The following is a 44,113-nucleotide window of genomic DNA, read 5'->3' on the forward strand; positions in this document are numbered from 1 at the left end:
CCGGATGGGCCACGACCGCTAGGGCACGCCGCCAGTCGCCGGGCATGGGCTGGAGTTGAGTGGTCGTCATGTCCGCAGACTAATCGGCGCCACCGCCCGGTGATGGCAGCGAGGTGACGGCGGGCCGCCTCGGCATATCCGGCAGGGGCGTTGAGACCGGTACCGATCGCGGTGGCACCCAGGTTGATCTCATGGATCAGCTGCACGGCCTCGGCGAGCCGGGCGCGGTCCTCGTCCAGCATGACGGCGTACGCGGAGAACTCCTGGCCGAGCGTCATGGGCACCGCGTCCTGGAGCTGGGTGCGGCCCATCTTGAGCACGTCGCGGAACTCGACGGCCTTGGCCGCGAACGTGTCCTGGAGGACCGCCATCGCGTCGAGCAGCCCGCGCACCGCGAACACCGTCGCGATCTTGACGGCGGTCGGGTACACGTCGTTGGTGGACTGACCGAGGTTGACGTCCTCATTGGGGTGCAGGAAGCCGTACTCGCCCTTGGCGTGGCCCAGCAGTTCCAGAGCCCGGTTCGCCACCACCTCGTTGGCGTTCATGTTGGTCGAGGTGCCGGCGCCGCCCTGGACGACGTCCACGACGAACTGGTCGTGCAGCCCGCCGTCCCGGATCTCCCGGCAGGCCTCGACGATGGCCGCGGCCTTCTTGGGGTCCAGCAGGCCGAGTTCCTCGTTGGCGAGGGCGGCGGCCTCCTTGACCGCGGCGAGGGCATCGATCAGATGCGGGTAGGCCGAGATCGGCATGCCCGTGATGGGGAAGTTCTCCGTGGCCCGCAGGGTGTGCACACCCCAGTACGCCTCGGCGGGAACGTCACGGTCACCGAGCAGATCGTGCTCGGAACGGGTGGCGGCGGTCGTCATGAGGGTGAGGGTCTTCTTTCTGAGGTACAGGGGGGGAAGCGCCCCTGAAAGGGGCGCGGGGAACTGCGCGATCAGCCACAGGGGACCCGCGGCCGCCGGAAGGGAGAACCCGGCACTTCGTCAGGCGCGGTGAGCAGCGGCAACCGGCTCCAGCGAGCGAACGGGCCGCACCCGCCCGACCTCCCGCCCTCCACCGAGCAGCGGCTCACCCGCGAACTCGGCGAGCAGCCCCGGGTCGACACCGGCCCGGGCCAACGCGGCGGCGGTCACGGGGACCCGCGCCCGGTTCGCACCATCCGCGATCTTCACCGCAACGGCCCGCCCATCAGCCAGCGCAGCGACCTGCACGCCCTCGAAGCCGTCCTTGGACAACAGCCCCGGCACGGCCCGCATCAACGCGGCGACGTCCCGTCCGGAGCCGGAGGCCATCTCCGCGTGCTCGCGCATCGCGTCGGCCACCCGGGCCTCGGGGGTCCCCGGCGCGGCGGTGACGATCCGGGCGGTGGCGCGGGCGAGGCCGTGCAGCGAGATGGAGAACAGGGGTGCGCCGCAGCCGTCGACGGTGACCCGGGCGATGCGCTGCCCGGTGAGGTCCTCGACGATCTCGGCGACGGCCTGCTGGAGCGGGTGGCCGGGGTCGAGGTAGTTCTCCAGGGGCCAGCCGTTGAGCATGCAGGTGTAGAGCATGGCGGCGTGCTTGCCGGAGCAGTTCTGCGCGAGCCGCGAGGGCAGTCGGCCCTCGCGCACCCAGGCGTCCCGGACGACCGGGTCGAACGGCATGTCCGTGACGTTGCGCAGATGGTCCTCGGTGAGCCCGGCGAGGTCGAGGATGCGCCGGGCACCCGCGAGGTGGCGTTCCTCTCCGGAGTGGCTGGCCGCCGTCAGGGACAGGAGCTCGCCGTCGAGCGGCAGCCCCGCCCGGGCCATGGCCACGGCCTGGACGGGCTTGATCGCGGAGCGCGGGTAGAAGGCGGCCTCGATGTCCCCGATCTGGAGCGCGACCCTTCCGTCGGCGTCGAGGACGACGACGGAGCCGTAGTGGATGCCTTCGACGATTCCGCCGCGGATGAGGTGGGCGACGGGGGCGTGGACGGGTTCACGGACAAGGGGTGCGTCCGCGAGGGAACTGCTGAACATCACTGCCTGCTTCTCTGGGAGCGGCGCGTTCCTCACGCGCCGGCTCCGGTGGTGGACTTGCGCGCGATTCGGCCGCGGATGGCGAACCATCCGGCGACCAGTGCTCCGACGATCAGCGGCAGGCACAGCACGGTGGTGCGTCCCGCGCCGCCGTCGGCGTACATGAGGACCAGGACGGAGGCGAGGAACGCCAGCGTCACGATCTCGGTCCAGGGGGAGCCGGGCAGCCGGTAGCCCGGACGGGTCAGCTCGCCCCTCTGGGTCTTCTGCCAGAAGAGGAGGTGACAGATCATGATCATGCCCCAGGTGGCGAGGATGCCGATCGCGGCGAAGTTCAGCACGATCTCGAACGCCTCGGCGGGCACGACGAAGTTGAGGCCCACGCCGAGCACGCAGATGCCGCTGGTGAGCAGGATGCCGCCGTAGGGGACCTGGCTGCGGCTCATCACGGAGGTGAACTTCGGCGCGGATCCGGCCATGGCCATGGAGCGCAGGATGCGGCCGGTGGAGTACAGGCCCGAGTTGAGGGAGGACATGGCGGCGGTGAGGACGACGAGGTTCATCACGCCGCCGGCCGCCGGGACGCCGATGTTGGACAGCACCGTCACGAAGGGGCTCTCGCCGGCTGTGTACTTGTTCCAGGGCAGCAGCATCGACAGCAGCACGACCGAGCCGACGTAGAAGACGCCGACGCGCCACATGATCGAGTTGATCGCCTTCGGCATGATCTTCTCGGGGTTCTCGGTCTCACCGGCGGCGACGCCGACCAGTTCGACGGAGGCGTAGGCGAAGACGACGCCCTGGATGATCAGCAGCATGGGCAGCAGACCGTGCGGGAAGATGCCGCCGCTGTCGCCTATGAGGGACGGGCCGGGGGTGTGGCCGTCGACGGGGTGCTGGGTGACCAGCAGGAAGATGCCGATGCACATGAAGACGACGAGCGCGCCGACCTTGACGATCGCGAACCAGAACTCCAGCTCACCGAAGATCTTCACCGAGATCAGGTTCACGGTGAGGACGACGGCCAGCGCGATCAGTGCGATGACCCACTGCGGGATGTCGGAGAACATGCCCCAGTAGTGGGTGTAGGTGGCGACGGCGGTGATGTCGGCGATACCGGTGGTCGCCCAGTTGAGGAAGTACATCCAGCCGGCGGTGTAGGCGCCCTTCTCCCCCATGAACTCACGGGCGTAGGAGACGAACGCGCCCGAGGAGGGCCGGTACAGCACCAGTTCGCCGAGGGCGCGCACGACGAGGAAGGCGAAGAGACCGCAGACCGCGTAGGCGATGAAGAGGGACGGACCGGCGTCGGCGAGGCGGCCGCCGGCGCCGAGGAAGAGGCCGGTGCCGATGGCTCCGCCGATGGCGATCATGTTGACATGCCGGGACTTCAGGGACTTGCTGTAGCCCGCGTCTCCGGCATCGACATGGGTGGAACGTTTCTGCACATCGTCGTGCAGGGACTGCTCGCTCACGCCTCGGTTCCGCCTTCCATGGGGGTTTCCGTGGGGGTGTCCGTGCGCGAGGAGCGCACGATGTCGGTGAGGGTGGTCTCGACGCGGTCGAGGTGGTGGGCCATGGCCTCCACCGCGTCGTGCTCGGAACCGTCGGTCAGCGCCTCGACGATCGCCCGGTGCTCGCGGTTGGACTGCTCGCGGCGGCCGCCCAGCTCGTTGAGGAAGGCGGACTGGCGGGCCAGTGCGTCCCGGATCTCCTCGATGACCCGGCGGAAGACCGGGTTCTGGGCCGCCTCGGCCACGGCGAGGTGGAACAGCGTGTCCATGGCGACCCACGCCGTGGTGTCCGTCTCCCGCTCCATCCGGTCCAGCAGGTGGGCCAGGTGGTCGAGGTTCTCCGGGGTGCGGCGCCGGGCCGCGTACCCGGCGACGGGGATCTCGACGTGGCGGCGCACCTCCAGCAGGTCGCTCGCCGCGTAGTCGCCGAAGGTGGGGTCCTCGACGGTACTGGCCACGACGAAGGTGCCCTTGCCGGTCCTGGACACGGTCAGCCCCATGGTCTGGAGGGCCCGCAGCGCCTCGCGCAGCACCGGCCGGGACACCTCGAGGGCCCGGCACAGCTCCGCCTCGGAGGGGAGCTTGTCGCCGATGGCGTACTCACCCCGTTCGATGGCACCGCGCAGGTGCGCCAGCACCGCTTCCATGGCACTGACGCGTCGCACGGGCTGTCCGGCTGTCCGGCTGTCTGACAGGTTCACGGGAGAGATACTCCGGCCGACGGCCCAACCTGTCAAGGGCCGCCCCGAAAGGGGCGCGGGGAACTGCGCGACAAGCCACGACGGCGCCGCAGATGAACGACGGCGCCTCCCGGCAGAACACTCAGCTGTGCAGCACACCCGCTCCGAGCAGCCCGAACAGCAGCACGCCCACCACGATCCGGTAGATCACGAACGCGTTGAAGGAATGCTTGGCGACGAACTTCAGCAGCCACGCGATGGAGGCGTACGCCACGACGAACGAGACGACCGTGCCGACGGCGAGCGGGGCCGCGCCCACCCCGGTACCCAGGGCGTCCTTGAGCTCGTAGAGGCCGGCACCGGTGAGCGCGGGGATGCCGAGGAAGAAGGAGAGCCGGGTGGCGGCCACCCGGTCCAGGTCGAGGATCAGCGCGGTGGACATGGTGGCGCCGGAGCGCGAGAAGCCGGGGAAGAGCAGGGCGAGGATCTGGGAGCTGCCGACCAGCATCGCGTCCTTGAACGAGGTGTCGTCCTCGCCCCGCTTGTGCCGGCCCATCTGGTCCGCCGCCCACATCACCCCGCTGCCGACGATCAGCGAGCCGGCGACCACCCACAGCGAGGCGAGCGGACCCTCGATGAGCGGCTTGGCGGCGAGTCCGACGGCGACGATCGGGATGGTGGCGCAGATGACCCACCACGCGAACTTGTAGTCGTGGTTGTACCGCTCCTCGCGGTCGCGCAGGCCCCTCCCCCAGGCGGAGACGATCCGCACGATGTCCTTGAAGAAGTACACGAGCACCGCGGCGATCGCGCCGACCTGGATGACGGCCGAGAACCCGACCACGGCGTCGTCGTCGACGGGGATGCCCATCAGTCCTTCGACGATCTTCAGATGGCCGGTAGAAGAGACCGGCAGGAACTCGGTCACCCCCTCGACGGCTCCGAGGACGACGGCCTGACCGACGCTGATGACGCTCATGGGATCCAGTTCTGCTCGGGGCTGGCGCGGAGGGGACCGTCTTACTACACCCGGACGAGAACCGATCTCATGGACGCGTCTCACATACGGGCCAGGGCCGCCCCCGCGAAGGCCGCGGCGAGACCGGCCGCCACACTGGCCGCGACATTGAGGGCGGCCTGGAGACGTGCCCCGGTCTCCGCCAGCCGCAGCGTCTCGTAGGAGAACGTCGAGTACGTCGTCAGGGCTCCGCACAGGCCGGTGCCGAGCAGCAGTTGAAGGTGGGCGGCGGCTCCGGTGAGCAGGCCGAGGACCAGGCAGCCGGTCACGTTCACCGTGAAGGTGCCCCAGGGGAAGACGGAATCGTGCCGGGCCTGGACCGCCCGGTCGGTGAGGTAGCGCAGCGGGGCGCCGACCATCGCACCGCAGACGACCAGCAGCCAGTTCACAACGACCTCTTACCCTTCGGGTCCGCTGTGCCGGGATCGTCCCCGCGTCCGGCGTACCGGATCACCTCGCAGTCCTCCAGGGTCACGAGCCCGTCGGTGACGATGTCGTCGAGTTGCGGGAGGAACGCGCGGACGCGAGGCGCGGTGTCGACGATCACGACCGCGATCGGCAGGTCCTCGCTCAGGGACAGCAGCCGTGAGGTGTGGATGAGGGAGGACGCGCCGAACCCCTCGATGCCGCGGAAGACGCCGGCCCCCGCGAGGCCCGCCGCGTGGGCCCGGTGGACGATCTCCGCGTAGAGGGGCCTGTGGTGCCAGGTGTCGCTCTCGCCGATGAGGACGGTCAGGCGCAGGGCGCTGCCGGTGAGTCTCGTCATGGCTGCCTCCCTTTCAGGACGCGGCGGGTCGTCCCGGCCGCGAGCCACACCGCGGTGAGCGCCGCGAGCGGGGTCGCGGCGAGGTAGACCAGACCGGTGCCGGCCTGGCCGCCGTCGATGAGTCTGCGGATGTCGACGGCGTAGGTCGAGAAGGTGGTGAAGCCGCCCAGGACGCCGGTGCCGAAGAAGGGGCGGACGAGGGGGTGAGCGGGCCGGATCTCGGTGATGACCACCATGAACACGCCGATCACGGCGCAGCCGGCGATGTTGACCCAGAGGGTCGTCCAGGGGAAGCCCTTCGGGGCCGTGGCCCACCAGAGGGAGGCCGCGTAGCGGGCGGTCGCGCCCACAGCTCCTCCGAGCGACACGACCGCGACGACGGGCGCCTGCGCGCGCCAGGAGGGCGGCCGCCGGACCGGGGGGAGGAGGCGCTCTTCGGGGGCTGTCATGGGGGTACGTCTCCTACTCGCCGGGGCCCACGTCGAGCGGGCGCGTGCCGTCGCAAGTAGGGACCGTTGGCGGCGTCACTGCCGCGGTTCGGGTACGGCGGGCCCCACCGCCGCGCCGCGGTGGATGCCCGCGGCCGCGTTCAGGTTAACCCCGGCGGTGGAGCGGGGTCACTTCGGGGCGGGTGCCTCGCAGACCGCCACGCCCCGTTCCCGGACGCTGCCCAGGACGAGGTGCCCGGCCGCTTCGCACACGCTGGTGGCCATGCGGTAGCCGGAGTGCCGGCGGGCCAGGTGGTGGACGACGCGGCCCTGGTCGTCGAAGGCCATGACGCCGACCGTGCCCGTGGGGCGGAAGGGCGCGCGCACGGCCAGACGCGCGGCGGCGGCACGGACGCCGGGCGCGCCGCGGTGGAGCAGGTCGAGGGCCGGGACGCGGGGCCCGGCGAGCGCGACCCAGACCGGTCCGTCGGGCGCGCCGCGCCAGAGGTTGTCGGGCATGCCCGGGAGGTTGTCGGCGAAGGTGTCGCTCCGCCCGGCCTTCGGCCCGGTGAGCCAGTGGCGCAGGAGCCGGCAGGCGCCGGTCTCGGCGACGACGAGGAAGGACTCGTCCGCGCCGGCGGCGACCCCGTTGGCGAACTGGAGGCCGTCCAGCACCACCTCGGGTGTGTCACCGCCGGGGGCGAGCCGCAGCAGCCGTCCCGTTCCGGTGTGTTCCACGATGTCGCCGATCCAGTGCTCCAGTGGGTACCGGCGGCTGGACACGGTGAAGTAGACGCTGCCGTCGGAGAGCGAGACGGCGTTGCTGCAGAAGCGCAGCGGCTCTCCCGCCACCGAGTCGGCGAGGATCCGGACCGTGCCGTCGCCGGTGTCGACGCGCAGCAGTCCCCGTTCGGCGTCGCACACCAGCAGGTCGCCGTCCGGGAGGAGTTCGAGCCCGAGTGGCCTGCCCCCCGTCTCGGCGATCACCTCGACGCGGGCCGCCACCGGGTCGGCGAGGGCGTCGAGCCGCAGGATGCGGCCGTCCGCGACGCCGGTGAGGACCCGGCCGCGCGGGTCGGCAACCACGTCCTCGGGGCCCGGGCCCACCTCGACGTAGTGGCGTGGGACGAGTGCCGTGGGGCGGTTCATCGCGCGCGTGTCCTTCACCGTCGGGGGCGATACCGCTGTAGCGGGTCGCCTACCAGCCCTTCTCAAACATCCGGGCGACCTCCGCGATCCGCATGTCGTCGCGGTGGTAGCGCACGCGGCCCGCGTACCTGCTGGTGCGCAGCATGCCGGTGGCCTCCAGCAGCCGCAGATGGGTGACGGCGACCGGGCGGGGGAGCGAGAACCGCTCGGCGACGGCGTCCGCGGTGACACCGTCCGCCGCGGCCCCGGGTTCCTTCAGCCAGGCCAGGATGTTCAGCCGCGTCTCGTCCGTGGGAGTCCTCAGCATGTCGTGCCCCTGCCTCGCGGCTTCGCCCTCTCACCGCGTCTTCCCACTGTCTCGCAGTCGATGCCGCCGCGTCCGGGGTTCGGCATCGTTGACCGATACCGAACTGCCGTACGGCAACGCGAAGTTCGGGCAGCGGCGAGGCAGGGAAGGGGAGGGGCCCGGAAGCCGGGCCCCTCCCCCGCTCGCTCAGCGGTGCCGGAACCAGGACATCGAGGAGAGCGCCCGGTCGTCGTAGCCGAACAGCGCCTGGTTCTCCCAGGCGTTGCCGGAGGCCGCGTCGGTCGGGTCCCAGCCGTTGCCCTTCACCGCGGTCCAGGTCGCCTCCCAGTAGAAGATGCCCAGGCCGCGTCCGTTCGGGACGGCCTCCACGATGCTCGTCATGTCGTTCATCCACCGGGTCTGGCCGGTCACGCTCGCCGGGTAGCCGGGGACCAGTTCGGCGCTGGTGTCGATGATGTTCTCGTGGGCGTCATCGCTGTCGAGGCGGAACGGGTAGGCGGTCTCGGCGACGAAGACCGGCTTGCCGTAGCGGGCGGCGGCGTAGTCGAGGGTGGTCTGGAAGTCGGCCAGGCTGCCGTGCCAGTAGCCGTAGAACGACAGGCCGATCGCGTCGAACTTCACGCCGTTGGAGCGCGCGTTGTCGAACCACCAGCGGGTGCCCTCCAGGTCACCGCCCTCGGCGAGGTGCAGCGCCACGGTGGTGGACGGGCTGACCGCCTTGACCGCGTCGTAGCCGGAGTTGAGCAGCCCGGCCAGCTGCGTCCAGTTCGAGGTGGATCCCTCGTTCCACAGCATGCCGCCGTTGATCTCGTTGCCCACCTGGACCATGTCGGCGGTGGTGCCCTGCGCCTTCAAGGCGTTCAGCACGTCGTATGTGTGGCGGTACACGTCCGTCTTCAGCTGACCGTAGGAGTGCCCGGCCCAGGCGACGGGCTTGTCCTGGCGTCCCGGGTCGGCCCAGAAGTCCGAGTAGTGGAAGTCGACCAGCAGCTTCATGCCCTGCGCCTTGACGCGCTTGGCCGTCGCGAGGACGCGGGCCTTGTCGTTGAAGCCGTCGGCCGGGTTCACCCAGACCTTGAGGCGGGCGTAGTTCATGCCGGACGACTTGAGGACGGACAGGGGGTCCGCGACGGTGCCCGAACTGTTGCGGTAGACGCCGCCCTTGGCCTCGCTCTTGGCCAGCGACGAGATGTCGGCGCCCTTGATCGACGTACCGGTCGTGCCGGAGGTGAAGGTCAGGTCGTCGACATTGATCCAGTTGCCCGCGTTCGCGTCACTGTTGACGCTGATCGTGCACTGGTTGCCGGTCACCTTGACCGGCACGACGATCCTGATCCACCCGTCGGCCGAGACCGGCAGGTCGGTGCGCTGTTCGGCGCCGCCGCAGTTCTTCAGCGCCAGGTACGCGGCCTTCTGCCCGCCGCCGGAGCGGACCCAGGCGGTGAGCGTGTAGTTCCCGTTGGTGAGTCCGGACAGGTACTGGTAGGTCTCCACCTTGTAGGCCGAGGAGGACCAGTGGGTGAGGCGGTGGCTGCCGCCGTGGCCGCCGGACTCGGTGAACGAGGCGCCGGTGTCGCCGTACTCGGACCAGCCGCTCGGGGTCGCGGCGCCCGCTGCGTCGGTTTCGAAGCCGCCGTTGGTCAGCGTGCTCGCGGCGCGGGCGGAGGTGGCGGGCAGGGCGGTGAGGGCGAGTCCTGCGGCGAGGGGCAGCAGCAGGGCCCTGAGGGTGCGTCTGGGATGGAACATCGTCGTCCGTCGTCCCTTCGACGTGGGGATGGGGGGCCTCACCAGGAGGTGAGTGAGGGCGGGCCCTCCGCCCGCGGCTCGTGGCTCGCGCGGGCGGAGGGAGTCGGTTCAGCCGTCGAGCCGGACGACCCGGACGGCTCCGGCCGGGACCGCGAGGCCGCCGGCGGCGCGTTCACCGGTCAGCAGCTCGGTGCCGGGGGCCTCCAGCGGCACCTTTGCGTCGCTTCCGGTGTGGTTGACGGCGAAGAGGTAGGTGCCCGACTCGCCGGTGCGGCGGACGACTTCGACGTCCCGGGGCAGATCGGCGCGCGGGGCGAGCCCGGCGTCCTCGCCCGCCCGGCCGAGCAGCGTGTCGAGGCCGTCGGCGCCGAGGCGGGTGGAGACGTACCAGGCGGTTCCCTCGCCGAGGCGGTGCCGGGTGACGGCGGGCAGACCGGCGGTCAGGCCGTCGGCGTAGACCGAGACGGTCTCGGCGCCGCGCGGGACGACGAACTCCGTCCACACGTCGGCGGAGAGCTCGCTTGCGCCGAGACCGGTGACGCGCACCCCGTCGCCGGGGAGCAGCGGGGAGAACTCCTCGACGGTGAGGCCGAGGACGTCCCGCAGCGGGCCCGGGTAGGCGCCCTCGTGGACGGCGTCGTGCTCGTCGACGATGCCGGAGAAGTACGAGACGACCAGCGTGCCGCCCTGCTCGACGTACGCCTTCAGGTTGCGCCCGGCCGCCTCCGTCATCAGGTACAGGGCCGGTACGACGACAAGGGGATACCTCGACAAGTCGGCTTCCGGGTGGGCGAAGTCGACGGTGAGGTGGCGGTCGTAGAGGGCCTCGTAGAAGGCGTCGGCGCGCTCGCGGGCGTCGTGGTCGACGCTCGGGCGCCAGTCGAGGGTCTGGGCCCACCATGAGTGCCAGTCCCAGAGCACGGCCACGTCGGCCTCGGTGCGGGTGCCGCGGATCTCGCTCAACGTCTCGATGGCCGCACCGAGTTCGACGACCTCTCGCCACACGCGGGTGTCGGTGCCGCCGTGCGGGACCATCGCCGAGTGGAACTTCTCGGCGCCGCGCCGGGACTGGCGCCACTGGAAGAACAGGGCTCCCTCGGAGCCGCGCGCCACGTGCGCCAGGGAGTTGCGGGCCATCTGGCCGGGGGCCTTGGCGGGGTTGCGGAGCTGCCAGTTGACGCCCGAGGTGGAGTGCTCCAGCAGCAGCCAGGGGGCGCCGCCCGCGACGGACCGGGTGAGGTCGGCGGCCATCGCCAGGTTGACGTGGGTGCGGCGGCCGTCGGTGATCAGGTAGTGGTCGTTGGTGACGAGGTCGACCTCACGGCCCCAGGCCCAGTAGTCGACGGAGTCGCACTGGCTCAGCGCCGTCATGAAGTTGGTGGTGACCGGGACGCCGGGTGAGAGGCGGTGCAGGATGTCCCGCTCCATGCGGAAGTTCTCGCGCATGGTGGCGTCGGCGAACCGCTTGTAGTCCAGCGCCTGGCCGGGGTTGACGGCCGCGGGGGTGAGCCGGGGCGGGTTGATGTCCTCGAAGGCGGCGTAGCGCTGGCCCCAGAAGGCCGTGCCCCAGGCCTCGTTGACCGCGTCGACCATGCCGTACGTGGTCGCCAGCCAGCGGCGGAAGTGGGCGGCGCAGGAGTCGCAGTAGCAGGCGGAGACGGGAACGCCGTACTCGTTGTGGACGTGCCACATCGCCAGGACCGGGTGGTCGCCGTAGCGCTCGGCGAGCTTCGTGGTGATGGCCGCGGCGGCGGAGCGGTAGTCGGCGTTGCTGTGGCAGATGGCCGCGCGGGAGCCGAACTCGTAGCGCACGCCCTCGGCGGTGACGGGCAGTGCCTCGGGGTGGGCCCGGTAGAACCAGACGGGCGGGACGACGGTGGGGGTGCCGAGGTCGACGCGGATGCCGTGCTCGTGCAACAGGTCCAGGAGCCGGTCCAGCCAGCCGAAGTCGTACCGGCCGGGTGCGGGCTCCAGCAGCGCCCAGGAGAAGATCCCGACGCTCACCATCGTGACGCCGGCCTCCCGCATCAGCCGGACGTCCTCCTGCCAGACGCTTTCCGGCCACTGCTCGGGGTTGTAGTCCCCACCGAAGGCGAGCCTGGTGAGGCCCCTGGGGGTTGTCTCCGGCATGGAAGGTCTCCCGGTCGATCGAAAATTTGGGAACGTGCACACACAGCGGCGCAGCGCGGAGGCCAACATAACCGCACAGCAACAATCATTGACAAGTGTCCGGGATGTTTCTCTACTGTGAACGCTCACAGAAGCATGGCAGGTCCTCGCAGCAGGCGGGGACCCCAGGTCAGGGGAGAGATCCATGCCGTACACGAAGCGCCGCCGCCTCGTGAGAACCGCCGTCGCCGTCGCCCTCGGCGCCACCACCCTCGCCGCCTGCGGCTCGGAATCCGCGGACAGCGACACCGAGTCGGGCCCGGCCTCGCTGACGTACTGGACGTGGACGCCCGGCATGGACAAGGTCGTGGACCTGTGGAACAAGGGGCCGGGCAAGAAGGACCGGATCACCGTCACGGTGAAGAAGCAGGCGTCCGGTGACACCCTGGTCACCAAGATCCTCACCGCGCACAAGGCGGGCAAGGCGCCCGACCTGGTGCAGGCGGAGTACCAGGCGCTGCCCACGCTGGTCAGCAACGACGCGCTCGCCGACATCTCGAAGAACGTCGGTGAGGCGGAGGGCAAGTTCGCCGACGGCGTCTGGCAGCAGACGACCCTCGGCACGGACGCGGTCTACGCCGTCCCGCAGGACATCGGGCCGATGATGTTCTACTACCGCGAGGACCTGTTCAAGGAGTACGGCCTGACCGTGCCGACGACCTGGGACGAGTTCGCCGAAACCGCCCGCGAGCTGAAGAAGGCGGCGCCGGAGAAGGACCTCACGACCTTCTCCGCCAACGACTCCGGCCTCTTCGCGGGCCTCGCCCAGCAGGCCGGCGCCAAGTGGTGGACCACCTCCGGCGACCGGTGGAAGGTCTCCATCAACGACGCGGCGACGCAGAAGGTCGCGAAGTTCTGGGGCGGCCTGGTGAAGGAGGGCGCCATCGACAACCAGCCGATGTACACGCCCGCCTGGAACAAGGCGCTCAACACCGGCAAGCAGATCGCCTGGGTCAGCGCCGTGTGGGCACCGGGCACCCTGACCACGGCCGCGCCCGACACCAAGGGCAAGTGGGCCATGGCCCCACTCCCCCAGTGGTCCGCGAGCGACAACAGCACCGGCAGCTGGGGCGGCTCCTCCACCGCCGTCACCACCGACTCCGAACACCGGGCCGCCGCAGCGAAGTTCGCCGCCTGGCTGAACACCGACAGCGAGGCCCTGAACGCGCTGGCGAAGGAGAGCGGCATCTACCCGGCGGCCACCAACGCCCAGACCAGCGGCGCCTTCCTCAAGCCGCCGGCGTATTTCGCCAACCAGGCCGACTTCTACACCAAGGCCGCCGACATCGCGGAGACCACCGCGCCCTCCGCCTGGGGCCCGAACGTGAACGTCGCCTACACCACGTTCAAGGACGCCTTCGGAGCCGCGGCGAAGGGCAGGTCGGACTTCGGCGCCGCGCTGGACGAGATGCAGGCCGACACCGTCGCCGACATGAAGAAGCAGGGCTTCGAGGTCGCGGAGTGAAAAGCACGGCACACCGGCGGTCGTACGGGGTCAAGGGGGCCCCGTACGCCTTCCTCGTCCCCGCGACCGTCTTGTTCGCGCTGTTCTTCGCGCTGCCCATCGGCTACGCGGTCTGGCTCAGCTTCCGCAAGGTGCAGGTGTCGGGCCTCGGCCTCGGCTCCGGCGCCCGCAAGGAAGTCTGGGCGGGCCTGGAGAACTACACCGACGCCCTCTCCGACAGCGAACTGCTGCACGGCACCCTGCGCGTGCTCGGCTACGGGTGCATCGTCGTGCCCGTCATGCTCGGCCTGGCCCTGCTGTTCGCGCTGATGCTCGACGCGGAGAAGGTGCGGCTCGCGCCCGTCACCCGGCTCGCGGTCTTCCTGCCGTACGCCATCCCCGGTGTGGTGGCGGCCCTGCTGTGGGGCTTCCTCTACCTGCCGGACGTCAGCCCCTTCTACTACGTGCTCGACAAGCTCGGAATGCCGCAGCCGGACCTGCTGGACGGCGGGCCGCTGTTCCTGGCCCTGTCGAACATCGCGGTCTGGGGCGGCACCGGCTTCAACATGATCGTCATCTACACCTCGCTCCAGGCGATCCCGGCGGAGGTGTACGAGGCGGCGAAGCTGGACGGCGCCACCCCGCTCCAGATCGCACTGCGGATCAAGATCCCGATGGTGGCGCCCTCGCTGGTGCTGACCTTCTTCTTCTCGATCATCGCGACGCTCCAGGTGTTCAACGAACCGACCACCCTCAAGCCGCTCACCAACTCGGTGTCCACGACGTGGAGCCCGCTGATGAAGGTGCACCGGGACGCCTTCGGCGAAGGTGACATCAACGGGGCGGCGGCGCAGGCCGTGATCATCGCCTTCGCCACGCTCCTCCTCTCCTTCGGCTTCCTGCGGGCCGCGAACCGTCGCCAGAAGCAGGAGGCCGCCCGATGAGCTCCCTCGTCGTCCCCCAGACCGAGCCGGTGGCGGGCAGCACGCCCGGCGCCGCCCAGGACCGCCGCCCGCCGCTGCGCCGCCGGATCGCCCTGATCCCCACCGTCACCCTGCTGCTGGGCGCGCTCTACTGTCTGCTCCCGGTCGCCTGGGTGGTCATCGCCGCCACCAAGTCCGGGCGGGAGCTGTTCTCCACGTTCACGTTCCTGCCGGGCTCGGGCTTCGCCGGCAACATCCGGGACCTCAACGCCTACCGCGACGGCGTCTACTGGCAGTGGATGGGGAACTCCGCGCTGTACGCCGGCCTCGGGGCCCTGCTGTCGACGTGCGTGTCGGCGATCAGCGGCTACGCGCTCGCGATCTACCGGTTCCGCGGCCGCGAGACGCTCTTCAACATGCTGCTCGCGGGGGTGCTGATGCCGCCCGTGATCCTGGCCGTCCCCCAGTACCTGCTGCTGGCGAAGGCCGACCTCACCGACTCGTACCTGTCCGTCCTGCTGCCGCAGATCCTCTTCCCGTACGGTGTCTACCTCGCGCGGATCTACGCCGCCGCCGCGGTGCCCGCCGACGTGATCGAGGCGGGGCGCATGGACGGGGCGAGCGAGTGGCGGATCTTCACGCGGATCGCCCTGCCGATGATGATCCCCGGGATGGTGACGGTGTTCCTGTTCCAGTTCGTGGCGATCTGGAACAACTTCCTGTTGCCGTACATCATGCTCAGCGACGACGAGAAGTTCCCGATCACGCTCGGCCTGTTCACGTTGCTGGAGCAGGGCGCCAACACTCCGGCGCTGTACACCCTGGTGATCACGGGGGCCTTGCTCGCGGTGCTTCCGCTGGTCGCCCTCTTCCTGGTCATCCAGCGGTTCTGGAGTCTGGATCTGCTCTCCGGAGCCGTAAAGTCATGACCATGAACGCTGCCGGGGGCAGGCGCAGACCGCCCACGATCCACGACGTGGCGCGCGAGGCCGGTGTCTCGCGCGGCACCGTCTCACGCGTCCTCAACGGCGGGCACTACGTCAGTCCGACCGCGCAGGAGGCGGTCAACGCGGCCATCCGCAAGACGGGTTACGTCGTCAACCGGCACGCCCGCTCCCTGATCACCGGGCGGTCCGACTCGATCGGTTTCCTGCTCACGGAGCCGCAGGAGAGGTTCTTCGAGGACCCCAACTTCAACGTCCTGCTGCGCGGCTGCACCCAGGCGCTCGCCGCGCACGACATCCCGCTGCTGCTGATGCTGGCGGGCACCGAGGACGAACGGCGGCGCATCACGCGGTACATCACCGCCGGGCACGTCGACGGGGTGCTGCTGGTCTCCAGCCACTCCGGTGATCCCGTCGCGGAGCGGCTGCGTGAGGCGGGGGTGCCCCTGGTGGCGTGCGGGAAGCCGATCGGACTGGCGTCCAAGGTCAGTTACGTGGCCGCCGACGACCGTGACGGCGCCCGCGACATGGTGCGTCACCTGCTGTCGCTCGGACGGCGCCGGGTGGGCACGGTGACCGGTCCACTGGACACACCCGGTGGTGTCGAGCGCCTGGCCGGTTACCGGGAGGTGCTGGCGGAGGCGGGCCTGGAGTTCGACGAGCGGCTGGTCGTCTCCGGCGACTACAGCCGGGCCAGCGGCGAGGCGGGCGCCGAGCGCCTGCTGGCGCGGGCGCCGGACGTCGACGCGGTGTTCGTCGCCTCCGACCTCATGGCGCAGGGAGTGCTCACGGCCCTGCACCGGGCCGGGCGGCGGGTGCCGCAGGACGTGGCCGTCGGCGGTTTCGACGATTCACCGGCCGCGGTGGCCGCAGGGCCCGAGCTGACGACCATCCGGCAGCCCTGGGACCGCATCAGCAACGAGATGGTGCGGGTGCTGCTCGCGCAGATCGGGGGCGAGGATCCGGCGGCGGTGATCCTGCCGACGGAGCTGGTGAAACGGGAGTCGACGTGAGGCCGTGAGGCCGGTCCGAGACCCGTGTGCATGCACGGTCATGGAACCGCGCTCCGGTGTTACCGTTCCCATATGGCGGCGAAGACGGCTGGTGGGCAGCTGGAGGACCGGTGGCGGGACATCCTGTCGGCGCACGCGCGCACGATGTGCGAGATCGACCGGGCGCTGCATCCGCACGGCCTCGGCGCGTCCGACTTCGAGGTTCTGGACATGCTCGCGACCGCGGCGCCCGAGGAGGGCGAGCAGTGCCGCGTGCAGAACCTCGTGGGGCGGGTCCACCTCAGTCAGAGCGCGTTGTCTCGCCTGATCGCCCGGCTGGAGAAGGACGGGCTGGTGGCGCGGTCGGTGTGCGAGGAGGACCGCAGGGGTGTATGGGTCGCACTGACGGCCAAGGGCCGTGACCTGCACGCCGAGGTGCTGCCCCTCCAGCGGGCAGCACTGAGCCGGGCGCTGGGCGAGGAGCCGCCCAGGCCCGGATCGCGCCGGTCGCCTTCTTAGGGGCCCGACGTGCGCACCGAACGCCGCGGCGCCCGCCCTCCGGGCGAACGACACGACGTCGCGGACACCCCTAGCGTGCCAGCAGGGTGCGCACTCCCTCCGAGGTCAGCGTCAGGCGGTGCTCCGAGCTGCCGTCGATGGTGAGCGACAGGTCGTCGGCCGGCCACTGCGCGGCGAGGGCCCCGAGGGGCACCAGGCGGTAGCGGGAGACGAACGGCAGCAGCCCGGCCATCTCCACCTCGGAGGTGAACACGGGCACCACCGGTTCGCCGCCCGGCTGCTCCAGCACCGGCAGCGCCACCGCCGAGGGGTTGGCGGCGTCCGAGTCGTTGGCGTCGTCGGGCACGGGGATGAGCACGTCGCTGTTGGCGAGCGCGTCCAGAGCCGCCGTGTCCTCGGTGTTCTCGGAGAGGACGTCCAGAGCCCGCTGGGCGGGCGTGGGCGTGGGGTCGTTTGCAGGTGTCTCCATGGCAGATTCCCTGGTAGCGGCGGTCGTGCGGCCCGCCCCGGGCATGATCCGCCCCGGGAACGGTCCTGCTCGCGTACCCGAACGGGACCGGGGCAACCCTGGTGGATCTCCGAGGTTCGTGGGAGCCCGGGGGAGATCTCGTGGCGAGCCGGGGGATGCCGGGCGGCCGGAAGGCACCTGGACGGCCGGAGCTGTTGACCCAACTGATGTTACCGGTAACATCAGTTCTCTGATCCAGCCGTACGCGCCTGTGCCCTCCGCCCACCCACCCGGTGGCCCGTCCTTCGGAGTCCGCGTGATCGAAGAGCGCGTTACCCGTCTCCCCTCCGCACCGCCCGGCCCCGTGTTCAGCAGGGCCGCCGTAGTGGCCTCCTGTATCGGCTTCGTGCTCATCGGGGCGTTGCAGGCGCTGTACGGGCCGGCGATCCCGGCCTTCCGTGCGGAGTTCGGGCTGTCGCCCTCCGCCGCGGGGCTGGGGCTGAGCGCCCACTTCGTCGGTGGTGTCGCCGGTGTGCTGCTGTTCGACCGGCTCTACGGCCGGGTCGGCAACCGGCGGATCCTCGGCAGTTCGTATCTGCTGATGGCCGTCGGCGCCGCCGGCTTCGCGCTGGCACCCGACTGGCCCACCGCCCTGGTGGCGGCCCTGCTGGCCGGGTTCGGTTTCGGTGGCATCGACTACGGCCTCAACCAGCTGTTCGCCGTGGGCTTCGGCCACCGTTCGACCGCGATGCTCAACATCCTCAACGCTCACTTCGGTATCGGCGCCATCCTCGGGCCCGCCGTGATCGGCGCGGTCGGCTCCGAGCACTACCCGGCCGTCTTCCTCGCCTTCGCCGTCGCCAACCTGCCGCTGCTGCTGTGCCTGAGGGGTGTGCGGAGCCAGGTGCCCGTCCCGGCCGGAGAGCAGGACGGCGGCACCGGCGTGCTCGGGCGGAGCCTCGGCTCCGTGCTCGCCGTCTTCGTCGTCCTCTACGTGCTGCACGTCGGCATCGAGGCCGGTGTGGGCGGCTGGGAGCCCACGCATCTGGAGACGGTCGGCTACGGCGCGGGCGTCGCCGCGACCGCCACATCGGTGTACTGGCTGATGATGACCGTCGGCCGCTTCCTGGTCGCGCCGCTCGCGTTGCGCTTCTCCCCCCAGGCCATCATCACCGTCTCCTGCGCGGGCATGACGGTGTGCCTGCTGGCGGCAACCGTCCCGGCCCTCGCGCCCTACGCGTACGCCGGGGTCGGTCTGTTCATCGCGCCGATCTTCCCCACCGGGCTGCCGTGGCTGAACCGCGCCGCACCGCGGGCCCGGCGGGCCGGCGCCCTGGTCATCGCGGCCTCCATGGTCGGCGGTGTCGCCGCGGGGCCGGCGCTGGGCAAGGCCATCGAGTGGTCCGGGGTCCGCGCCGTGCCGCTCCTGCTGTGCGGCGTCTCGGCGCTCTGCCTGGCCGCCACGCTCTGGCTGATCCGCGCCACCCGCTCCCGCTGACTCCACTCCTCTGTCCCGAAGGGAAGCTTCCGCATGCCCGCCCTGACGACGACGTCCGACGGATTCCAGCTGCACGGCGAGCCGTTCCGGATCATCTCCGGCGCGCTGCACTACTTCCGCGTCCACCCCGGTCTGTGGTCCGACCGGCTGCGCAAGGCGCGGCTGATGGGCCTCAACACGGTCGAGACGTACATCCCCTGGAACCACCACCAGCCCGATCCCGAGAGCCCCCTGGTCCTCGACGGCTTCCTCGACCTGCCCCGGTTCCTCCGGCTCGCGCAGGACGAGGGACTGCGGGTGCTGCTGCGTCCCGGGCCGTTCATCTGTGCCGAATGGGACGGCGGCGGCCTGCCCGACTGGCTGACCTCCGACCCGGACATCCGGCTGCGCACCAGCGATCCCCGCTTCACCGGGGCCGTCGACCGCTACCTCGACCTGCTGCTTCCCGCGCTCCGGCCGCACCTGGCCGCGGCGGGCGGTCCCGTCATCGGCGTGCAGGTGGAGAACGAGTACGGGGCCTACGGCGACGACTCCGCGTACCTGAAGCACCTGGCCGACGCGTTCCGCTCGCGAGGCGTCGAGGAACTGCTGTTCACCTGCGACCAGGCCGATCCCGGACACCTGGCCGCGGGGACCCTGCCCGGCGTGCTGGCGGCCACGACCTTCGGCAGCCGCGTCGAGCAGAGCCTCGCACGGCTGCGCGAGCACCGGCCCGAAGGGCCGCTGTTCTGTGCCGAGTTCTGGATCGGCTGGTTCGACCACTGGGGCGGGCCGCACCACGTCCGGGACGCGGCCGACGCCGCCGCCGACCTGGACCGGCTGCTGTCCGCCGGGGCGTCCGTGAACATCTACATGTTCCACGGCGGCACCAACTTCGGTTTCACCAACGGCGCCAACCACAAGCACGCCTACTCGCCCACGATCACGTCGTACGACTACGACGCCGCGCTCACCGAGAGCGGCGACCCCGGCCCGAAGTACCGTGCCTTCCGCGAGGTCATCGCCCGCCATACCGCCGTACCGGACGAGCCGCTCCCGGCACCGGGCCCCAAACTTCCGCCCACCGACGTCGAGTTGAGCGACCGGGCGGCTCTCATGCCGTTGGCGGGGCCGCCCGTGAGCGCCGACGTCCCGCTCACCATGGACGCGCTCGGCCAGCGCACCGGTTACGCGCTCTACCGCACCACGCTCCCCGTCCGCGGCGACGGCCTGCTGCACTTCTGTGGTGGGGTCGGCGACCGCGCCCTGGTCTTCGTCGACGGCGCCCCCGCCGGTGTGCTGGAGCGCGAGCGGCACGACGAGTCGCTGCCCGTGCGGGTGCCGCGGCCCGGGGCGACGCTGGAGGTCCTCGTCGAGAACATGGGCGGCGTCAACTACGGGCCTCGCATCGGCGCGCCCAAGGGGCTGCTCGGCCCCGTCTCCTTCAACGGCACCACCCTGCGCGGCTGGGACTGCCACCCGCTGCCGCTCGACGACGTGGACGCGGTGCCGTTCGCCCCGGCCGCGGAGACGAGCGTCACCGTGCCGGCGTTCCACCGCGGCACCTTCGAGGTCGGCACCCCGGCGGACGCCTTCCTCGCGCTGCCCGGCTGGACGAAGGGCCAGGCCTGGGTCAACGGCTTCCACCTCGGCCGCTACTGGAACCGCGGCCCGCAGCGCACGCTGTACGTCCCCGCGCCGGTGCTGCGCCCGGGCTCCAACGAACTCGTCCTGCTGGAGCTGCACGGCAGCACCGCCACCCGTGCCCTGCTCACCGACACCCCCGACCTCGGCCCGGAGAACACCTGGTGACGCATCTCCTGCGCGTGGCGCCGCCCGCCCCTCACCCGCTGACCGGCTACCTGCCCTTCACGGACGCGCCGGGCGTGCCCGACCCGATCGAGGTCACCAGCCACCGGTTCACCCGTGGCGGCCGCCCTTGGTTTCCGGTCTCCGGTGAGTTCCACTACTCCCGCTACCCGCACGGAGAGTGGGAGGAGGAGCTGCTGAAGATGAAGGCGGGCGGGGTGAGCGCCGTCGCCTCCTACGTCATCTGGATCCACCACGAGGAGATCGAGGGCCGCGTCCGCTTCGACGGTGACCGCGACCTGCGGCGCTTCGCCGAGCTGTGCGCCCGTCACGGCCTGGACTTCATCCCCCGGATCGGGCCCTGGTCCCACGCCGAGGTGCGCAACGGCGGCCTGCCCGACTGGCTCCTGGCCGGCGCCTGCACGCCCCGCACCGACGACCCGGCCTACCTGGCGCCCGTACGCGCCTGGTTCACCGCGATCGCCGGGCAGTTGCACGGTCTCGGCCGGGCGGGCGGCGGCCCGATCGTCGCGATCCAGATCGAGAACGAGCTGTACGACCAGCCGGGTCACCTGCGCACGCTCAAGCGCATGGCGCAGGAGGCCGGGCTGAGCGCGCCGCTGTGGACGTCGACCGCCTGGGGCGGCGTCCAACTCCCCGGCGACGAACTGCTTCCGCTGTACGGCGGGTATCCCGAGGCGTTCTGGACGGAGGCCGCCGGGGGCTGGCCCGACACCTGCCGCAAGCACTTCTTCTTCACCCACGAGCGCGACGACGAGGGCATCGGCGCCGACCTGCGGCCCACGGCCGTGCGCGGGGCCGGCCCGGCGCCGACGGACCGCTTCCCGTGGGCCACCTGCGAGTTGGGCGGCGGCATGGCCGTGGCCTATCACCGGCGGCCTCGGGTGGAGGCCGGGGATGTCGGTGCGCTCGCGCTGACCAAGATCGGCTGCGGGTCGGTGTGGCAGGGCTACTACATGTTCCACGGCGGCACGAACCCGGTCGGCGAACTGACCTCCCTTCAGGAGTCGCACGCCACCGGCTACCCCAACGACCTGCCGGTCCTGACGTACGACTTCCAGGCCCCGCTCGGCGAGTACGGGCAGCTGCGGCCCTCTTACCACGAACTACGCCTCCAGCACCTGCTGCTGGCCTGCTTCGGGCACCGGATCGCCCCCCTGCGGTCCGTGCTGCCCGAGCAGCCGCCGGCCGGACAGGACGACCGGGACACCCTGCGCTGGGCAGTGCGGGCCGACGGCACCTCGGGCTTCCTCTTCGTGACCAACCACCAGCCGCACGAGCCACTGCCGGACCACCCCGACACGGCCTTCACGGTCGAGTTCCCCGACGCGCCCTCGCTGACGCTGCCCAGCACCCCCGTCACCGTCCCCTCCGGCGCGTACTTCTGCTGGCCGCTCCGGCTGGACGTGGCAGGGCTGCGGCTGGAGTGGGCCACGGCGCAGCCCGTCTGCACCGTGGAGGCCGACGACCGTACGGTCCTGGTGCTGGCCGCGACGGACGGCATCGCCCCCGAACTCGCCCTGGACGCCGACACGGTGGCGTCCGTCGCCGTGCCGTCCGGGGAGATCACGCCGGTCGCCGGACGGATCCTGGTCTGCGGGGTCCGGCCCGGCACCGACGCCCTGGTGGAGGTGGAGGCGGCCGACGGTTCACGCGTGGGCCTGCTGGTCCTGGACGCGGCGACGGCCCGTACGGTCTACCGCGGCCGGGCGTGGGGTGCCGAACGGCTGGTGCTGTGCGGAGACGGTGTCGTCTTCGACGAGCGCCGAAACGAGGTGCGGCTGCACAGCCCCGCCGCCGGGCCGTCGTTCGCGGTGCTGCCGGCACCGGAGTCCGCCCTGGTGGTGCGGGGGGCCGGGGTCCGGGAGACGGCCGACGGCGTGTTCACGCGCTACACCGTCGACGCCGGGCCGCCGGCGGGCACCGCCGCGACAGTCAGGTCCGTCAGGCCCGCCGGCCCGGCGCCGGTGCCGGTGACCGGTGTGCAGGGCCGGGCGAGTGTGCCGGGCGAGAAGGACGTGGCCGCGGCGGCCGCCGAGTACCGGGTCGACCTACCGGGGGACCTGCTCCGGAACCCCTCCGGGGTGCTGCTGCGGCTGCGCTGGACGGGGGACCTGGCCCGGGCCTACGTGGGAGAGGCTCTGGTCGCGGACCAGTTCTGGTCGGGGCGGGTCTGGGACATCGGGCTGGACCGGCTGCCGGCCCGGGCGCTGGGTACGGAGGGACTGCTTCTCAAGGTGCTGCCGCTCGCCCCGGAGGCGGCCGTGCACGTGCCGGGGCAGCCGGACGGCAGCTGGCGGGAGGCGCGGGTGCTGGACGCCGAATGGGTGGTCACGCGCCGCTGGACGGTCCGGACCGGCTGAGTAGGCTCCGGGCCTGGTGTCCGGCCTATGCTGTGCTCTGCCGGGCGGTTCAGGACCGCCGTACCGACATCGAGGACATCACCCGCCATGACACCGAGCGCGGCCGACGGTCCTGCGCCCAAGGGCCGCAGCAAGCGCAACTTCGCGGGGGCGCGCCCGGTCATGGCTGACGTGGCCCGGATCGCCGGGGTCTCCAAGCAGACCGTCTCGCGGGTCCTCAACGATCACCCGGCCGTGCGCCGCGAGACACGCGAGGCGGTCCTGGAGGCCATGCGCACCCTCGGCTACCGGCCCAGCCGCAGCGCGCGGTCCCTGGCCAGCGGCAGGACCCGGATGCTCGGGGTCATCTCCTTCGACGCCGCCCGCTACGGGCCGGCCTCGATCCTGACCGCGATCAACACGGCGGCCCAGGAGGCCGGTTACCTCGTCAGCTCCATCGCCCTGGACACGGCCGACCACGACACCGTCGTCGAGGCCGTCGACCGGCTGTCGGCCGAGGGCGCGGACGGCGTGATCGCGATCGCGCCGCAGCTGTGGGTGGGCCGGGCACTGGCCGAGACGACCGGCCTGGGCACCCCCCTGGTGGTGCTGGAGAACGCGCTCGACGAGGAAACCGCCCTGGTCACCGGCGATTCCCGCACCGGGGCCCGCAAGGCCACCGAGCACCTCCTCGGTCTCGGGCACGCGACCGTGTGGCACATCGCGGGCCCGGCCGGCTGGACCTCGGCCGACCACCGGCTGGCGAGCTGGCAGTCGACGCTCCGGGCCGCGGGTGCCGCCGTACCGGCCCCTCTCGTCGGGGACTGGAGCGCCGGCTCCGGCTACGACCTGGGCCGTTCGCTGGCCCGGCGCCCCGATGTGACGGCGGTGTTCGCGTCCAACGACCAGATGGCGCTCGGCCTGCTGCACGCCCTGCACGAGGCCGGACGGTCCGTCCCCGGGGACGTCAGCGTCGTCGGCTACGACGACGTGCCGGAGGCGGCGCACTTCCTGCCGCCGCTGACCACCGTCCGCACCGACTTCGCGGAGATCGGCACCCGTTCGCTGCGGCTCCTCCTGGACCGGATCGACGGCCCGGGCGACCGGCCCCGCGTCGACACCCTGGTGCCCGTGGACCTGGTGGAGCGGGCCAGCAGCGGTCCCCCGCCGGTACGCTGAGGGTCGTTCGTCAGCCGTTTCCCTCGGCGGCGGCCCGCTGCCAGGCCCCTTCCCTCAGCAACCGCAGCCCGTTCAGGCCGACCAGGACCGTGGAGCCCTCGTGGCCCGCGACGCCCAGCGGCAGCGGCAGGTTCCCGGCCAGGTCCCAGACGACGAGTCCGGTGATGAACACCCCCGCGATGACGAGGTTCTGCACGACCAGCCTGCGGGCGCGGCGGGACAGGGCGACGGTGGCGGGGACCGCGGCGAGTTCGTCGCGCACGATGACGGCGTCCGCGGTCTCCAGGGCCAGGTCGGAGCCGGCCCGGCCCATGGCGATGCCGGTGTGCGCGGCGGCCAGGGCGGGGGCGTCGTTGACGCCGTCCCCGACGACCAGCACCTTGCGGCCCGCGCCTTCCATCTCCTGCACGGCGGCCAGCTTGTCCTGCGGCAGCAGCCCGGCGCGCACGTCGTCGATGCCGGCCTCGGCGGCGAGGTGCGCGGCGGCCCGGGGGTTGTCGCCGGTGAGGAGCACCGGGGCGGTGCCGGTGAGCGTGGCGAGGGAGGCGATGGTGGCAGCGGCGTCCGGGCGCAGCCGGTCGGCGATGCCGAGCAGTCCGGCGGGGGTGCCGTCGACGACGACCAGGACGGCGGTGCGGCCGGACTCCTCCAGTTCCGCGGCGGCGCCGGGGGTGTCGTCCAGCAGCCGGGCCGGTGCGCCGACGGCGACCGTGCGGCCGCCGACGACGGCGGTGACTCCCACGCCGGGCGCGGAGGTGAAGTCCGCCGCGTCGGGCAGGCCGAGGCCGCGCTCGCGGGCCGCGTCCACCACCGCCCGGGCCAGCGGATGCTCACTGGGCCGCTCGGCGGCGGCCGCCAGCGTCAGCAACGCGTCCTCGTCCAGGCCGGATCCGGGCAGCGGCCGCACGTCGGTGACGCGGGGGCTGCCCTCGGTGAGCGTGCCGGTCTTGTCCAGCGCGACCGCGTCCACCTGCCCGATCCGCTCCATCACCACGGCCGACTTCACGAGCACGCCGTGCCGTCCGGCGTTGGCGATGGCCGACAGCAGCGGCGGCATGGTGGCCAGCACGACCGCGCAGGGCGAGGCGACGATCATGAACGTCATGGCGCGCAGCAGTGCCTCGGTGAGCTGTTCTCCGAAGGCGAGCGGGACCAGGAAGACGGCCAGGGTCGCGGCCACCATGCCCAGCGAGTAGCGCTGTTCGACCTTCTCGATGAACAGCTGCGTGGGCGCCTTGGTCTCGGACGCCTCCTGCACCATGCGCACGATCCGGGCGATCACCGAGTCGGAGGCGTCGCGCTCCACCCGGATCCGGAGGGCGCCGGTGCCGTTGAGGGTGCCCGCGAAGACCTCGTCGCCCCGCTCCTTCGGCACGGGCAGCGGCTCGCCGGTGATGGTGGCCTGGTCCACCTCGCTCGCCCCGTCCAGCACCCGGCCGTCGGCTCCGACACGCTCCCCCGGGCGCACCAGGACGGTGTCGCCGACCGTCAGCTCCTCGACGGACACGGCCTGTTCACCGCCGTCGGGGCTCAGCCGGGTGGCCGTGGCGGGGGCCAGGTCGAGCAGGCCGCGCACGGAATCGGCGGTGCGGGCCGTGGCCAGGGCCTCCAGCGCGCCCGAGGTGGCGAAGATGACGATGAGCAGGGCGCCGTCCATGACCTGCCCGATGGATGCGGCGCCCAGGGCGGCCACGACCATCAGCAGGTCGACGTCGAGGGTGCGTTCCTTCAGGGCCTTGAGCCCTTCCCAGCCCGGCTCCCAGCCGCCCGTGACGTACGACAGGGCGTACAGCGGCCCCCAGGCCCAGGCAGGGGCGCCGGTCAGCTGCAAGGGCAGGGCGAGCAGGAAGAAGGCGGTGGCCGCGGCGGCCCAGCGTGCCTCGGGGAGAGCGAGGACGCGGGTCCGCCGCCGGGCCACCGCCCCGGGGCGCTCGGGCTTCGTCCGTTCGACCGGCTGCGGTGTGAGGGTGGAGGTCATCAGGGGTCCTTCTGGCGGGGGCGCGTCGGCGCCTCACACCATACAGGAACACATGAAGACCCATTCATACCTTCATGCGACAGCCGGTCTCGTCACCGCACAGGCACCGCCACGTACTGGTACTCCAGGAACTCGTCGATCCCGACCCGGCCGCCCTCGCGTCCGAGCCCGGACTGCTTGACGCCGCCGAACGGAGCCGCCGGGTTGGAGACGAGGCCGGTGTTCAGGCCCACCATGCCCACCTCCAGCCCTTCGCTCACGCGCAGGCCGCGGTCCAGGCCCTGGGTGAAGACGTAGCCGACGAGACCCCAGGGCGTGTCGTTGGCGCGGCGCAGGACCTCGTCCTCGTCGTCGAAGGTGAGGATCGCGGCGACCGGGCCGAAGATCTCCGTGTCCATCAGGCGGCTGCCGGGGTCGACGCCGGCGAGCACGGTCGGCGGGTAGAAGTGGCCGGGCCCTTCCGGCCTGCGGCCGCCCACGAGCACCTCGGCTCCGCGCTCGACCGCGTCGGCCACGAGTTCCTCCACCTTGGCACGCCCGGCGGCGTCGATCAGCGGGCCGACGTCGACGCCGCCCCGGGTGCCGGGGCCCACCACGAGGGCGCCCATCCGCTCGGCGAGCCGCCGGCCGAACTCGTCGGCGACCGACCGGTGGACGAAGAAGCGGTTGGCGGCCGTGCAGGCCTCGCCCATGTTGCGCATCTTGGCGACCATCGCCCCGTCGACGGCCACGTCCAGGTCGGCGTCGTCGAAGACGATGAACGGCGCGTTCCCACCCAGCTCCATCGAGGTGCGCACGACCGTGTCGGCGCACTGCGCGAGCAGCAGCCGGCCCACGGCGGTGGAGCCCGTGAAGGACAGCTTGCGGATCCGGCCGCCGCGCAACAGCGGCTCGCACACCTCGCCGGCGCGGGAGGTGGTGACGACGTTCAGCACACCGTCCGGCAGCCCGGCCTCCTTGAGGATCCCGGCCAGCGCGAGGCTGGAGAGCGGGGTCTGCGGGGCGGGCTTGAGGATCATCGTGCAACCCGCGGCGATCGCCGGGCCGATCTTGCGGGTGCCCATGGCCAGCGGGAAGTTCCACGGCGTGATCAGCAGGCAGGGGCCGACCGGGCGGCGGGAGAGCAGCATGCGGTTACGCCCGTCGGGCAGCAGGCCGTGGCCGCCGTCGATCCGGACGGCTTCCTCGGAGAACCAGCGGAAGAACTCCGCCGCGTAAGCCACCTCGCCACGGGCTTCGGCGAGCGGCTTGCCCATCTCGGAGGTCATCAGGTGGGCGAGTTCGTCGGTGCGCTCCAGGATGAGCTCGTGGGCGCGGCGCAGGATCTCGCTGCGCGCCCGGGGCGGGGTGCGGGCCCAGTCGGTCTGAGCCTGCACGGCCGCTTCCTCGGCGAGCCGGGCGTCCTTCGGTCCGGCGTCGGCGACCTGGCAGAGGATCTCGCCGGTGGCCGGGTCGTCGACGGGCATGGTGGCACCGTCCGCGGCGTCCACCCAGGCACCGCCGATGAACAACTGGGTCAGTACCTCGGTCATGTCGTCTCTCCTGGTTGATCGGCGGCGGGGTCGAGGAGTTCGGCGAGGTGCAGGGCGCGGACGTCCCCGCCGGCGAGGTGGTCGATCTGGGTGGCGCAGCTGAAGCCGTCGGCGACCACGGGGCGTCCGCCGAGGTTGTCGATGCGGGGCTTGAGAGCCAGCTCGGCCACGGCCATGGAGGTGTCGTAGTGCTGGGCCTCGAAGCCGAAGTTGCCGGCGAGTCCGCAGCAGCCCTCGGCCTCGTCCACTTCGCGGACACCGAGGCGGCGCAGCAGGTCGGCTGGGCGGCGGCCCTTGAAGGTGGCGTACTCGTGGCAGTGGGTCTGGAGCACGACGTTCTCAGGGAGGGGCGGTGGGGTCCAGCCCGCGTCGGCCAGGTCGGTCAGTGCCCCGGTGAAGGTCTGCACGCGGTCGGCGACGCGCCGGGCGGCCTCGGTGCCGAGGAGTTCGGGTACGTCGCGTTTGAGGGCGGCGGCGCAGCTGGGTTCGGCCACGATGATCGGCCGGTCGTCACCGTCGTCGTCGAGGGCGATGACCGTGCGGTCCATGATCTTGCGGGCCGTGGCGAGCTGGCCGGTGCTGACCCAGGTCAGTCCGCAGCACAGGCCGTCCTGCGGGGTGCAGGGGATACCGGCGTCGGCCAGGGCACGGCTCGCCGCTCCCGCGACCTGGGGGCGGAAGGCGCGGGTGAAGCTGTCGACGAAGAGGATGGCCTTGGCCGGTTCGTCGGTCTTCGCCGCCCGGAGGGTTCTGCGCAGGGCGCGGCGGGAGGCGAAGGCGGGAATCCTGCGCCGGGTGGTGACACCGCCCAGGCGGGCCAGGAGCTTGCCGATCGGGCCGCGCAGCAGCAGGTTGATCGGGCGGGCGGCGTATCCGGCCAGGGCCGAGGTGAGGGGCAGCCAGCCGAGGGAGTAGTGGGAGCGGGGGCGCAGGCGGCCCTTGTAGTGCTGGTGGAGGAACTCTGCCTTGTAGGTGGCCATGTCGACCCCGACCGGGCAGTCACTGGAGCAGGCCTTGCAGGACAGGCACAGGTCGAGGGCGTCGCGCACCTCGGTGGAGCGCCAGCCGTCCGTGACGGCTTCGCCGCGGACCATCTCCTGGAGCATGCGGGCCCGGCCGCGGGTGGAGTCGTTCTCCTCACCCGTGGCCCGGTAGCTCGGGCACATCACCCCGCCCGCGTCACTGCGGCAACGCCCGACGCCGACACACCGGCGCACGGCACCGGCGAAGCCGTCCTCGTCGTGCGGGAAAGTGAACGTGGCCTCCAGCAGGGGAAGTTCGCGCAGCGCGAGGTCGGCGTCGAGTGGGGCCGGGTCGACGATCACTCCCGGGTTGAGCAGACCGTCGGGGTCGAAGGTCTGCTTGAAGGCGGTGAACGCGGCGATCATGCGGTGGCTGTACATGACCTGCAACAGCTCGCTGCGGGCGCGTCCGTCACCGTGTTCACCGGACAGGGTGCCGCCGTGTTCGACGACCAGCGCGGCGGCCTCGGTGAGGAAGCGGCGCATGACCTCCCGGCCGGTGTCGCTGGTCATGTCGAAGTCGATCCGCACGTGGACGCAGCCGGCGCCGAAGTGCCCGTACAGCACACCGGTCAGCTCGTGGGAGGCGAGCAGCTTGCGGAATCCGCGCAGGTAGGCGGCGAGGTTCTCCGGGGCGACGGCGGCGTCCTCCCAGCCGGGCCAGGACTCCCCGCCGTCGACGAGCCGGGCGGCGAGCCCGGCCCCGTCCTCGCGCACCCGCCACAGCGAACGCCGCTCCGCCGGGCTCTGCACGACCCGGCCCCCGGTCAGCCGCCCCTGGGCCTTGAGCGCGTCCAGCAGTTCGGCGGCCCGGGCGTTCACCCCGGCCTGGTCGTCGCCTTCGAGCTCGACGTACAGCCACGCCCGCCCCTCGGGCAGGCCGGTGACGGAATCGGCCCCGCGACGGGCGCGCATGGTGGCCACGATCGCCTCGTCCATGCCCTCCACCGCACTCGGCGTGAAGCGCAGGATCTCCGGCACGTCCTCGGCCGCCTGGACCACGTCGTCGTAGCCCAGGGTCAGCAGGGTGGATGCCTGTGCGGTCGCCACCAGGCGGACCGTCGCGGCGGTGACGACCGCACAGGTGCCTTCGGTGCCCACCAGGGCGCGGGCCAGGTCGAAGCCGTTCTCCGGCAGGAGGTGGTGGAGCTGGTAGCCGGAGACCTGCCGCGGGATGCGGCCCAGCTCGGTGCGGAGCAGTGCCAGGTTCTCACCGACCAGCCGCTTGAGGCCGGCTTCCAGCCGGGCGACCGGCCCGGCATCGCCAGGATCCACCGGGTGCAGCCCTGCGTGGTCGGCCACGGCCCGCACGCCGTCAGCCGTCACGATCTCCAGCGCCACGACGTGCCCGCTGGTCCGCCCGTCGCGCACCGACCGGTTCCCGCAGGCGTCATTGCCGATCATGCCGCCGAGGGTGCAGCGGCTGTGCGACGACGGGTCCGGGCCGAAGTCCAGCCCGTGCAGCGCGGTCGCACTGCGCAGCGCGTCCAGGACGACACCCGCCTCGACCCGCGCGGTGCGCGCCTCGACGTCGATGTCCAGGATCCGGTTCATGTACCGGGAGAAGTCCAGCACCAGCCCCGGACCGACGGCGTTGCCCGCCATGCTCGTGCCGCCGCCCCGGGCTGTGACCGGCACACCCGCCTCACGGCAGGCCCGCAGCACCGCGACCACGTCGTCGGCACTGCGCGGGAAGGCCACCGCTCGCGGCGGCACACGGTAGTTGGAGGCGTCGTAGGCATACGCGCCCGTTGCCCCCGGGCCGGTCTCCACCCGTAGACCGGGCGCGAGCTCGGCGAGGCGCGCCGTGAGACCCGCCAGGTCGCGGGTGGCGGTGGTCATCGCTCTCCGGCCCCCGTTGTTCCGGCCTCGACCGCGTTCGCCCAGGCCTGAAGGCCCTCGTCGACGCCCGCCTCGTCGATCACGAGTGCCGGGATCATACGGACGACCTGGTTCGAGGCGCCGCACAGCAGCAGGAGCAGACCCTCGTCGATCGCGGCGCGCTGCACGCGGGCGGCGGTCTCGGAGTCGGGACTGCCGTCCTCGGTGACGAACTCGGTGGCGAGCATCAGGCCGAGACCGCGCACGTCACCGATGCCCGGCGTCCGGTCGGCCACCGCCTCCAGGCCCTGGCGCAGCCGCTTGCCCATCGCCTCGGCGTTCTCGACGAGCTTCTCGTCGCGCACGACGTCGAGCGTCGCGCAGGCCGCGGCGCAGGCCACGGCGTTGGCACCGTACGTGCCGCCCTGCGAGCCGGGCCAGGCCTTGGCCATCAGTTCCTCGGAGGCGGCGATGCCGGACAGGGGGAAGCCGCTGGCCAGGCCCTTGGCGGTGACGAGGATGTCGGGGGTGACGCCGAAGTGGTCATGGCCCCAGAAGCGGCCGGTGCGGCCGACTCCGGTCTGCACCTCGTCGAAGATCAGCAGGAAGCCGTGGCGGTCCGCCCGTTCCCGCAGCCCTTCGAGGAAGGCGCGGTTCGCGGGGACGTAGCCGCCCTCACCGAGGACCGGCTCGACGATGATCGCCGCCGTGTCGGCGGGCGACGAGATCGTCTGGAGGGTGTAGTCGAGTTCCTTGAGGGCGAAGCGGGTGGCGGTCTCCTCGTCCCAGCCGTACCGGAAGGCCGTCGGGAACGGGGTGACGACCACGCCGCTCATCAGCGGCGAGAACCCGGACCGGAAGCGGATGCCGGAGGTGGTCATGGAGGCCGCGGCGACCGTGCGGCCGTGGAAACCACCGTGGCAGACGACGACGTTCGGCCGGCCGGTGGCCTGGCGGGCCAGCCGGAGCGCCGCCTCGACGGCCTCGCTGCCGGAGTTGGTGAAGAACAGGCTGTCCAGGCCGGCCGGCAGCACCTCGCCCAGCTTGTCGACCAGACGGCGCAGCGGCCGGTGCATCACGGTCGTGTACTGGCCGTGAATCAGGGAGCCCACCTGCTCCTGCGCCGCCGCCACGACCTTGGGGTGGCAGTGCCCGGTGCTGGTGACGCCGATACCGGCGGTGAAGTCGAGGTAGCGGCGGCCGTCCTCACCGTAGAGGTGGACGCCCTCGCCCCGGTCCGCCACGACGGGCGTGGCCTGGCGAAGGTGCGGCGACAGTGCGGTCATGGTGTCTCCCGGCCGTAGGACGAGGTCTGGTTGCTTGGCTCAGCTCCGGTCTTCGAGCATCCAGGCCGCCGCGGAGGCCGACAACGCGTGATCTGTCCAGCCGGAACCCGTTGTCCGGACGTTGTGTCAACCGCCGGACCCCCCAGGCACCACCTCACCCTCGGGTGGACAGCTCTTGCGCAGGTCAGCCCCGCTTGTCAGAGTGACCGGGCACGCAGGGAGGCACCGTGACCGTTCACCCCCCGGCGGCCGGCCGTGACTCCGCCCCGGCCGGTCGCGCACCGACTCTCGCCGACGTCCTCGCCCTGCCGGTCCTGGCCGCCGGACAGCCCCAGGTCGTCACGGGCGTGACCGCGCTGGACCGGCCGGTGCGCTGGGTGCACATCACGGAGCTGACGGACCCCGCCTCCTTCCTCAAGGGCGGCGAGCTGGTGCTGACGACGGGCATGCCGCTGCCCGAGGACGCCGCGGGCGTCCGCCGCTATGTCGACGAACTCACCGAGGTGGGGGCGGCCGCCCTGGTCATCGAACTCGTACGCCGCTACCACCGGCCGCCCGACGCCCTCGTGCAGGCGTGCCGGGCCCGCGGGCTGCCGCTGGTCACCCTCGCCAGGGACGTCAACTTCCTGGAGGTCACGCAGGTCGTGCACGCGCTGATCCTCGGCAACCAGGCCGACGCGATGCGGCGGACGCAGCGGATCCACGAGGCGTTCACGGCTCTGACGTTGCGCGGGGCGGGACCGGAGGACGTGGTACGCGCCGCGGCGGAGATGAGCGGCCGGACGGTCGTGCTGGAGAACCTGGCGCACCAGGCGCTGATCTGCGAACCCTCGGGGAGCACGGTGGAGCAGACGCTCGGGGACTGGGAGCGGCGCTCCCGGGCGGCCGGGCCGGGCGACCGCACCGGGGTGGGCGGCCCGGAGGGCTGGCTCACCGCGCCCGTCTCCTACCAGGGCGAACGCTGGGGTCGTCTGGCCATGCTGCCCGCCGACGGGCCGGCTTTCGGACCGGAGCACGTCACCGTGCTTGAGCGGACGGCGATGGCCCTGACCGTGGCCCGGCTCATCCACTCCACCCCGTGGGAGCACACGGCCCACCGCAACGCCCTGCGCGAGCTGGTGGAGCAGCGCCACCACTCCGCCGAGGACGTCCGGGCCCGCTGCGCCGCGCTGGGTCTGCCGACGGAGGCCGGCGTGTTCCTGGCCGTCCTCGTGGACCTGGGACCCGCGGGGGCGGGCACCGAGCCGGAGACCCGACTGCACCGGGAGCTGAGGTCGGCCGGGATCCCGGCCCTGGTCGGCGAACTGTCCCCCCGCCGCCTCGGCGTCCTGCTGGCCCTGCGGCCCGCCCAGCCCTGGCGGCCCGTGGCCGAACGCCTCAGCCGCACCGCGCTGGCGCTGGCCCCGGAGGCGATCGTCGGCGTGGGCTCGGAGGTCGCGGATCTCGCCGACAGCGCACGCTCGTTCCGGGAGGCGGCCCGGGTCATAGAGGCCACCCCGCCCGGCCAGCCCCTCCCCGTGGACCGTTCGTTCCACGAGCTGCCGGACATCGGCTTGCGCCGGCTGCTGTACGCGCTGCGCGAGGACTCCCGGATCCAGGACTACACGGAACGCCGGCTGGGCCGGCTCATCGACCACGACACCCGGCACGGCACCGACCTGCTGGCGACCCTGGGCCACTACCTCGACGCCGCAGGCAACAAGACCACCGCTGCCCGGCGCGGCGGTCTCTCCAGGGAGACCCTCTACCAGCGGCTGCGCACCGTCGAGCGCCTCCTCGACACCGACCTCGAGTCCGGCGAGCGCCGCACCGAACTGCACGTGGCCCTCACGGTGTTGCGGGTCCTGCGCACCGGCCGCGGACCGCATCCCCTGTAACGCTTCGCGCGTCCCGTTCCAAGAACAAGTGACAGGCACCTGTCGACGAGAAGGGGACATCGGTGGACGACGCGGAACGGTTACGGAGTGGGCCCGCTGCTGCGGTCGGCGACCCGCGGCTCTTCGAGGAGTTCTACCGGCGTCACGTCGACGCCGTGCTGCGCTTCGTGGCCCGCCGGGTGGCCGACCCGCACACGGCGGCCGACCTGACGGCGGAGATCTTCCTCGCCGTCCTCGACTCGGGCCCCACCTACCGGCCGCATCTCGGCAGCGAGACGGCCTGGCTGTACGGCATCGCGCGCAACGTCGTGTCGTCGGAGCGCCGCCGGGTCGCCCGGGAGACCGAACGCGATCGGCGCATCTCCGGGCGGCGGTTGCTGGAGCCCGACGACATCGCCCGCATCGAGGACAAGCTCGACGCGGAGAGCCCGGGGCGGCGCGTCCTGGCCGCGCTCGCGCGACTGCCCGAGGGTGAGCGGGCCGTGATGGAACTGATCGCGGTCGACCAGCTCACGGTCACCGAGGCCGCGACCGCGCTGGGCATCCGCCAGGTCACGGCCCGGGTCCGGCTGCACCGGGCGCGCAAGGCACTGCGCGAGGAGACGGACTGCCGGACGGCGCAGCCGCCGGAGGCATCGCTGGTGTACGTGGCAAGGGGGGAAGCATGAGCACGAGGACGACGTTCGAGGACCGGCTGCTCGGTGAGCTGACGAAGGAGATCGAGCTGCGCGGGGCCGGGGCCGAAGCGGACCCGGGCGGGGTGACGGCTGCTGTTCGCCGCCGGTCCGCCCCGCGCCGGATCGCCGTGGTGGTGGCGGCCTGCGCAGCGGTGTGGGCCGCCACGGTGGTGGCGCCCGGCTCGCCCGCCGACTCCGGCGCGTTCGCGGTGGAGCGCCACGACAACGGCAGTGTCGAACTCACCGTCAAGCAGGGCTTCGGCATCGACGACCAGCTGGAACTCGCCGAGCGGGTGCGGCCGTGGGGCATCCGCGTGGATGTGGTCGCTCCCGGGGACGTGTGCAGCTCGTGGAACATCCCCCGGGTCATGGTCCTGACCGCCGAGGGCGACCCCATTCGCGCCTGGCCCGTCACCCTGCGCCGCGGCAGCACGCTGGTGATCGAGAACTCGTGGGGCGAGCCGGTCCCCCGGGACGAGGTCGAGCGCTACGAGGTGAAACCCTGTGACCGGTGAGCGCGCGGTCGGGGTGGCTCGACGCGCTGCGCGCTCTCGCCGCACTCGTCGTGGTGTTCGACCACTCGTCCCACACCTTCATGCCGGACTTGCGGGGGGAGTTGATGCCGCAGTTCAACACCAGCCGCTACGGCGTCATGGTGTTCTTCCTGGTCAGCGGCTACATCATCCCGGCGTCGCTGGAACGCCGGGGCTGCGTGCGGGCGTTCTGGATCGGACGGGTCTTCCGGGTGTACCCGCTGTTGGCGGTCGTCGTCGCGGTGCTGCTCGCGGTGGACCTCCTGGGGCTCGCGGGGCTGCGTGACTTCGGCCGGCAGGACGCGGTCACCGTGATCCTCGCCCACGCCACCCTGCTCCAGGAGCTGCTGGGGACACCCAATGTCCTGCTCGTCCTCTGGACGCTCTCGTACGAGATGTGCTTCTACCTGCTGGTGGTCGCCCTCTTCACGGTCCGGCTGCACCACCGGTCCGCGTCGGTGGCCGTCGCCCTGGCCGTGCTCGCCGTGGTGAGCGCGGTGGCGGGGGCGTCGCTGCCGGTGTCCGCGCTGTCCGGTCGGGCCGGGACCGGTCCGCTGATCGCGTTGGCGTCGGTCGCCATGGCGGCCGCCCTGTGCTGTGCGAGTTCCGCCGCACCGGTGGTGCGGGTGTTCGGGGGCGTGCTGGGCGGAGCGCTGGCCCTCGTGCTGGTTGCGTTCAACGGCACGGTCCCGGTGTGGGAGGGGCTGGTGATCCTCGCCGTCATGTTCCTGGGTACCGCCGTCCACCGGGCCGAGCGGGGGCAGAGCACCTGGCACAACGCCGCGGGCGCGGCCGTCGTGGTGATCGTCTGTGCCATCGGGAGCGCCTACCGGTACGGCGACGGCCACCACTTCACACGGCGCGGCTGGATCGTGTCGTTCCTGCTGGCCGTGCTGACCTTCGCCGCCGGGCTGGCCTGGCGCCGCCGTCGGGTGCCGGGGCTGCTGACCGGCCTGGGCGCGATCAGCTATTCGGTGTATCTGGTGCATCCGGTGCTGCTCGCGGTGATCGACGGCACCGTCGGACGCCGCAGCGACGACCACGCCGTGCTCGAAGTGGCCTTCTTCGCCCTCCTGTTGCCGCTGTGCGTCCTGACCCACCGGTACGTCGAGGCCCCGGCCCAGGCCTGTGGCCGCCGGCTGGCCCGCTCTCGGCAGGCTCAGGTGTCGAAGTCCACCGTCAACGCCTCGGACACCGGGAACGTCTGGCACGTGAGGACGTAGCCCGCGTCGACTTCGGACGGTTCGAGGGCGAAGTTGCGGCGCATGTCGGCCTTGCCGTCGGTGACGAGGGCGCGGCAGGTGCCGCAGACTCCGCCCTTGCAGGCGAAGGGCAGGTCGGGGCGGGTCTGCTGGGCGCCTTCGAGGAGGGTGCGGTCGCGGGGCAGGGGGGAGGTGGTGGAGCGGCCGTCGAGGGTGACGGTGACCTGGCTGACGGGGCCGGAGGGGCCGGTCTCGGCGTGGTGGACCTCGCGGACGGGCTCGTCGTCGGCGTAGAAGAGCTCCTGGTGGACGCGGTCGGCGGGCACGCCGAGGCCGGCCAGGACCTGCTGGGCGGCGCGGACCATGCCGTGCGGGCCGCACAGCCACCAGTGGTCGGCGGATTCGACGTCGACCAGGGCGTCGACGAGGGCGGAGAGCCGCTCGGCGTCGAGGCGGCCGGAGAGCACCTCGGCCTCGCGGGGCTCGCGGGACAGGACGTGGGCGAGCTGGAACCGCGCCGGGTAGAGGTCCTTCAGGTCGGCGAGTTCGTCGGCGAACATCACCGTGCCGGTACGGCGGTTGCCGTAGAGGAGGGTGACGCGTGAGCGGGGGTCGGCGGCCAGGACGGACTCGGCGATGGAGACCATGGGGGTGATGCCGGAGCCCGCGGCGATCAGGACGTGGTGGCCGTGGGTGGTGAGGTCGGGGGTGAAGGCACCGGTGGGCGCCATCACCTCGACCGTGTCGCCGGGGCGTACGTCGTGCACCAGCCAGGAGGAGAACAGGCCGCCCGGCACCACGCGGACGCCGATGCGGGGCGCGGTGCCGGCGGGGGCGCAGATCGAGTAGGAGCGCCGCTCGTCCCGGCCGTCGATGTCGCGCCGCAGGGTGAGCGACTGGCCGGGCGAGAAGGTGAACTCCTCGGCCAGCTCGGCCGGGATGTCGAAGCTCACGGCTGCCGCGTCCTCGCACAGCGGCTGCACGGCGGCGACCCGCAGGGGGTGGAAGACCGGACGTCGGCGGGCACGCGCGCGTGCCGCCGGGGCGGGGGCCGGCTCCATCAGGTCCTCCATCAGATCTCCTTGACGTACTCGAACGGCTCGCGGCAGGCGAGGCAGCGCCACAGGGACTTGCAGGACGTGGCGCCGAAGCGGGAGGTCTCCTCGGTGTCGGGGTGCCCGCAGCGGGGGCAGGGCACCGAGCGGCGGGTCGCCGACAGCACGAGCGGGACCGGGCCGGTGGCGCGCGCGGGGGCGGCGCCCGGCGGGGCGATGCCGTGCTCGGCGAGCTTGCGCCGGCCGTCCTCCGTGATCCAGTCGCTGGTCCAGGGCGGGTCCAGGACGGTGCGGATCTCCACGCGCGCGTACCCGGCGTCCCGCAGCCGGGCGGCCACGCCGGCGCGCATCTCCGCCATGGCGGGGCAGCCCGAGTAGGTCGGGGTCAGGCTCGCGACCACCGTGCCGTCCTCGGTGAGCGACACCTCGCGCAGCACTCCGAGGTCGGCCAGGGTGAGCATGGGCAGTTCGGGGTCGGGCACCTGTTCGGCGATGTGCCGGGCCCGTCGCGCGTCCGGGATCGTGGTCACCATGTCGCCCCCGGGTGGGCCCGGGCCACGCCCTGCAACTCGGCCAGCAGCGGCACGAGGTGCTCGGTGTGCTCCCCGGTGCGGCCCGAGCCGGGCAGCGGGCGGTAGACGGGCATGGGCAGCCCGGCCGCCTCGGTGACCTGGCGCAGAACGGCGACGACCTCGTCCCGGACGTCGTACGCCGTGAACAGCTCGCCCAGGTAGGGGGCCACCTGTTCCTGCGCCTTGCGCATCCTCCGGTGCGACTCCTCGGTGCCGTCGCCCAGGCGCACGGCCCACTCGGCGGCGTACTGGCGGTGGTACGCCAGCTCCTTCACGGCCTTGGCGGCGATCGCCGCGAGCACCGGGTCGCGGTGCGCGGTGAGCCGCTCGAAGTGCGCGAGGCGCCAGCTGGCGAACACCAGCAGCCGCACGACGGAGAACGCGAAGTCGCCGTTGGGGAGTTCGGCCAGGCGTACGTTGCGGAAGTCGCCGGCGTCGCGGAAGTAGGCGTAGGCGTCCTCGTCGCGGCCGGTGCCGTCGGCCTGGCCCGCGCGGGAGTACAGCAGGCGGGCCTGGCCGAGCAGGTCGAGCCCGATGTTGGCCAGCGCCACCTCCTCCTCCAGTTCGGGGGCGCGGGTGGTCCACTCGGCGAGCCGCTGGGCGCAGACCAGGGCGTCGTCGGCCAGGGCGACGCAGAGGTCCGCCAGTCCGGCGGCGTCGACGCCCTCGGGCACGGTGGTGTCCACGCCGTGCAGGGGGTCCTCGAAGCCGGTTCCGTAGGCCCAGCGGGTGTCGTCCTCGTGGCCCTCGGCGAGGGTCATGTAGACGTGGTCGTCGCTCATGCCCTGTCCTTCAGATGTGGGGGACGTCGTCGGGGATGTCGTAGAACGTCGGGTGCCGGTAGACCTTGTCGGCGCTGGGCTCGAAGAAGGGGTCCTTCTCGTCGCGGGTGGAGGCGGCGATGTGCTCCGAGCGCACGACCCAGAGGGAGACGCCCTCGTTGCGCCGGGTGTACAGGTCGCGGGCGTGGGTGAGCGCCATGCGGTCGTCGGCGGCGTGCAGCGATCCCACGTGGACGTGGTTCAGCCCGCGCTTGCCGCGCACGAACACCTCGTACAGCGGCCAGTCCTGCTTGTCGGCGGTCATGCCACCGCTCCCTTCTCCGCGCGGGCGGCCTGCTTGGCGGCGTGGGCGGTGGCCGCCTCGCGCACCCAGGCGCCCTCCTCGTGGGCCGTGCGGCGCCGTTCCATCCGCTGGTCGTTGCACGGGCCGTCGCCCTTGATGACCCGCATCAGCTCGTCCCAGTCGGGCGTGCCGAAGTCGTGGTGGCCGCGCTCCTCGTTCCAGCGCAGCTCCGGGTCGGGGAGCGTCACGCCGAGCTTCTCGGCCTGCGGGACGGTCATGTCGACGAAGCGCCGGCGCAGTTCGTCGTTGCTGTGCCGTTTGATCTTCCAGGCCATGGACTGGGCGGAGTTGGGCGAGGCGTCGTCGGGCGGGCCGAACATCATCAGCGACGGCCACCACCAGCGGTTCACCGCGTCCTGCACCATCTCGCGCTGCTCCGGGGTGCCGCGCATCATCGTCATCAGCAGCTCGTAGCCCTGCCGCTGGTGGAAGGACTCCTCCTTGCAGATCCGCACCATGGCGCGCGCGTACGGCCCGTACGAGGAGCGGCACAGCGGCACCTGGTTGCAGATCGCGGCGCCGTCCACGAACCAGCCGATCACCCCGACGTCGGCGAAGCTCAGCGTCGGGTAGTTGAAGATCGACGAGTACTTCTGGCGGCCCTCGATCAGCCGCCCGGTCAGGTCGGCGCGGTCGGCGCCCAGCGTCTCCGCCGCCGAGTAGAGGTACAGCCCGTGCCCGGCCTCGTCCTGGACCTTGGCGAACAGAATGGCCTTGCGGCGCAGCGACGGCGCGCGGGTGATCCACTCACCCTCCGGCTGCATGCCGATGATCTCCGAGTGCGCGTGCTGCGCGATCTGCCGGATCAGTGTCTTCCGGTAGCCCTCCGGCATCCAGTCGCGCGGCTCGATCCGCTGGTCCCGCGCGATCGTCGCGTCGAAGTGCTGCTGGAGATCCGGCCCGGCGCCGTCCGTCTCCACGGGGCTGGAGCGTGTCGTATCCATCCGTCCCACTTCCCAACCGACCATTCGTTCGGTCCATCGTAGGACACGTCGGCGTGCCTTGGTAAGACCTCCGGGGAAGTCCGGGACCCTTGACAGTCACCGGGACGGCTGGATTACTTGGCAGCGCCGAACTAACCGAATGGTCGGTCGGTCTACGAGGGGTGCGAGACATGACCCGTACCGCTGACGCGACGGCGGCCGCGGAGGCGATGTCCGCCGCGGACACCACCTTCGTGGCGCCGTGCCACGAGGAGGACACCCTCGTGGCACGGGCCGAGAAGCGCGTGCGCCACGCCCGCGGCGGCGTCCACGGGGTGACCGTCCGGCGGGGTGACGAAATGATGGCGGAGTTCCGGGGCCGCAGCCGCGGCGTCGGGAGCACGAGGCCGGAGGAGTCGGCATGACCGGGGAAGCGGACACCACCACGGACCCCGCGGCCACGGCCGGCCGGCGGCGCGGCGAGCCCCTCCCCCACGGCCTGCTCGACGACGGGGAGCGCCTGACGCGCGAGCAGTTGCGCGAGCTCCAGCTCGACCGTCTGCGCCGCAGCCTCCGGCACGCCTACGACAACGTGGAGGCGTACCGGAAGAAGTTCGACGCGGCCGGGGTCTCCCCCGACGACTGCCGCTCGCTGGCGGACCTGGCCCGCTTCCCCTTCACCACCAAGGCCGACCTCAGGGACACCTACCCGTTCGGGATGTTCGCCGTCCCCATGGAGCAGGTGCGGCGCGTACACGCCTCCAGCGGGACCACCGGCCGCCCCACGGTGGTCGGCTACACGGAGAACGACCTGTCGATGTGGGCGGACCTGGTCGCCCGCTCGATCCGCGCCGCCGGCGGGCGCCCGGGCCACAAGGTGCACATCTCCTACGGGTACGGGCTCTTCACCGGGGGCCTCGGCGCGCATTACGGCGCGGAGCGTGCCGGTTGCCTGGTGATCCCGGCCTCCGGCGGCATGACCGCGCGCCAGGTGCAGATCATCCAGGACTTCCGGCCCGAGATCATCATGGTCACCCCGTCCTACATGCTCACCCTGCTCGACGAGTTCGAGCGTCAGGGCATCGACCCACGCGGCACCAGCCTGCGCGTGGGCATCTTCGGGGCCGAGCCGTGGACGGAGGAGATGCGCCGCGAGATCGAGGAGCGGACGGACATCCACGCCGTCGACATATACGGCCTGTCCGAGGTGATCGGTCCGGGCGTCGCCCAGGAGTGCGTGGAGACCAAGGACGGGCTGCACGTGTGGGAGGACCACTTCTACCCCGAGGTCGTCGATCCGGTCACGGGTGAGGTGCTGCCCGAGGGCGAGGAGGGCGAGCTGGTCTTCACCTCCCTGACCAAGGAGGCCCTGCCGGTGGTCCGGTACCGCACCCGCGATCTGACCCGGCTGCTCCCCGGCACGGCCCGGCCCGGCTTCCGCCGCATCCAAAAGATCACCGGCCGCTGCGACGACATGATCATCCTGCGTGGGGTGAACGTCTTCCCCAGCCAGATCGAAGAGATCGTGCTGCGCACGCCGGGCGTCGCGCCGCACTTCCAGATCCGGCTGACCCGGCGCGGCCGCCTGGACCACATGACCGTCCTCGTCGAGACCCGCCCCGGCACCGGCCCCGAGCAGGGCGAAGCCGCGGCCGGCGCGATCGCGAGAGCCGTCAAGGACGGCATCGGCATCACCGCCGACGTGACGACCGTCGAACCGGAGACCCTGGAACGCTCCGTGGGCAAGATCCGCCGGGTGAAGGACCTGCGCGAGGCGTGATCCGCGGCGGACGCGACGGCTCTCAGGAGCAGCACTGCGCCTCGGCCGCCCGGGCGGCCGCGGTGGGGCCGGGGTGGCCCGCACCGGGGGTCACCGTCCGGCCGGCGGCCGGTTTGCGGATCAGGAGCAGGGCCGCGTCGTCGTGCAGCCGGCCGCCCACGTGGGCCAGCAGTTCGTCGTGCAAGGCGTCGAGGGTGCGGGCCGGCTCGTGGGAGACGTGGCGTTCCAGCCCTTCGGCGAGCGGGTAGAAGGCCCGTCCGCCGTTGCGGGCCTCGGTGACACCGTCGGTGTAGAGCAGCAGTTGGTCGCCGTCGGCGAAGGGCAGCGTCTGGAGTCCGGGCGTGTGGCCCGCGAGCGCGCGCAGGCCCAGCGGCGGCGCCGGCAGCGGGGGCTCCACGGCGCTGATGCTCCCGGAGGCGCTGACCAGCAACGGAGGCGCGTGCCCGCAGTTGACGACCTCCAGGTGCCCGTCCCTCGGGTACCCGGCGACCACGGCGGTGACGAAGTCGTCGTGGCCGAGGTTGCGGGCGAGACTCCGCTCGATGCGCTCGACCACGGCGAGGAGATCGGGCTCGTCGTGGGCGGCTTCCCGGAAGACACCGAGCACCAGCGCCGCGGTTCCCACGGCCGGAAGCCCCTTGCCGCGCACGTCGCCGACGATCAGCCGGACGCCGTGCGGGGTGGGTATCAGCGCGTACAGGTCCCCGCCGATCCGGGCCTCGGCCGCCGCCGCGCTGTAACGGACGGCCGCCTGGAACGGCCCGACCGTCGCCGGCACGGGCTTCAGCAGTGCGTGCTGGGCGGTCTCCGCGACCGAGCGGACGGCGGCGAGCACCCGTTCCCGCCGCCCGCGCAGCACGCTGGCCAGGCCGCTCGCGAGGGTGACCGTCACCAGAGCCGCCAATACGGCGGCCAGTTCCCGGCCCGGCACATCGTCCCGGGCCCCGAGCAGGGCGCCGAGCAGCGCGGTGAGGGAACCGACCCAGAAGACACCGCGCGGCCCGTTGGTCGTGGCCGCCAGAGCGGGACCGGCCACGAGCAGGGGCAGCCAGATCATGCCGGCGCCGTCGGCGAGGCCGGAGAGCGCGACGACGCAGACGACCAGCGCGGGCAGGGCGGGCGTGCCGGCAGCCAGCTGCGCGAGTGCGCGTCTGCGGGCCGACGTCCTGACACCGGCCACTCGGACGCTGAACGGCCGTGCAGGCCGGTGACCGCCACCAAGGTCTCGCGCATGGCTCATGTCGCTATCGATGTCCTCACCTGTGAGCGGGGCGCGAGGCTCGGGAGCGCCCACGGAATGTCCGTTTCATCCAGAGAACGGGGTGAGTCGGGGCGCGGGCAAGGAGCGGATTTTCAGATAGTGAGCGAGAGGCCCCTCGTCACGCGGCTCGCGGTCGGCAGCAGCCGCTCGCGGATCTCCGGCAGCCGGGAGAGCCGGTTCGACGGCAGCGAGACACCCAGGGAGCCGACGGTGTCCCCGCTGTAGACCGGGACGGCGACACAGACCGTGCCGAGCGAGTACTCCTCCAGGTCCGTGATGGCCGGGGCCAGCGGCGGGGTCTCCAGTCGCCGGAGCAGTTCCGGAAGGCTGGTGACGGTCCGGGGGGTGAGGTCGGCGAGGTGGTGGCGGGACAGGTAGTCCCGGCGGGCCTCCTCGTCCAGCTCGCGCAGGACGGACTTCCCCAGCGCGGTGGCGTGCCCCGCGTCCTCGAAACCCACCCAGAGATCGACACGCGGGGTACCGGGGCCGTCGACGATCTCCGCGACCCGGATCTCGCCCTCCTCGTAGAAGGTGAGGTAGGCGGCGGTCGCGAGCTCGTCCCGCAGGGCGGCGAGGGTGGGCCGGACCCGGCTGAGCAGCGCCTGCGCACGCCCGGTGGACTGAAGGGTCTGGAGCTTGTCACCGAGGATGAAGCCGCCGTCGTCCAGCTTGCGCACGTACCCGTCGTGCACCAGGGTCCGCAGCAGGTGATAGGTCGTGGCCAGGGGCAGGCGCGTCTCGCGCGCCAGCTGCTTGGCCGGCGCGCCGTTCTCGTGCGCGCTCACCGCCTCCAGCAGCCGCATGGCCCGCTGGACGGAGTTGATGAGCGTTGGGCCGTCTTGCGCACCCATACGAACAGCGTGCGTCAGGCGTACGGCCCGGGCAAGGGGAGCGGGGTGCAGCGGCGCGGGGCGGACACCGTGCAGCCTGGTGCCAGGGCCCCAGGAACCTCGGGGCCAGAACGCGGACGCGTGGACTCGCGTCGCGGCCCCGCGGGTCGGGAGGGGCGGCCGCCCTCGGGCGGGACGGCCGCCCAAGAACGCGCGCCGGAATCGGAACACGGACGCACAGAAGCGGGCCGCGCTCCCCGCGAGCCGGGCGGACGCCCCGGAGCACGCATCGGAACACGGACCCACAGAAGCGGGCCGCAGTCCCCGCAGGCCGGGCCGCCACCCCGGAGCACACGTCGGAACGCGGACCCACAGAAGCGGGCCGCGCTCCCCGCGAGCCGGGCGGACGCCCCGGAGCACACGTCGGAACGCGGACCCACAGAAGCGGGCCGCGCTCCCCGCGAGCCCGGCGGAGCGCGCATCGGAACACGGACCCACAGAAGCGGGCCGCAGTCCCCGCAGGCCGGGCCGCCACCCCGGAGCACACGTCGGAACACGGACCCACAGAAGCGGGCCGCAGTCCCCGCGAGCCCGGCGGACGCCCCGGAGCACACGTCGGAACACGGACGCGCGGACTCGGGCCCCGCTCCCGCGGTCCAGGCGGACAGGCGGCAGGCCGCAGGCCGCAGGCCGCAGGCCGCAGGCCGCAGGCCGCTGGCTGGAGGCCGCAGGCCGCAGGCCGCAGGCCGCAGGCCGCA

General features: G+C 72.2%; 39 protein-coding genes. 15 read left to right on the top strand and 24 right to left on the bottom strand.

What is annotated here, in order from left to right; genetic code table 11:
- The 12 genes from AB0E85_RS32530 to AB0E85_RS32585 all read right to left on the bottom strand — a co-directional run.
- Positions 1-869, bottom strand: an 869-nt coding sequence (locus AB0E85_RS32530; RefSeq protein WP_361934836.1) for a lyase family protein, incomplete at its 3' end; no start/stop codon positions are given.
- 120 nt (positions 870-989) lie between these two features.
- Entirely contained in the window at positions 990-2,006 is a 1,017-nt protein-coding gene (locus AB0E85_RS32535) for an asparaginase (protein WP_361934839.1), read from the bottom strand.
- A gap of 32 nt (positions 2,007-2,038) precedes the next feature.
- The gene (locus AB0E85_RS32540) at positions 2,039-3,481 is read right to left on the bottom strand and encodes an amino acid permease (RefSeq protein ID WP_361934842.1); all 1,443 of its coding nucleotides are present in this window, start codon (positions 3,479-3,481) and stop codon (positions 2,039-2,041) included.
- Complete coding sequence (locus tag AB0E85_RS32545) at positions 3,478-4,221, bottom strand: FadR/GntR family transcriptional regulator (protein WP_361934845.1); 744 nt, start codon at positions 4,219-4,221, stop codon at positions 3,478-3,480. The genes AB0E85_RS32540 and AB0E85_RS32545 overlap by 4 nt, the downstream gene beginning before the upstream one ends.
- A gap of 121 nt (positions 4,222-4,342) precedes the next feature.
- Complete coding sequence (locus AB0E85_RS32550; RefSeq protein WP_361934848.1) at positions 4,343-5,179, bottom strand: undecaprenyl-diphosphate phosphatase; 837 nt, start codon at positions 5,177-5,179, stop codon at positions 4,343-4,345.
- A gap of 80 nt (positions 5,180-5,259) precedes the next feature.
- Positions 5,260-5,607 carry a fluoride efflux transporter CrcB gene (crcB, locus tag AB0E85_RS32555; RefSeq protein WP_361934851.1) on the bottom strand — a complete coding sequence of 116 codons (348 nt, stop codon included), beginning with the start codon at positions 5,605-5,607 and terminating at the stop codon, positions 5,260-5,262.
- On the bottom strand, positions 5,604-5,984 hold the full coding sequence (locus tag AB0E85_RS32560) for a DUF190 domain-containing protein (RefSeq protein ID WP_361934854.1): 381 nt from the start codon (positions 5,982-5,984) through the stop codon (positions 5,604-5,606). Before AB0E85_RS32560 ends, crcB (AB0E85_RS32555) begins: the two co-directional genes overlap by 4 nt.
- Entirely contained in the window at positions 5,981-6,433 is a 453-nt protein-coding gene (gene crcB / locus AB0E85_RS32565; protein WP_361934857.1) for a fluoride efflux transporter CrcB, read from the bottom strand. The genes AB0E85_RS32560 and crcB (AB0E85_RS32565) overlap by 4 nt, the downstream gene beginning before the upstream one ends.
- Positions 6,434-6,601: 168 nt before the next feature.
- A complete protein-coding gene (locus AB0E85_RS32570) occupies positions 6,602-7,561 on the bottom strand; it encodes an SMP-30/gluconolactonase/LRE family protein (protein WP_361934860.1) in 960 nt (319 codons plus the stop codon).
- Positions 7,562-7,610: 49 nt separating this feature from the next.
- A complete protein-coding gene (locus AB0E85_RS32575) occupies positions 7,611-7,868 on the bottom strand; it encodes a winged helix-turn-helix domain-containing protein (protein ID WP_361934863.1) in 258 nt (85 codons plus the stop codon).
- Positions 7,869-8,054: 186 nt separating this feature from the next.
- Entirely contained in the window at positions 8,055-9,614 is a 1,560-nt protein-coding gene (locus AB0E85_RS32580; RefSeq protein WP_361934865.1) for an arabinogalactan endo-1,4-beta-galactosidase, read from the bottom strand.
- Positions 9,615-9,722: 108 nt separating this feature from the next.
- Complete coding sequence (locus AB0E85_RS32585) at positions 9,723-11,744, bottom strand: beta-galactosidase (protein ID WP_361934868.1); 2,022 nt, start codon at positions 11,742-11,744, stop codon at positions 9,723-9,725.
- Positions 11,745-11,928: 184 nt separating this feature from the next.
- Between AB0E85_RS32585 and AB0E85_RS32590 the strand changes: the two genes are divergently transcribed.
- The 5 genes from AB0E85_RS32590 (at position 11,929) to AB0E85_RS32610 (ending at position 16,605) form a co-directional block, all read left to right on the top strand.
- Positions 11,929-13,248 (top strand): extracellular solute-binding protein, encoded by a 1,320-nt coding sequence (locus AB0E85_RS32590; RefSeq protein ID WP_361934870.1) that lies wholly within the window; start codon positions 11,929-11,931, stop codon positions 13,246-13,248.
- The gene (locus AB0E85_RS32595; RefSeq protein ID WP_361934873.1) at positions 13,245-14,171 is read left to right on the top strand and encodes a sugar ABC transporter permease; all 927 of its coding nucleotides are present in this window, start codon (positions 13,245-13,247) and stop codon (positions 14,169-14,171) included. Before AB0E85_RS32590 ends, AB0E85_RS32595 begins: the two co-directional genes overlap by 4 nt.
- Positions 14,168-15,079 (top strand): carbohydrate ABC transporter permease, encoded by a 912-nt coding sequence (locus AB0E85_RS32600; protein WP_361934876.1) that lies wholly within the window; start codon positions 14,168-14,170, stop codon positions 15,077-15,079. Before AB0E85_RS32595 ends, AB0E85_RS32600 begins: the two co-directional genes overlap by 4 nt.
- Positions 15,076-16,107 (top strand): LacI family DNA-binding transcriptional regulator, encoded by a 1,032-nt coding sequence (locus AB0E85_RS32605; RefSeq protein ID WP_361934879.1) that lies wholly within the window; start codon positions 15,076-15,078, stop codon positions 16,105-16,107. The genes AB0E85_RS32600 and AB0E85_RS32605 overlap by 4 nt, the downstream gene beginning before the upstream one ends.
- 72 nt (positions 16,108-16,179) lie before the next feature.
- On the top strand, positions 16,180-16,605 hold the full coding sequence (locus tag AB0E85_RS32610; RefSeq protein WP_361934881.1) for a MarR family transcriptional regulator: 426 nt from the start codon (positions 16,180-16,182) through the stop codon (positions 16,603-16,605).
- A 70-nt stretch (positions 16,606-16,675) separates the two neighbouring features.
- Here the strand turns inward: AB0E85_RS32610 and AB0E85_RS32615 are convergent, their stop codons facing one another.
- Positions 16,676-17,074 (bottom strand): SseB family protein, encoded by a 399-nt coding sequence (locus AB0E85_RS32615; RefSeq protein ID WP_107460221.1) that lies wholly within the window; start codon positions 17,072-17,074, stop codon positions 16,676-16,678.
- A 343-nt stretch (positions 17,075-17,417) separates the two neighbouring features.
- Between AB0E85_RS32615 and AB0E85_RS32620 the strand changes: the two genes are divergently transcribed.
- The 4 genes from AB0E85_RS32620 to AB0E85_RS32635 all read left to right on the top strand — a co-directional run bounded on the left by AB0E85_RS32620 (position 17,418) and on the right by AB0E85_RS32635 (position 23,881).
- Positions 17,418-18,551, top strand: coding sequence for an MFS transporter (locus tag AB0E85_RS32620; protein WP_361934932.1), 1,134 nt, complete (start codon positions 17,418-17,420; stop codon positions 18,549-18,551).
- 33 nt (positions 18,552-18,584) lie between these two features.
- On the top strand, positions 18,585-20,342 hold the full coding sequence (locus AB0E85_RS32625; RefSeq protein ID WP_361934884.1) for a beta-galactosidase: 1,758 nt from the start codon (positions 18,585-18,587) through the stop codon (positions 20,340-20,342).
- Complete coding sequence (locus AB0E85_RS32630; RefSeq protein WP_361934886.1) at positions 20,339-22,723, top strand: beta-galactosidase; 2,385 nt, start codon at positions 20,339-20,341, stop codon at positions 22,721-22,723. Before AB0E85_RS32625 ends, AB0E85_RS32630 begins: the two co-directional genes overlap by 4 nt.
- A gap of 87 nt (positions 22,724-22,810) precedes the next feature.
- Positions 22,811-23,881 carry a LacI family DNA-binding transcriptional regulator gene (locus tag AB0E85_RS32635; protein WP_361934889.1) on the top strand — a complete coding sequence of 357 codons (1,071 nt, stop codon included), beginning with the start codon at positions 22,811-22,813 and terminating at the stop codon, positions 23,879-23,881.
- Positions 23,882-23,891: 10 nt separating this feature from the next.
- Here the strand turns inward: AB0E85_RS32635 and AB0E85_RS32640 are convergent, their stop codons facing one another.
- From AB0E85_RS32640 to AB0E85_RS32655, 4 genes are all read right to left on the bottom strand, one after another.
- Positions 23,892-25,859, bottom strand: a complete 1,968-nt coding sequence (locus AB0E85_RS32640) for a heavy metal translocating P-type ATPase (protein WP_361934892.1) — start codon at positions 25,857-25,859, stop codon at positions 23,892-23,894.
- Positions 25,860-25,951: 92 nt separating this feature from the next.
- Positions 25,952-27,391 (bottom strand): NAD-dependent succinate-semialdehyde dehydrogenase, encoded by a 1,440-nt coding sequence (locus AB0E85_RS32645; protein WP_361934894.1) that lies wholly within the window; start codon positions 27,389-27,391, stop codon positions 25,952-25,954.
- Positions 27,388-30,255, bottom strand: a complete 2,868-nt coding sequence (locus tag AB0E85_RS32650) for an FAD-binding and (Fe-S)-binding domain-containing protein (RefSeq protein WP_361934896.1) — start codon at positions 30,253-30,255, stop codon at positions 27,388-27,390. The genes AB0E85_RS32645 and AB0E85_RS32650 overlap by 4 nt, the downstream gene beginning before the upstream one ends.
- Positions 30,252-31,520, bottom strand: coding sequence for an aminotransferase class III-fold pyridoxal phosphate-dependent enzyme (locus tag AB0E85_RS32655; RefSeq protein WP_361934898.1), 1,269 nt, complete (start codon positions 31,518-31,520; stop codon positions 30,252-30,254). Before AB0E85_RS32655 ends, AB0E85_RS32650 begins: the two co-directional genes overlap by 4 nt.
- Positions 31,521-31,747: 227 nt before the next feature.
- Between AB0E85_RS32655 and AB0E85_RS32660 the strand changes: the two genes are divergently transcribed.
- The 4 genes from AB0E85_RS32660 to AB0E85_RS32675 all read left to right on the top strand — a co-directional run bounded on the left by AB0E85_RS32660 (position 31,748) and on the right by AB0E85_RS32675 (position 35,830).
- Positions 31,748-33,397 (top strand): PucR family transcriptional regulator ligand-binding domain-containing protein, encoded by a 1,650-nt coding sequence (locus AB0E85_RS32660; protein WP_361934900.1) that lies wholly within the window; start codon positions 31,748-31,750, stop codon positions 33,395-33,397.
- A 62-nt stretch (positions 33,398-33,459) separates the two neighbouring features.
- Positions 33,460-34,065 carry an RNA polymerase sigma factor gene (locus AB0E85_RS32665; RefSeq protein WP_361934902.1) on the top strand — a complete coding sequence of 202 codons (606 nt, stop codon included), beginning with the start codon at positions 33,460-33,462 and terminating at the stop codon, positions 34,063-34,065.
- Positions 34,062-34,589 (top strand): hypothetical protein, encoded by a 528-nt coding sequence (locus AB0E85_RS32670; protein WP_361934905.1) that lies wholly within the window; start codon positions 34,062-34,064, stop codon positions 34,587-34,589. Before AB0E85_RS32665 ends, AB0E85_RS32670 begins: the two co-directional genes overlap by 4 nt.
- Entirely contained in the window at positions 34,586-35,830 is a 1,245-nt protein-coding gene (locus AB0E85_RS32675) for an acyltransferase (protein WP_361934908.1), read from the top strand. Before AB0E85_RS32670 ends, AB0E85_RS32675 begins: the two co-directional genes overlap by 4 nt.
- On the opposite strand, the gene paaE is transcribed toward AB0E85_RS32675, so the two are convergent.
- Genes paaE through paaA form a run of 5 tightly spaced genes read right to left on the bottom strand, consistent with a single transcriptional unit; the run spans position 35,767 to position 39,505 of the window.
- Positions 35,767-36,870 (bottom strand): 1,2-phenylacetyl-CoA epoxidase subunit PaaE, encoded by a 1,104-nt coding sequence (paaE, locus tag AB0E85_RS32680; RefSeq protein WP_361934934.1) that lies wholly within the window; start codon positions 36,868-36,870, stop codon positions 35,767-35,769. The two genes, AB0E85_RS32675 and paaE, sit on opposite strands and share 64 nt — an antisense overlap.
- Before the next feature lie 11 nt (positions 36,871-36,881).
- The gene (paaD, locus tag AB0E85_RS32685; protein ID WP_361934910.1) at positions 36,882-37,397 is read right to left on the bottom strand and encodes a 1,2-phenylacetyl-CoA epoxidase subunit PaaD; all 516 of its coding nucleotides are present in this window, start codon (positions 37,395-37,397) and stop codon (positions 36,882-36,884) included.
- Entirely contained in the window at positions 37,391-38,218 is an 828-nt protein-coding gene (paaC, locus tag AB0E85_RS32690) for a 1,2-phenylacetyl-CoA epoxidase subunit PaaC (protein ID WP_361934913.1), read from the bottom strand. The genes paaD and paaC overlap by 7 nt, the downstream gene beginning before the upstream one ends.
- 10 nt (positions 38,219-38,228) lie before the next feature.
- The gene (paaB, locus tag AB0E85_RS32695; RefSeq protein ID WP_361934915.1) at positions 38,229-38,522 is read right to left on the bottom strand and encodes a 1,2-phenylacetyl-CoA epoxidase subunit PaaB; all 294 of its coding nucleotides are present in this window, start codon (positions 38,520-38,522) and stop codon (positions 38,229-38,231) included.
- Positions 38,519-39,505, bottom strand: a complete 987-nt coding sequence (gene paaA, locus AB0E85_RS32700; protein WP_361934918.1) for a 1,2-phenylacetyl-CoA epoxidase subunit PaaA — start codon at positions 39,503-39,505, stop codon at positions 38,519-38,521. Before paaA ends, paaB begins: the two co-directional genes overlap by 4 nt.
- A 170-nt stretch (positions 39,506-39,675) precedes the next feature.
- Here paaA and AB0E85_RS32705 point away from each other — a divergent pair, with 170 nt between their 5' ends.
- Positions 39,676-39,909 (top strand): hypothetical protein, encoded by a 234-nt coding sequence (locus tag AB0E85_RS32705; protein ID WP_361934921.1) that lies wholly within the window; start codon positions 39,676-39,678, stop codon positions 39,907-39,909.
- Positions 39,906-41,264, top strand: a complete 1,359-nt coding sequence (gene paaK, locus AB0E85_RS32710; RefSeq protein WP_361934924.1) for a phenylacetate--CoA ligase PaaK — start codon at positions 39,906-39,908, stop codon at positions 41,262-41,264. Before AB0E85_RS32705 ends, paaK begins: the two co-directional genes overlap by 4 nt.
- A gap of 22 nt (positions 41,265-41,286) precedes the next feature.
- On the opposite strand, the gene AB0E85_RS32715 is transcribed toward paaK, so the two are convergent.
- Both AB0E85_RS32715 and AB0E85_RS32720 read right to left on the bottom strand, forming a co-directional pair.
- Complete coding sequence (locus tag AB0E85_RS32715; RefSeq protein WP_361934927.1) at positions 41,287-42,504, bottom strand: PP2C family protein-serine/threonine phosphatase; 1,218 nt, start codon at positions 42,502-42,504, stop codon at positions 41,287-41,289.
- 113 nt (positions 42,505-42,617) lie between these two features.
- The gene (locus AB0E85_RS32720) at positions 42,618-43,376 is read right to left on the bottom strand and encodes an IclR family transcriptional regulator (protein ID WP_361934929.1); all 759 of its coding nucleotides are present in this window, start codon (positions 43,374-43,376) and stop codon (positions 42,618-42,620) included.
- Positions 43,377-44,113: the final 737 nt, after the last annotated feature.

It is taken from the genome of Streptomyces sp. NPDC029044 (genome assembly GCF_040637495.1).
In the GTDB taxonomy this organism is placed as follows: Bacteria; Actinomycetota; Actinomycetes; order Streptomycetales; family Streptomycetaceae; genus Streptomyces.

Excerpts from the sequence above, each read along its gene's own strand:
- AB0E85_RS32535 (WP_361934839.1), bottom strand. The coding sequence starts at position 2,006 with ATGTTCAGCAGTTCCCTCGCGGACGCACCCCTTGTCCGTGAACCCGTC.
- AB0E85_RS32550 (WP_361934848.1), bottom strand. The coding sequence starts at position 5,179 with ATGAGCGTCATCAGCGTCGGTCAGGCCGTCGTCCTCGGAGCCGTCGAG.
- AB0E85_RS32560 (WP_361934854.1), bottom strand. The coding sequence starts at position 5,984 with ATGACGAGACTCACCGGCAGCGCCCTGCGCCTGACCGTCCTCATCGGC.
- crcB (WP_361934857.1), bottom strand. The coding sequence starts at position 6,433 with ATGACAGCCCCCGAAGAGCGCCTCCTCCCCCCGGTCCGGCGGCCGCCC.
- AB0E85_RS32570 (WP_361934860.1), bottom strand. The coding sequence starts at position 7,561 with ATGAACCGCCCCACGGCACTCGTCCCACGCCACTACGTCGAGGTGGGC.
- AB0E85_RS32575 (WP_361934863.1), bottom strand. The coding sequence starts at position 7,868 with ATGCTGAGGACTCCCACGGACGAGACGCGGCTGAACATCCTGGCCTGG.
- AB0E85_RS32580 (WP_361934865.1), bottom strand. The coding sequence starts at position 9,614 with ATGTTCCATCCCAGACGCACCCTCAGGGCCCTGCTGCTGCCCCTCGCC.
- AB0E85_RS32585 (WP_361934868.1), bottom strand. The coding sequence starts at position 11,744 with ATGCCGGAGACAACCCCCAGGGGCCTCACCAGGCTCGCCTTCGGTGGG.
- AB0E85_RS32590 (WP_361934870.1), top strand. The coding sequence starts at position 11,929 with ATGCCGTACACGAAGCGCCGCCGCCTCGTGAGAACCGCCGTCGCCGTC.
- AB0E85_RS32600 (WP_361934876.1), top strand. The coding sequence starts at position 14,168 with ATGAGCTCCCTCGTCGTCCCCCAGACCGAGCCGGTGGCGGGCAGCACG.
- AB0E85_RS32605 (WP_361934879.1), top strand. The coding sequence starts at position 15,076 with ATGACCATGAACGCTGCCGGGGGCAGGCGCAGACCGCCCACGATCCAC.
- AB0E85_RS32610 (WP_361934881.1), top strand. The coding sequence starts at position 16,180 with ATGGCGGCGAAGACGGCTGGTGGGCAGCTGGAGGACCGGTGGCGGGAC.
- AB0E85_RS32615 (WP_107460221.1), bottom strand. The coding sequence starts at position 17,074 with ATGGAGACACCTGCAAACGACCCCACGCCCACGCCCGCCCAGCGGGCT.
- AB0E85_RS32625 (WP_361934884.1), top strand. The coding sequence starts at position 18,585 with ATGCCCGCCCTGACGACGACGTCCGACGGATTCCAGCTGCACGGCGAG.
- AB0E85_RS32635 (WP_361934889.1), top strand. The coding sequence starts at position 22,811 with ATGACACCGAGCGCGGCCGACGGTCCTGCGCCCAAGGGCCGCAGCAAG.
- AB0E85_RS32640 (WP_361934892.1), bottom strand. The coding sequence starts at position 25,859 with ATGACCTCCACCCTCACACCGCAGCCGGTCGAACGGACGAAGCCCGAG.
- AB0E85_RS32645 (WP_361934894.1), bottom strand. The coding sequence starts at position 27,391 with ATGACCGAGGTACTGACCCAGTTGTTCATCGGCGGTGCCTGGGTGGAC.
- AB0E85_RS32650 (WP_361934896.1), bottom strand. The coding sequence starts at position 30,255 with ATGACCACCGCCACCCGCGACCTGGCGGGTCTCACGGCGCGCCTCGCC.
- AB0E85_RS32655 (WP_361934898.1), bottom strand. The coding sequence starts at position 31,520 with ATGACCGCACTGTCGCCGCACCTTCGCCAGGCCACGCCCGTCGTGGCG.
- AB0E85_RS32670 (WP_361934905.1), top strand. The coding sequence starts at position 34,062 with ATGAGCACGAGGACGACGTTCGAGGACCGGCTGCTCGGTGAGCTGACG.
- paaE (WP_361934934.1), bottom strand. The coding sequence starts at position 36,870 with ATGGAGCCGGCCCCCGCCCCGGCGGCACGCGCGCGTGCCCGCCGACGT.
- paaD (WP_361934910.1), bottom strand. The coding sequence starts at position 37,397 with ATGGTGACCACGATCCCGGACGCGCGACGGGCCCGGCACATCGCCGAA.
- paaC (WP_361934913.1), bottom strand. The coding sequence starts at position 38,218 with ATGAGCGACGACCACGTCTACATGACCCTCGCCGAGGGCCACGAGGAC.
- paaB (WP_361934915.1), bottom strand. The coding sequence starts at position 38,522 with ATGACCGCCGACAAGCAGGACTGGCCGCTGTACGAGGTGTTCGTGCGC.
- paaA (WP_361934918.1), bottom strand. The coding sequence starts at position 39,505 with ATGGATACGACACGCTCCAGCCCCGTGGAGACGGACGGCGCCGGGCCG.
- AB0E85_RS32705 (WP_361934921.1), top strand. The coding sequence starts at position 39,676 with ATGACCCGTACCGCTGACGCGACGGCGGCCGCGGAGGCGATGTCCGCC.
- paaK (WP_361934924.1), top strand. The coding sequence starts at position 39,906 with ATGACCGGGGAAGCGGACACCACCACGGACCCCGCGGCCACGGCCGGC.
- AB0E85_RS32715 (WP_361934927.1), bottom strand. The coding sequence starts at position 42,504 with ATGAGCCATGCGCGAGACCTTGGTGGCGGTCACCGGCCTGCACGGCCG.
- AB0E85_RS32720 (WP_361934929.1), bottom strand. The coding sequence starts at position 43,376 with ATGGGTGCGCAAGACGGCCCAACGCTCATCAACTCCGTCCAGCGGGCC.